The sequence below is a fragment of the Rhodococcus sp. NPDC058639 genome, from assembly GCF_042717545.1.
In the GTDB taxonomy this organism is placed as follows: domain Bacteria; phylum Actinomycetota; class Actinomycetes; order Mycobacteriales; family Mycobacteriaceae; genus Rhodococcus.
This window is the reverse complement of record NZ_JBHXRF010000007.1, coordinates 1-55559: the sequence shown is the minus strand read 5'-3', so window position 1 is coordinate 55559 and position 55559 is coordinate 1. Positions and strand designations below refer to the sequence as shown.

60 protein-coding genes, 3 tRNA genes, 1 other RNA gene and 1 pseudogene (1 of these 65 running past the window's edge) are annotated in these 55559 nt (G+C 67.4%); 38 read left to right on the top strand and 27 right to left on the bottom strand.

All coding sequences use genetic code 11. The annotated features are described in order from the left end of the window. Positions 1-247, bottom strand: partial view of an alpha/beta hydrolase gene (locus ACFWU2_RS14995; RefSeq protein ID WP_378608035.1) — the beginning only. 1286 nt of this gene lie to the left of the window's left edge; the window shows 247 of its 1533 coding nt (coding positions 1-247); it begins with the start codon at positions 245-247; the stop codon falls past the left edge of the window. Between the two features lie 168 nt (positions 248-415). Here ACFWU2_RS14995 and panB point away from each other — a divergent pair, with 168 nt between their 5' ends. From panB to pip, 3 genes are all read left to right on the top strand, one after another. Beyond that, positions 416-1264 carry a 3-methyl-2-oxobutanoate hydroxymethyltransferase gene (gene panB, locus ACFWU2_RS14990; RefSeq protein WP_378607481.1) on the top strand — a complete coding sequence of 283 codons (849 nt, stop codon included), beginning with the start codon at positions 416-418 and terminating at the stop codon, positions 1262-1264. 175 nt (positions 1265-1439) lie between these two features. Beyond that, entirely contained in the window at positions 1440-1883 is a 444-nt protein-coding gene (locus ACFWU2_RS14985; protein WP_378607479.1) for a hypothetical protein, read from the top strand. Next, positions 1883-2845 (top strand): prolyl aminopeptidase, encoded by a 963-nt coding sequence (gene pip, locus ACFWU2_RS14980; RefSeq protein ID WP_378607477.1) that lies wholly within the window; start codon positions 1883-1885, stop codon positions 2843-2845. Before ACFWU2_RS14985 ends, pip begins: the two co-directional genes overlap by 1 nt. Before the next feature lie 12 nt (positions 2846-2857). Here the strand turns inward: pip and ACFWU2_RS14975 are convergent, their stop codons facing one another. The 4 genes from ACFWU2_RS14975 to rnpB form a co-directional block, all read right to left on the bottom strand. Beyond that, on the bottom strand, positions 2858-3415 hold the full coding sequence (locus tag ACFWU2_RS14975) for a CHAP domain-containing protein (protein ID WP_378608033.1): 558 nt from the start codon (positions 3413-3415) through the stop codon (positions 2858-2860). Between the two features lie 34 nt (positions 3416-3449). Continuing rightward, positions 3450-4859 carry an RNB domain-containing ribonuclease gene (locus ACFWU2_RS14970; RefSeq protein ID WP_378607476.1) on the bottom strand — a complete coding sequence of 470 codons (1410 nt, stop codon included), beginning with the start codon at positions 4857-4859 and terminating at the stop codon, positions 3450-3452. Between the two features lie 25 nt (positions 4860-4884). After that, a complete protein-coding gene (locus ACFWU2_RS14965) occupies positions 4885-5064 on the bottom strand; it encodes a hypothetical protein (RefSeq protein WP_378607473.1) in 180 nt (59 codons plus the stop codon). Between the two features lie 301 nt (positions 5065-5365). Further along, an RNA gene (rnpB, locus tag ACFWU2_RS14960) (RNase P RNA component class A) lies at positions 5366-5777 on the bottom strand. 120 nt (positions 5778-5897) lie between these two features. Here rnpB and ACFWU2_RS14955 point away from each other — a divergent pair. Then, positions 5898-6416, top strand: coding sequence for a DUF1697 domain-containing protein (locus tag ACFWU2_RS14955; RefSeq protein WP_378607470.1), 519 nt, complete (start codon positions 5898-5900; stop codon positions 6414-6416). Between the two features lie 103 nt (positions 6417-6519). After that, positions 6520-7785: an alpha/beta fold hydrolase gene (locus ACFWU2_RS14950; RefSeq protein WP_378607467.1), complete on the top strand. Its 1266-nt coding sequence runs from the start codon at positions 6520-6522 to the stop codon at positions 7783-7785. A 143-nt stretch (positions 7786-7928) separates the two neighbouring features. On the opposite strand, the gene ACFWU2_RS14945 is transcribed toward ACFWU2_RS14950, so the two are convergent. The 3 genes from ACFWU2_RS14945 to ACFWU2_RS14935 all read right to left on the bottom strand — a co-directional run bounded on the left by ACFWU2_RS14945 (position 7929) and on the right by ACFWU2_RS14935 (position 11011). After that, entirely contained in the window at positions 7929-9104 is a 1176-nt protein-coding gene (locus tag ACFWU2_RS14945) for a bifunctional RNase H/acid phosphatase (protein WP_378607464.1), read from the bottom strand. Continuing rightward, a complete protein-coding gene (locus tag ACFWU2_RS14940; RefSeq protein WP_378607461.1) occupies positions 9053-9790 on the bottom strand; it encodes a zinc ribbon domain-containing protein in 738 nt (245 codons plus the stop codon). The genes ACFWU2_RS14945 and ACFWU2_RS14940 overlap by 52 nt, the downstream gene beginning before the upstream one ends. A gap of 75 nt (positions 9791-9865) precedes the next feature. Beyond that, on the bottom strand, positions 9866-11011 hold the full coding sequence (locus ACFWU2_RS14935) for a Nif3-like dinuclear metal center hexameric protein (RefSeq protein ID WP_378607458.1): 1146 nt from the start codon (positions 11009-11011) through the stop codon (positions 9866-9868). 76 nt (positions 11012-11087) lie between these two features. Here ACFWU2_RS14935 and ACFWU2_RS14930 point away from each other — a divergent pair, with 76 nt between their 5' ends. The 11 genes from ACFWU2_RS14930 to ACFWU2_RS14880 all read left to right on the top strand — a co-directional run bounded on the left by ACFWU2_RS14930 (position 11088) and on the right by ACFWU2_RS14880 (position 20201). After that, the gene (locus tag ACFWU2_RS14930; protein ID WP_378607455.1) at positions 11088-11777 is read left to right on the top strand and encodes an HAD-IA family hydrolase; all 690 of its coding nucleotides are present in this window, start codon (positions 11088-11090) and stop codon (positions 11775-11777) included. Beyond that, entirely contained in the window at positions 11767-12237 is a 471-nt protein-coding gene (locus tag ACFWU2_RS14925; protein ID WP_378607452.1) for a low molecular weight protein-tyrosine-phosphatase, read from the top strand. Before ACFWU2_RS14930 ends, ACFWU2_RS14925 begins: the two co-directional genes overlap by 11 nt. Before the next feature lie 28 nt (positions 12238-12265). Then, positions 12266-13216, top strand: a complete 951-nt coding sequence (locus ACFWU2_RS14920) for an SURF1 family protein (protein ID WP_378607449.1) — start codon at positions 12266-12268, stop codon at positions 13214-13216. Between the two features lie 64 nt (positions 13217-13280). Then, complete coding sequence (locus ACFWU2_RS14915) at positions 13281-13637, top strand: DUF5655 domain-containing protein (RefSeq protein WP_378607446.1); 357 nt, start codon at positions 13281-13283, stop codon at positions 13635-13637. A gap of 162 nt (positions 13638-13799) precedes the next feature. Beyond that, positions 13800-15443, top strand: coding sequence for an ABC transporter substrate-binding protein (locus tag ACFWU2_RS14910; RefSeq protein WP_378607443.1), 1644 nt, complete (start codon positions 13800-13802; stop codon positions 15441-15443). A gap of 3 nt (positions 15444-15446) precedes the next feature. Next, positions 15447-16442, top strand: coding sequence for an ABC transporter permease (locus tag ACFWU2_RS14905; RefSeq protein WP_378607440.1), 996 nt, complete (start codon positions 15447-15449; stop codon positions 16440-16442). Next, positions 16439-18130: a dipeptide/oligopeptide/nickel ABC transporter permease/ATP-binding protein gene (locus ACFWU2_RS14900; protein ID WP_378607437.1), complete on the top strand. Its 1692-nt coding sequence runs from the start codon at positions 16439-16441 to the stop codon at positions 18128-18130. The genes ACFWU2_RS14905 and ACFWU2_RS14900 overlap by 4 nt, the downstream gene beginning before the upstream one ends. Further along, complete coding sequence (locus ACFWU2_RS14895; protein WP_378607434.1) at positions 18127-18888, top strand: ABC transporter ATP-binding protein; 762 nt, start codon at positions 18127-18129, stop codon at positions 18886-18888. The genes ACFWU2_RS14900 and ACFWU2_RS14895 overlap by 4 nt, the downstream gene beginning before the upstream one ends. Positions 18889-18927: 39 nt before the next feature. Further along, positions 18928-19434 (top strand): hypothetical protein, encoded by a 507-nt coding sequence (locus ACFWU2_RS14890; RefSeq protein WP_378607431.1) that lies wholly within the window; start codon positions 18928-18930, stop codon positions 19432-19434. Positions 19435-19522: 88 nt separating this feature from the next. Beyond that, positions 19523-19948 carry a hypothetical protein gene (locus ACFWU2_RS14885; RefSeq protein ID WP_378607428.1) on the top strand — a complete coding sequence of 142 codons (426 nt, stop codon included), beginning with the start codon at positions 19523-19525 and terminating at the stop codon, positions 19946-19948. A 40-nt stretch (positions 19949-19988) separates the two neighbouring features. Further along, on the top strand, positions 19989-20201 hold the full coding sequence (locus ACFWU2_RS14880; protein ID WP_378607425.1) for a DUF4287 domain-containing protein: 213 nt from the start codon (positions 19989-19991) through the stop codon (positions 20199-20201). 18 nt (positions 20202-20219) lie between these two features. Here the strand turns inward: ACFWU2_RS14880 and ACFWU2_RS14875 are convergent, their stop codons facing one another. The 3 genes from ACFWU2_RS14875 to ACFWU2_RS14865 form a co-directional block, all read right to left on the bottom strand. Next, a complete protein-coding gene (locus tag ACFWU2_RS14875) occupies positions 20220-20894 on the bottom strand; it encodes a hypothetical protein (RefSeq protein WP_378607423.1) in 675 nt (224 codons plus the stop codon). Then, the gene (locus ACFWU2_RS14870; RefSeq protein ID WP_378607420.1) at positions 20891-21526 is read right to left on the bottom strand and encodes a hypothetical protein; all 636 of its coding nucleotides are present in this window, start codon (positions 21524-21526) and stop codon (positions 20891-20893) included. The genes ACFWU2_RS14875 and ACFWU2_RS14870 overlap by 4 nt, the downstream gene beginning before the upstream one ends. A 132-nt stretch (positions 21527-21658) precedes the next feature. Next, positions 21659-21814 (bottom strand): hypothetical protein, encoded by a 156-nt coding sequence (locus ACFWU2_RS14865; RefSeq protein ID WP_378607417.1) that lies wholly within the window; start codon positions 21812-21814, stop codon positions 21659-21661. Positions 21815-21860: 46 nt separating this feature from the next. Between ACFWU2_RS14865 and ACFWU2_RS14860 the strand changes: the two are divergent. Continuing rightward, positions 21861-22462: pseudogene (locus ACFWU2_RS14860) on the top strand (peptidase dimerization domain-containing protein); the annotation flags it as partial. Between the two features lie 8 nt (positions 22463-22470). On the opposite strand, the gene ACFWU2_RS14855 reads toward ACFWU2_RS14860, so the two are convergent. The 4 genes from ACFWU2_RS14855 to ACFWU2_RS14840 all read right to left on the bottom strand — a co-directional run bounded on the left by ACFWU2_RS14855 (position 22471) and on the right by ACFWU2_RS14840 (position 23888). Then, positions 22471-22680: a hypothetical protein gene (locus tag ACFWU2_RS14855; protein ID WP_378607414.1), complete on the bottom strand. Its 210-nt coding sequence runs from the start codon at positions 22678-22680 to the stop codon at positions 22471-22473. A gap of 177 nt (positions 22681-22857) precedes the next feature. Continuing rightward, positions 22858-22932 (bottom strand) — tRNA-Val (locus tag ACFWU2_RS14850). Positions 22933-22965: 33 nt separating this feature from the next. Beyond that, entirely contained in the window at positions 22966-23430 is a 465-nt protein-coding gene (locus ACFWU2_RS14845) for a peroxiredoxin (protein ID WP_378607411.1), read from the bottom strand. A gap of 35 nt (positions 23431-23465) precedes the next feature. Beyond that, positions 23466-23888 (bottom strand): DUF3052 domain-containing protein, encoded by a 423-nt coding sequence (locus ACFWU2_RS14840; protein ID WP_378607408.1) that lies wholly within the window; start codon positions 23886-23888, stop codon positions 23466-23468. 371 nt (positions 23889-24259) lie between these two features. Here ACFWU2_RS14840 and aceE point away from each other — a divergent pair, with 371 nt between their 5' ends. The 6 genes from aceE to ACFWU2_RS14810 all read left to right on the top strand — a co-directional run bounded on the left by aceE (position 24260) and on the right by ACFWU2_RS14810 (position 32697). Then, the gene (aceE, locus tag ACFWU2_RS14835; RefSeq protein ID WP_378607405.1) at positions 24260-27109 is read left to right on the top strand and encodes a pyruvate dehydrogenase (acetyl-transferring), homodimeric type; all 2850 of its coding nucleotides are present in this window, start codon (positions 24260-24262) and stop codon (positions 27107-27109) included. A gap of 62 nt (positions 27110-27171) precedes the next feature. Next, on the top strand, positions 27172-28485 hold the full coding sequence (locus ACFWU2_RS14830; protein ID WP_378607402.1) for a PucR family transcriptional regulator: 1314 nt from the start codon (positions 27172-27174) through the stop codon (positions 28483-28485). A 128-nt stretch (positions 28486-28613) separates the two neighbouring features. Next, positions 28614-29531, top strand: coding sequence for an ACP S-malonyltransferase (locus tag ACFWU2_RS14825; protein ID WP_378608031.1), 918 nt, complete (start codon positions 28614-28616; stop codon positions 29529-29531). Positions 29532-29647: 116 nt separating this feature from the next. After that, entirely contained in the window at positions 29648-29923 is a 276-nt protein-coding gene (gene acpM / locus ACFWU2_RS14820) for a meromycolate extension acyl carrier protein AcpM (protein WP_378607399.1), read from the top strand. Positions 29924-29931: 8 nt separating this feature from the next. Beyond that, positions 29932-31173, top strand: coding sequence for a KasA/KasB family beta-ketoacyl-ACP synthase (locus ACFWU2_RS14815; RefSeq protein WP_378607396.1), 1242 nt, complete (start codon positions 29932-29934; stop codon positions 31171-31173). A gap of 90 nt (positions 31174-31263) precedes the next feature. Then, entirely contained in the window at positions 31264-32697 is a 1434-nt protein-coding gene (locus tag ACFWU2_RS14810) for an acyl-CoA carboxylase subunit beta (RefSeq protein WP_378607393.1), read from the top strand. Positions 32698-32819: 122 nt separating this feature from the next. On the opposite strand, the gene ACFWU2_RS14805 is transcribed toward ACFWU2_RS14810, so the two are convergent. The 3 genes from ACFWU2_RS14805 to ACFWU2_RS14795 form a co-directional block, all read right to left on the bottom strand. Next, positions 32820-33326, bottom strand: coding sequence for a DUF3145 domain-containing protein (locus ACFWU2_RS14805; protein WP_378607390.1), 507 nt, complete (start codon positions 33324-33326; stop codon positions 32820-32822). Positions 33327-33445: 119 nt separating this feature from the next. Further along, the gene (locus ACFWU2_RS14800; RefSeq protein ID WP_378607387.1) at positions 33446-34258 is read right to left on the bottom strand and encodes a serine hydrolase domain-containing protein; all 813 of its coding nucleotides are present in this window, start codon (positions 34256-34258) and stop codon (positions 33446-33448) included. 34 nt (positions 34259-34292) lie between these two features. Then, positions 34293-35420, bottom strand: coding sequence for an NDMA-dependent alcohol dehydrogenase (locus tag ACFWU2_RS14795; protein WP_378607384.1), 1128 nt, complete (start codon positions 35418-35420; stop codon positions 34293-34295). Between the two features lie 227 nt (positions 35421-35647). Here ACFWU2_RS14795 and ACFWU2_RS14790 point away from each other — a divergent pair, with 227 nt between their 5' ends. Continuing rightward, positions 35648-36067 (top strand): Zn-ribbon domain-containing OB-fold protein, encoded by a 420-nt coding sequence (locus tag ACFWU2_RS14790; RefSeq protein WP_378607381.1) that lies wholly within the window; start codon positions 35648-35650, stop codon positions 36065-36067. Positions 36068-36101: 34 nt separating this feature from the next. After that, a complete protein-coding gene (locus ACFWU2_RS14785) occupies positions 36102-37250 on the top strand; it encodes a thiolase family protein (protein WP_378607378.1) in 1149 nt (382 codons plus the stop codon). Positions 37251-37356: 106 nt separating this feature from the next. Here the strand turns inward: ACFWU2_RS14785 and ACFWU2_RS14780 are convergent, their stop codons facing one another. Beyond that, positions 37357-37566 (bottom strand): hypothetical protein, encoded by a 210-nt coding sequence (locus ACFWU2_RS14780; protein WP_378607375.1) that lies wholly within the window; start codon positions 37564-37566, stop codon positions 37357-37359. A gap of 130 nt (positions 37567-37696) precedes the next feature. Here ACFWU2_RS14780 and ACFWU2_RS14775 point away from each other — a divergent pair, with 130 nt between their 5' ends. Next, a complete protein-coding gene (locus tag ACFWU2_RS14775; protein WP_378607372.1) occupies positions 37697-38572 on the top strand; it encodes an SGNH/GDSL hydrolase family protein in 876 nt (291 codons plus the stop codon). A gap of 26 nt (positions 38573-38598) precedes the next feature. Here the strand turns inward: ACFWU2_RS14775 and ACFWU2_RS14770 are convergent, their stop codons facing one another. Then, a complete protein-coding gene (locus tag ACFWU2_RS14770; protein ID WP_378607369.1) occupies positions 38599-39207 on the bottom strand; it encodes a TetR/AcrR family transcriptional regulator in 609 nt (202 codons plus the stop codon). A 100-nt stretch (positions 39208-39307) separates the two neighbouring features. Further along, on the bottom strand, positions 39308-40081 hold the full coding sequence (locus ACFWU2_RS14765; RefSeq protein ID WP_378607366.1) for an SDR family oxidoreductase: 774 nt from the start codon (positions 40079-40081) through the stop codon (positions 39308-39310). A gap of 148 nt (positions 40082-40229) precedes the next feature. On the opposite strand from ACFWU2_RS14765, the gene ACFWU2_RS14760 reads away from it, so the two are divergent. The 6 genes from ACFWU2_RS14760 (at position 40230) to ACFWU2_RS14735 (ending at position 45370) form a co-directional block, all read left to right on the top strand. Continuing rightward, a complete protein-coding gene (locus tag ACFWU2_RS14760; protein ID WP_378607363.1) occupies positions 40230-41033 on the top strand; it encodes an ABC transporter ATP-binding protein in 804 nt (267 codons plus the stop codon). Next, on the top strand, positions 41030-41749 hold the full coding sequence (locus ACFWU2_RS14755; protein ID WP_378607360.1) for an ABC transporter ATP-binding protein: 720 nt from the start codon (positions 41030-41032) through the stop codon (positions 41747-41749). The genes ACFWU2_RS14760 and ACFWU2_RS14755 overlap by 4 nt, the downstream gene beginning before the upstream one ends. Before the next feature lie 10 nt (positions 41750-41759). Further along, a complete protein-coding gene (locus ACFWU2_RS14750) occupies positions 41760-42638 on the top strand; it encodes a branched-chain amino acid ABC transporter permease (protein WP_169620264.1) in 879 nt (292 codons plus the stop codon). 2 nt (positions 42639-42640) lie between these two features. Continuing rightward, positions 42641-43744 (top strand): branched-chain amino acid ABC transporter permease, encoded by a 1104-nt coding sequence (locus tag ACFWU2_RS14745; protein ID WP_378607357.1) that lies wholly within the window; start codon positions 42641-42643, stop codon positions 43742-43744. Then, the gene (locus ACFWU2_RS14740) at positions 43741-45003 is read left to right on the top strand and encodes an ABC transporter substrate-binding protein (RefSeq protein WP_378607354.1); all 1263 of its coding nucleotides are present in this window, start codon (positions 43741-43743) and stop codon (positions 45001-45003) included. Before ACFWU2_RS14745 ends, ACFWU2_RS14740 begins: the two co-directional genes overlap by 4 nt. Positions 45004-45190: 187 nt before the next feature. Then, the gene (locus ACFWU2_RS14735; RefSeq protein WP_378607351.1) at positions 45191-45370 is read left to right on the top strand and encodes a hypothetical protein; all 180 of its coding nucleotides are present in this window, start codon (positions 45191-45193) and stop codon (positions 45368-45370) included. A 41-nt stretch (positions 45371-45411) separates the two neighbouring features. Here the strand turns inward: ACFWU2_RS14735 and ACFWU2_RS14730 are convergent, their stop codons facing one another. Continuing rightward, complete coding sequence (locus ACFWU2_RS14730; protein WP_378608029.1) at positions 45412-46374, bottom strand: helix-turn-helix transcriptional regulator; 963 nt, start codon at positions 46372-46374, stop codon at positions 45412-45414. A gap of 62 nt (positions 46375-46436) precedes the next feature. Here ACFWU2_RS14730 and ACFWU2_RS14725 point away from each other — a divergent pair, with 62 nt between their 5' ends. The 4 genes from ACFWU2_RS14725 to ACFWU2_RS14710 all read left to right on the top strand — a co-directional run bounded on the left by ACFWU2_RS14725 (position 46437) and on the right by ACFWU2_RS14710 (position 48634). Continuing rightward, on the top strand, positions 46437-47009 hold the full coding sequence (locus ACFWU2_RS14725; protein WP_378607348.1) for a DinB family protein: 573 nt from the start codon (positions 46437-46439) through the stop codon (positions 47007-47009). Position 47010: 1 nt separating this feature from the next. Beyond that, positions 47011-47448 (top strand): VOC family protein, encoded by a 438-nt coding sequence (locus ACFWU2_RS14720; protein WP_378607345.1) that lies wholly within the window; start codon positions 47011-47013, stop codon positions 47446-47448. A gap of 131 nt (positions 47449-47579) precedes the next feature. Further along, on the top strand, positions 47580-48140 hold the full coding sequence (locus tag ACFWU2_RS14715) for a GNAT family N-acetyltransferase (RefSeq protein WP_378607342.1): 561 nt from the start codon (positions 47580-47582) through the stop codon (positions 48138-48140). Between the two features lie 77 nt (positions 48141-48217). Further along, positions 48218-48634 (top strand): VOC family protein, encoded by a 417-nt coding sequence (locus tag ACFWU2_RS14710; RefSeq protein WP_378607339.1) that lies wholly within the window; start codon positions 48218-48220, stop codon positions 48632-48634. Between the two features lie 2 nt (positions 48635-48636). On the opposite strand, the gene ACFWU2_RS14705 is transcribed toward ACFWU2_RS14710, so the two are convergent. Together ACFWU2_RS14705 and ACFWU2_RS14700 are read right to left on the bottom strand one after the other, a co-directional pair. Next, a tRNA-Ile gene (locus ACFWU2_RS14705) sits at positions 48637-48710 on the bottom strand. A gap of 186 nt (positions 48711-48896) precedes the next feature. Next, positions 48897-48969, bottom strand: a tRNA-Asn gene (locus ACFWU2_RS14700). 150 nt (positions 48970-49119) lie between these two features. On the opposite strand from ACFWU2_RS14700, the gene ACFWU2_RS14695 reads away from it, so the two are divergent. Continuing rightward, positions 49120-49365 carry a hypothetical protein gene (locus ACFWU2_RS14695; protein ID WP_206036732.1) on the top strand — a complete coding sequence of 82 codons (246 nt, stop codon included), beginning with the start codon at positions 49120-49122 and terminating at the stop codon, positions 49363-49365. A gap of 4 nt (positions 49366-49369) precedes the next feature. Here the strand turns inward: ACFWU2_RS14695 and dnaG are convergent, their stop codons facing one another. From dnaG to ACFWU2_RS14680, 3 genes are all read right to left on the bottom strand, one after another. Further along, positions 49370-51283 carry a DNA primase gene (dnaG, locus tag ACFWU2_RS14690; RefSeq protein WP_378607336.1) on the bottom strand — a complete coding sequence of 638 codons (1914 nt, stop codon included), beginning with the start codon at positions 51281-51283 and terminating at the stop codon, positions 49370-49372. A 60-nt stretch (positions 51284-51343) separates the two neighbouring features. Further along, on the bottom strand, positions 51344-52615 hold the full coding sequence (locus tag ACFWU2_RS14685) for a deoxyguanosinetriphosphate triphosphohydrolase (protein ID WP_378607333.1): 1272 nt from the start codon (positions 52613-52615) through the stop codon (positions 51344-51346). Positions 52616-52719: 104 nt separating this feature from the next. Further along, positions 52720-53412 (bottom strand): YdcF family protein, encoded by a 693-nt coding sequence (locus tag ACFWU2_RS14680; RefSeq protein WP_378607330.1) that lies wholly within the window; start codon positions 53410-53412, stop codon positions 52720-52722. Between the two features lie 87 nt (positions 53413-53499). Between ACFWU2_RS14680 and ACFWU2_RS14675 the strand changes: the two genes are divergently transcribed. Next, positions 53500-55500 carry a TPM domain-containing protein gene (locus ACFWU2_RS14675; protein WP_378607327.1) on the top strand — a complete coding sequence of 667 codons (2001 nt, stop codon included), beginning with the start codon at positions 53500-53502 and terminating at the stop codon, positions 55498-55500. The last annotated feature ends 59 nt before the right edge of the window (positions 55501-55559 follow it).

Here is a 55559-nt window from a genome sequence, read left to right as displayed (position 1 = left end):
CCTCGGGCTCGTCGTAATCGAGTGGCACCGTGATCCGGGTGCATTCCACACCGTTCAGGGCAAGGTAGCGACCGTCGGTTCCGTATCCCGCACACGACTCCCACCGCACAGCCTGGCGGTAGAACGTCTCCAGCTCTCCCGGCACCGCGACATCCGACGGCGGCTGCGTGCTGTTCCCCGGTGCCGAGCAGCCCAGGACGGCGAGACCTGCGACAACGGCAAGCGAAACGAGGCGGAGAACGTGCATACGCGGGGAAATCGACACCCGTCGATCGTCCCATGCACCGACAGAGCCCCGACGCTGTGACCAATCGCACCGCCACGTGGTATTCGTGCAGCGGTCGGCGGTGGCAGACTGAGACGGTCATCACCCAACCCGGGGACCCCTAGGGCCTCGAGGCAGAAAGGGACAGCGATGTCCGACAACATGACGTCCGTGTACGGCGGCGCTGCTCCCGCCGATACCCCCAAGCGCAAGACCCGAGTCCACCACCTGCAGGCGATGAAGGCCGAAGCCCGCCGCTGGGCAGAACTCACCGCCTACGACTACTCCTCGGCCCGAATCTTCGAAGAAGCCGGGATCCCGGTCCTCCTCGTCGGTGACTCCGCAGCGAACGTCGTCTACGGCTACGACACCACCGTTCCGGTCACCGTCGACGAACTGCTCCCGCTGGTCCGTGGCGTCGTGCGGGGCGCGCCGCACGCTCTCGTCATCGCGGACCTGCCGTTCGGTAGCTACGAAGCGTCTCCCGAACAGGCCCTCGCGACGTCCATCCGGTTCATGAAGGAAGGCGGCGCCCACGCCGTCAAGCTCGAAGGCGGCGAACGGGTCGCCCCGCAGATCGCGGCGATCACCGCGGCCGGCATCCCCGTGCAGGCGCACATCGGTTTCACCCCGCAGTCGGTCAATACGCTCGGTGGGTTCCGCGTCCAGGGCCGCGGTGACGGTGCCGAGCAACTCGTCGCCGACGCGATGGCGGTTCAGGAAGCCGGCGCATTCTCCGTCGTGATGGAGATGGTGCCTGCCGAACTGGCCGCTCAGGTCACAGGCAAGCTCACCATCCCGACCGTCGGCATCGGCGCGGGAAGCGAATGCGACGCTCAGGTTCTCGTGTGGCAGGACATGGCGGGCTACACCAGCGGCAAGACCGCGAAGTTCGTCAAGAAGTTCGGTGCTGTCGGCGACGAACTGCGTCGCGCCGCGTCCCAGTACGCGCACGAGGTGGCCGAAGGTACCTTCCCCGGTCCCGAGCATTCGTTCTGAGCAGACGCCTTCAACACAACGAGAAGCCCTTCCTGCGGTGTATGCCGCGGAAGGGCTTCTCGTTGTGACGTTCGTCCCCCGGTCCCGGCGGGGCGGCCTCACCGCCCCCTCAGGATTCGGTGGCACACTCGACGGCGACCGCGACCCGACCCCCGACAGACGAAGGTGTGTATCCATGAACCGATTCCGACAGGTGCCGGCTGCGGCCGCCGTCGCAGCCGCCATGATCGGCGTTCTCGGGGCGTGCGCTCCGGCGCCCGAGTCCGGGCAAACCGGTTCCAGCACAGAACTGTCGTCGTCCGCCGAGGCGACCTCCTCGGCGACGCGGTCTCCACAGTCCGGTGACGCCGGCGTCACCGATGCTCAGGCGGAAGACCTGTGCACCCGGCTGGAGGCGCAACTGTCGCCGTGGCGCACGTACACGCCGTCGGTCGGCCGCGGTGGGCTCAACATCCTCATCGGCGAATGGGCCGGGGCCAACGGCGTCGACCTCCTCGCACTCGCCGGTGATCGGGCCCGGATCGACACGATCACGTCCGAGCAGTGCCCCGAGGTGCGGCAGGAAGCGGTCACCGCACTCGAAATCCCCGATCTCGCATCCGGTCTCGTCGGTTTCTGATGAACGAGCGCCGCGAGCTGTACCCGCCGCTGGAACCGTACGAGCAGGGCATGCTCGACGTCGGTGACGGTCAGCAACTGTACTGGGAGGTCAGTGGCAACCCCGCGGGCAAGCCGGCGGTGTTCCTGCACGGTGGGCCCGGCGGCGGCGTGTCGCCGATGCAGCGCCGGTTCTTCGACCCCGATGCCTACCGCATCGTGTTGTTCGATCAGCGCGGTTGCGGCCGATCGCTCCCGCACGTCGCAGACGGGGCAGACCTGTCGGTCAACACGACCGATCATCTGGTCGCCGATATCGAACGATTGCGCACCCACCTGGGCGTGGAGCGGTGGCTCGTATTCGGCGGCTCGTGGGGATCGACCCTCGCGCTCACCTACAGCCAGCGACACCCCGACCGCGTCACCGAACTGGTGTTGCGCGGAATCTTCCTGCTGCGGCGCAGCGAGATCGACTGGTACTACAACGGCGGTGCGGGACAGGTGTTCCCCGACCTGTGGGAGGGATTCACCGCGCCGCTCGCCGCGGCGGAACCCGGGGAGCATCCCGTCGACACCTATCACCGTCTGCTGCACTCCCCCGACCCGGACGTGGCGTTGGACGCTGCGATCGCATGGTCGACGTGGGAAGGCGCCACGAGCACCCTGCTACCCCATCCCGACCGCGTCGCGGAAACCTCCGAACCCCGGTTCGCCCTCGCGTTCGCGCGGATCGAGAACCACTACTTCTACCATCGGGGATTCCTCGAGGACGGTCAGATCCTGCGCGACGCGCATCTGCTGCACGGCATTCCCGGCGTGATCGTGCAGGGCCGGTACGACGTGGTGTGTCCGGCGCGCAGCGCATGGGATCTGCATCGGGCCTGGCCGCAGTCCGATCTGCGCATCGTCGATGATGCCGGTCACGCGGCAACCGAACCCGGTATCACCCATGAACTCCTGGAGGCCACAGACCGGTTCCGGTAGTCCGCCGTCGGCTCAGGCGGGTAACCTCCCGAAGCCGACCACGGCGTCGTCGTCCTCCCAGTCGAGGGTGTGGACGCGAATCTTGCCGAACTCGTTGCCGCCCACGGTGGTTGCGGTGCTGCCCTCCACCGCGATCACGATGTTGGTGTGTTCGCGCTGCCCGAAACCGAGCGAGCTGTGGTACAGCACCACGTCGCCGACGGCGGGGCGGTAGCCCGATCCGGACGGTTCGAAGCGGCCGGTCTCCTCGTAGTACTCCCCGAGCGTGTACACCCCCGGGATACGCCAGTGACCGGAATGCGGATTTGCCAGGGGCACACCGACTTCCCGCATGATCCAGCTGACGAAGTCCGCACACCACGGCTCCCGGACGCCCTCGGAGTAGAACGTCCCGGGCCGTTGCGCGGCGTGCTGATCCTCGAGCAGTTCGACGATCTGCACCTGCGTCGGCGACAACGCCGACGTGTCCACGTCCGGGAACGATGCACTGTCCCAGGGGAACAACCGGTTGGGCGCACTCCACCACACGGTCGCGGCAACAAGAGCCACGGCGACCACCACGACCGCCATGATCGTCGCGAGCGGTCGGCGCCCGACGGTCCGATCAGGGTTCACAGGCGAACTGCACTCTCCGGGACGTCGGGTCGGCGAGCACCAGGCGGACCGTGACGCGCTGCCCCTCCGCGGGTGTCCCGGTGCACGCCGCGATCACCGTCTCGGACGGGATGAAGATCTCGGCGTCGCGTCGCTCGGTCGCGTCTTTCAGGACCGTGGCCTCGAAGGTCTCCCCCACCCGCGACGACAACACGACCGCCTCGGCAAGGTCGATGCACGCGCGCCCGACCTTGCCGGCGAGCGAATCGGACGACGACATGATCTTCGGCAGCAGACCCAGGGTGTCCCGCACGTCGCCGGGCGCCTCGGTGCCCGAGGACACCGCGAGGCACACCTCGGTGGCGTAGCGGTCCGACAGCCGGCGCAGCGGCGCCGTGACGTGCGCGTAGGCCGCGCCGATCGCGCCGTGCACTTTCAGTTCCGGCAGTTCTCCGTCGAATGCGACATAGGACGCGCCGCGCAGCAGCGTCGGCGCCTCGCTCATGAGAACGAGCGTGGTGGGCAGATTCGCGTCGAGACCGGCGAGGAAGGCGCCCACCGACATGTCGCCGGGCCACTCGACGCCCAGCGAACAGGCGGTTCGGCGGAGCGAGGCGACAGAGTCGGAATCGGCGGGCGGCAACGTGCGCAGCAGCCCGGTCTTCGCGTCGATCATGATGCGTGCCGCGCACATTCCGGTCAGCAACGACACGTGCGAATTCCAGTCGTCGGCCTCGGTGCGCGGTTCGATCTCGAGTCGCCAGCCGTCACCGTCGCCGACCACGTCCTGTTCGGGGAGTCTCAGTTCGATCGCACCCCGTGCCCGCGCCGCGACTTCGCGCAACCGCCCGAACTCGGGTAGCGCCGCGATCGACGGATGGAGGGTGCCGGCATCGGCGTCCCGCTGCACACCGGCATAGTCGAGTCGCGCCACCGAACGGACGCGTGCGCGCGACACGGAGACCGCGACCGGTTCTGCGTACTCGTCCATCTCGATGCGCCACAGCACGGCCGGTCGCACCGCGCCCGGGAGCAGACTGGCCGCGTTCTCCGACAACACCCGCGGGTGCAGCGGCACCGACCCGTCGGGAAGGTAGAAGGTCTGCGCGCGGCGGTGCGTCTCGCGATCCAGCGCACCGCCGGGCTCGACGACCGCGTACACGTCGGCGATCGCATAGTGCAGCACGAATCCGGCATCGGTGCGCTCGAGGTGGAGCGCCTGGTCGAGGTCCATCGAACCGGGTGGATCGACCGTCACCAGAGGCAGATCTGTGCGATCCTCGCGCACCGAAGCGAATCTGTCGGTCGCCGTCCGGGCCTCTGCGAGCGCCTCTTCGGGAAATTCGTCGACGAGCCCGAACTCGGTGCGGACACCGGCAAAATCGATCTCCGGTGCGACGACGATGGGTGTGGTCACCAAAGCAGCGGGGCTCCTCGTCGCGCGATCACTTGTTCCACTCGTCGTCCGCGTCGTCGGCTGCCTTGTTGCGGGCGGCAGCGATGTCGAGGGCCCGCACGGCGGTCTCCCGATCGGGGTACGGACCCATGCGGTTGAGGGCGCTGGGATCTTTGCCCTGGGTCACCTTGCCGGTCTTCACGTCGAAATACCAACCGTCGTCACTCATGGCCCCAGTGTGCCCGAACAGCGACGCGATACCCGGTATATCGGGGGCGGTTTCGGCGAAACGCGACGATCGGCTCGGCTGGTAGCGTCGGCGCGGCCACAAGATCGTCACCGACCGAAGGAGATCACACGTGTCGTACATCCTTTTCGATGCACTGCTGCCCTATGTAGGCCCCGAGTCCGCCTCGTACTGGGCCCACTTGCTGGTCGTCGGACCGCTCTGACCGAATCTCGGGGGGCGGCGATGTCGTCGCCCGACCGAGGCAGGCACGCGCGTCGGCGGGTGGGACAGGAATGCAGGGCGGACGAGTCGGCCTGTAAGCCGGATCCTGTCCCCCGCCGAAGCGGGGTGGCGACCATCCATCTGGGCACACCGTTGCCGGGTACCTCGAGCGGTTCACCCGCAGGCTCGGGCGAGCAGCCCTCGAGCACCTGCGCAGACGCACCGCGAAGCGATGCGACCTTCAACCTTGCTCCGGGCGGGGTTTACCTAGCCACCCCGGTCACCCGGGGTGCTGGTGCGCTCTTACCGCACCGTTTCACCCTTACCTGCCCGCGAGGGGCAGGCGGTCTGTTTTCTGTGGCACTGTCCCGCGAGTCACCTCGGGTTGCCGTTAACAACCGCCCTGCTCTGTGGAGTCCGGACTTTCCTCGACGCAGGGCCTGACACCGTCCGGTGCCGGTTCCCTGTTCCGCGGTCGCCCGGCCAACTCGTCCGCCCGGACAGCGTAGCGCCCCCGCAAGGGTGCGACGCACGGACCCCGTGCCGTCTGCCACCGTGCGACCACTGCATATCGGACTCCCGACCGCCGCGGGAGAACTACCGTGAGCCGCATGACTCGGTACGTGGCTTTCCTGCGCGGGATCAACGTCGGCGGTATCCGGATCAAGATGGCCGATCTGGCGGAGTTGTTCTCCTCGGCCGGACATCGCGACGTCCGCACCGTGCTCGCGTCGGGCAACGTGCTGTTCGACTCCGACGACGATGCCTCGTCGCTGAAACCCGCCCTCGAAAGCGCGCTGACCGATCGCTTCGGGTACGACGCCTACACCTTCGTCGTCGAGCAGTCCCGGGTGGCGGACATCGTGGCGGCCTACCCCTTCGGAGACCGCGAGGATCGGCATTCCTATGTGGTGTTCGTGTCCGACCCGGATGTTCTCGACGCCCTGGCCGCAGATGCGGACCGTCTCGACAGCGACATCGAGTGCGTCGCACCGGGAGCGGGTGTCCTGTACTGGCAGGTCGCGAAGGGGCACACGCTCGACAGCGCGGTCGGGAAGAAGTCGGGGTCCGGCCGGCACAAGGCGGTCACCACTTCTCGCAATCTGAAAACACTCCGCAAGTTGCTGTGACTTGTCACCACAAGTAAGCAATACCTCCGAGGACCTCGTAAGTGCAGTTACCCTCCCCGAGGGCCGCAGTCGCGGCACGTGAAATCCGACTCGAAGGACATACATGCGGATTGCCGCACGACTGCTTGCCGCAGCCGCTCTCGCAGGACTCTCCCTCACTGCGACGACCACCGCAGCAGCCCAGCCTGCGGTGCCCGACCCCGCCGCACAGGCCGACGATTTCTACGCCACTCCCGACCTGAGTTCCGGTTCGCCGGGAGACGTACTGCGCACCGCCCCGTCGGTCGCCGCGATCATCCCCGGTACTCCCGCCGTGCTCGACGCCTCGGTCACCCGCGTGATGTATCGCAGCACCAGCGCCACCGACAAGCCTGTCGCCGTCGTCGGCACCGTGATGGTCCCGGCACTGCCGTGGACCGGCGACGGCCCCCGGCCCACCGTCGTGGTCGGGCCGGGCACACAGGGCATGGGCGATCAGTGCGCCCCGTCGAAGCTCATGACCTTCGGCCAGGAGTACGAGCACCTCCAGATCGGGCCGCTCCTCGCGCGCGGCTACGCGGTCGCGGTCACCGACTACGAAGGGCTCGGCACCGCCGGAGTCCACCCCTATCTCAACCGTGCCTCCCAGGGGCACGCGATGCTCGATCTCGCCCGCGCCACCCGGTCGCTGGGAACTCTCGGTGTGGATCAGAACGGCCCGATCGCCTTCTGGGGCTATTCGCAGGGCGGTATGGCTGCGGCCTCCGCGGCCGAACTCGCCTCGAGCTACGCCCCGGAACTGCCGGTCGCCGGTGCTGTGGCGGGATCACCGCCCGCGTCGCTGAGGGATCTGGCGGTCGCCGGTGACGGTTCGTTCCTGTCGGGTGGCATCGGCTGGGTCGTCAACGGGTTCATCGCCGCGTATCCGCAACACGCCGATGAGATGCTGAGCGCGTTCAATCCGGCCGGCCTCGACATTCTCGACCGCGCCGAAAATGCGTGCGTGTTCGACGCACCGCTGCTCGACCCGTTCTCTTCGACCACCCGGTACACCGTCGACGGCCGGCCGATCGTCGAGCACCTGTCGGAAGAACCGTGGGCCTCGCTCGTCGCCGAACAGGAACTCGGCAACCGGACCCCGTCCGCTCCGGTGTTCGTGGCGCAGGCCACCGGGGACGACTTCGTTCTCGTGGGGGGCGTCGACACGATGGTCGGCAAATGGTGTGCGGGCGGCGCGAATGTCACCTATCAGCGATACGACGTTCCCCCGGCTTTCACCAAGACAGGGTTCGGGCACGTCGTAGGGCTTTTCCCCGCTCTCGTGGAGGGAATGGACTGGCTGGACCAGCGATTCGCAGGCGTCCCCGCGACAACGACCTGCGGCGTGTAAGAAAGTTCGAAAAAAGCTCGGGCGGTCGGTAACACCTCACCGATCGCAGCGATACATGATGTGAGTGGCCACGCAGGCACCCCCCGACATGCCTGCGCGGCCACTCTTTTCATCGCTGCTCCCGTGAACCGGGACGTCGCGTGTTACAGATGCGAAGTGTCGTTGACCAGACGCACCGAAGACCCGCCGTCCGGATAGAACTCCGCGGTGCTGAACGAAGCCAGGTCCAGGTGCAGCCGATACAGCAGGGACGGACCCGAATCCAGCGCGAGCCGTAGGAAGGTCTTGATCGGAGTGACGTGTGAGACGACCAGCACGGTCGCTCCGCCGTATTCGGACACCAGATCGTCTCGCACGGCGACGATCCGCTTGTGGACCTCGTCGAAACTCTCCCCGCCGGGCGGACGCACCGAGGTGTCGCCGAGCCACGCGCGATGGATCTCCGGATCGCGCTGGGCGGCCTCACCGAACGTGAGGCCCTCCCACTCCCCGAAGTCCGTCTCGATCAGGCCGTTGTGCACCGTCACGGGCAGATCCAGGGCGTCCGCGGCCACGGTGGCGGTTTCGCGGGCGCGGCCGAGCGGCGACGACACCACGGCGGCGACACCTCCTCGCGCCGCGATCCGGCGGGCGGCGGCGACGGCCTGTTCACGACCGAGTTCGGTGAGCGGCGGGTTGCCCCGCCCCGAGTAACGGCGTTCCACCGACAGCGGCGTCTGACCGTGCCGCAACAACAGGAGCCGTGTCGGCGAACCGGTCGCGCCCGTCCAGCCCGGCGCCGTGGGTGCCGGAGTCGCCGCGGCCGGCGAAGGCGACGAGGACGGCTCTGCGGGGGCGGGTGTCTCCTCGCCGGAGACGAGCGCCTCGGCAGCGGCGTCCATGGCCACGTTCGCGAGACGGTCGGCGTACGCGTTCTCGGCGCGCGGAATCCACGTGTAGTCGACGCGGCGGAACTTCGCCGCCGTCTCCCGCGCGGCCGCGGCGAGCGGAATCATGTCGGGATGCTTGATCTTCCAGCGGCCCGACATCTGCTCCACGACGAGCTTGGAATCCATGCGGACGTCCACCTCGTCGGCGCCGAGTTCCGCGGCGGCGGTCAGCCCCGCGAGCAGTCCCCGGTATTCGGCGACGTTGTTGGTGGCCCGCCCGATGCTCGCGTGCCGCTCGGCGAGGACGGTCCGATGGTCGGCGTCGAACACCACGGCACCGTAGCCCGCCGGTCCCGGGTTTCCTCTCGAGCCGCCGTCCGCTTCGACGACGACCCGGGTCACAGTCCGGATTCCTTGGTGCGCACCAAGATCGAGTTGCACTCCGGGCATCGCACGAGCGAATCGGCGGGTGCGGCCGCGATCCGGGCGATCTCGCCTCGGTCGAGCTCGAGGCGGCAGGCACCGCAGCGGCGTCCCTGCAGCAGGGCGGCGCCGATGCCGGTCTGTTCGCGCTGCTTCTCGTACAACGCCACCAGGTCCTCGGGCAGCGCAGCGATCAGGGCCGCGCGGTCGCTGCGGCACCGCTGCTCGGCGACGTCGAGGTCGGCGAGGGCTTCGTCACGAGCGCGGGTCGCGTCGGCGAGCTGGTCGTCGATCTGCGAGACCTGCGCCCCGGCGTGATCGTGGTCGCCCTTCGACGCCTCGCGACGTTCCATCACCTCGAGGAGGTCGTCCTCGAGTGCGCCCTGGCGGCGTTCGAGACTTCCGAGTTCGTGCTGCAGTTCCGTGAGCTGCTTCGAGCCGACCGACCCGCTCTCGAGCATCGTCCGATCGCGCTGGGCACGCATGCGCACCGCTTCGATCTCCCCTTCGAGCTTGCGGATGTCGCGATCGAGATCGTCGAGGATGATCTCGACGGCCACGGCCGCGTCCTTACGCGCGTTGCGGTCGGACTGGAGCCGGTCCACCGTCTGCTGTTCCGGCAGGGTGCGACGGCGGTGCGCAAGGCGATTCAGCTCCGCGTCCACGGCGGCGAGAGACAGAAGCTTGGACTGCACTGCGGATTCGACGTTCACTCGGGTGGTTCCTGCTTTCGGTGGGGCCTCGATGGGCGGGGATGACGGACAGCCCCGGAGACGGGTCGTAGCTGATTACGGTACCGCGCGTGCTGCGGCGGTCGTCCACGGATCGGTTCGCAACCGGCTCACCCGCGCCTGCCAGCCGTCCCGGCCGGCGAATGCCGCGTCGAGAACGTCACGTGCCTGGGCGCACCAGGGATACTCGCTCGCCCAGTGTGCGACATCGACAAGTGCGGGACCACCCGCGCGCAGGTGCTCGTCGGCGGGGTGGTGCCGGAGGTCCGCTGTCACGTAGGCATCCACGCCGAGCGCCGCGACCGCGCCGAGGAACGAATCACCCGATCCGCCGCACACCGCGACGGTCCGGATCGCCCGATCGGGGTCGCCCGCGGCGCGCACTCCCCACACGGTGGCGGGCAGGGCCGCGGCCACCGACTCGGTGAACTCTGCCAGCGTCACCGTCTCGGCAAGCTCCCCGACCCGCCCCAGTCCGCGAGCACTCGGGAGTTCGGCGAGTTCGAGCACGTCGAACGCCGGTTCCTCGTAGGGATGCGCGGCGCGCAGGGCGGCGAGCACCCGGGAGCGGGAACCCCGAGGCGCGATCACCTCGATACGGGCTTCCTCGACGTGCTCGAGTTCCCCGAGGACGCCGAGGGCGGGGTCGGCTGCGCCGACGGGACGGAACTGGCCGGTGCCCGAGGTGGTCCAGCAGCACTCCGTGTAGTTGCCGAGTGCTCCGGCACCGGCATCGAACAACGCCTGCCGGACGGTATCGGCGGCGCCGGACGGCACCATCACCACCCATTTGTCGGTGGCCGGTTCGGGCTTCGCCTCGAGCGGCCGCAGTCCGGTCAGCCCGAGTGTCTCGGCCAGGGCGTCGGACACCCCGGGATTCGCACGATCGGCATTGGTGTGCGCGGTGAACAACGCGCAGCCCCCGCGGATGAGCCGGTGGATCAACGCGCCTTTCGGGGTGTGCGCGCCGACCGTGTCCACGCCGCGTAGCAGCAGTGGGTGGTGGACGAACAGCAACTGCGCACCCCACTCGAGTGCCTCGTCGACGACCTCGGCCGTCGCGTCGACTGCGAGGAGCACCTTGCGGACGGGGTCGGCGGGGTCGCCTGCCACCAGTCCGACGGAGTCCCACCCTTCGGCCAGCGACGGTGGATACGCGGTATCGAGTACGTCGATCACCTCACGCAGCGACGGCGCAGTCACGTGTCCTCCTGGGTTGTCTCGGCTGTCCCGACGACCCTACGCGGCGCGGTGTGCCCGAACCGAGGACAATGGATACGTGACCCTTCTCGTCGAACCACAGCCACTGCTCCTGCCCGCCCCGGTTGTCCTCTTCGACCTCGACGGAACACTCACAGACTCCGCGACCGGCGTGATCAACGGATTTCGCCACGCGGCCGACACCGTCGAATTCGCCCTCCCCACGGGCAACCTCCACCGGTTGCTGGGTCCGCCCATGCGCGACAGCCTGCTCGCACTCGGGCTCGACGAGGACCGGATTGCCGCAGGGATCGCGGCATACCGGGAGTACTACTCGGCGACCGGCTGGGCCGAGAACGCGGTGTTCGACGGTATCGAACCCCTGCTCGACGCCGTGCGCGCCGCAGGTAGCCGGCTTGCGGTCGCGACATCGAAGTCGGAGTCCTTCGCCGAACGCATCCTCGATCACTTCGGGCTCACTCCGTACTTCGAGTTCATCGGCGGGGCGAGCGACGACGGAACGCGGCGCGCGAAGTCCGATGTCGTCGCGCACAGCCTCGAAGCCCTCGGTATCCGGCCGGTGGAAGCAGGGACCACGGGCGTGGTGATGGTCGGTGATCGTGAGCACGACATCCACGGCGCGGGACGCTGGGGCATACCGACGGTCTTCGTCGAATGGGGTTACGGCGACGCCACCGAGGCACAGGCCGCCGCCCGCATCGCGACCAGTGTCGACGAACTGCGCGAGGTGCTCACGGGTGGCCGCTGACGACGTGCTCCACGTGACGTTCGTGTGCACCGGCAACATCTGCCGGTCTCCGATGGCCGAGAAGATCTTCGCCGAGCACGTGCGCCGCGAAGGACTCGGCGATCGGGTGCGGGTGAGCAGCGCCGGCACCCACGGCTGGCACGTCGGCTCCGAGGCCGACCCGCGGACGAACGCGGTGCTCCAGCGACACGGGTATCCGACCGGACATGTCGCGGCGGAACTCGGACCGTCGCATCTTTCGGCAGACCTGGTGGTGTCGATGACCACTCATCACGATCGGGCGGTGGCACACCTGGGTGTCCCGGCGGAGCGGCGCGTCCTGCTGCGATCGCTGGACCCGGACGCCGACGGCGATTCGGTGCCCGATCCGTACTACGGCGGACTCCCCGAGTTCGAGCAGGTCCGCGACCAGATCGAGGGTGCGATTCCGGCGCTGCTCGACTGGGTGCGGCAGCAGTGAGACCTACCTCACCGTCTACCGTGGACACGTGCGCCGATTGACGTTTCTCCTCCGTCCCAGCTGGCTGGTCCTGGCCGTGGTGGTCGGCGGCTTCGCCTACGCGTGCTTCACCGTCCTCGCCCCGTGGCAGCTGGGCAAGAACACGAGCACCGAGGAACGTAACGATCGTCTCGCCGCGTCCATGTCCGAGGATCCGGTGCCGGTCGGCGACCTTCTCGCCGGCCCCGGTCCGACGGTGGACGACGAGTGGCGACGGGTCGTGGCTCAGGGTTCGTATCTTCCCGACTCCGACGTGCTCGTGCGGCTGCGCAACATCGACGGCCGTCCCGCCTACGAAGTCCTCACTCCGTTCGAGTTCGACGACGGGCGGATGATCCTCGTCAACCGTGGTTTCGTCCGCCCGGTGCAGGGCACCGCGGTGCCCGACGTCCCGCCCGCACCGGCCGGAGAGGTCTCCCTCGACGCTCGGATCCGGATGTCGGAGGGCACCGTGGACGGCAAGGACCCGTTCACCGACGCGGGATATCAGCAGGTCTACTTCATCGACGCCCCGCAGGTCGCGCAGGTCACCGGGCTTCCACTCGAGGACGTGTACCTCCAGCTCGACGACGGTCAGCCCGGCGGACTCGGCACCATTCCCTTGCCGCAGCTCGACGCCGGCCCCTACCTCTCCTACGGTCTCCAGTGGCTCGCGTTCGGCATCATGGCGCCGCTCGGTCTCGGCTACTTCGTGTGGGCCGAGCTCCGCGAACGCCGGAAGGCGAAGGCGGCGAAGATCGCCGGGCCGGCTGCCGACGCCTCGGACACCGTGAAGTCGGACAGCCGGAGTTCGGATATCCGTACGTCGGAAAACACTGGGCTCGCCGACGATGCTGCCGACACCGTGCCCGCCGGCACCGCACCGGCCGACGCGCCGGCTCCTGCGACGCCGCGGTCTCGTGAGGACAAGCTCGCCGACCGTTACGGACGGTCCCGGTGACGGACTGGTCCGACCGCACGTCTGCCGACCGCACGTCTGCCGACCGACCTTCCGAGGAGCCCTGATGTACGCCACGGTCGACGACTACCTGGCGGACAAGGACCCGGCCGCAGTCGAGGCGTTCCTGAGGTTCCGCACCATGGTTCTCGCCCTCGGTGACGACATCGAGGAACGCGTCCACGCGTCGGAGATCTCGTGGTCCCGCGGCCGCACATTCGCTGCCGCATTCGTGTACGCCTCGAAGCTCGAAGTCGCCCTCGATCTGCCGCGGCGGGTCCACCACGCGGCTCTCCGTGAGGCGTTCCCGACCGGCCCGATCACCACCCATCGTCTGAGTCTCACGACGGCCGCCGGGTTCGACGACCATCTGGCCGCACTCCTGCGCGAGGCCTACGACACGGCCGCGACACCCCGCCCCTAGCCGCACCGTCCGATCTCCGGAGACAACACAACCGCCCCCTCACACGAGGGGGCGGTTGCCTTTTATGCCCGGATCTAGATTAAGGTAGCCTTACCGCACTAAGGATTGCCTTACCTCGGGTCGTGCGGCCGTGTACTTCCCTTCAGCAGAATGTGAACTCAGTTGACGCGCACACTCCGGCGTTCTCACGCCCTGCCCCTCGTTCTCGCGCCGGCACTTCTCGTTGCAGCATGCGGCGGGTCGGGCGACACGACGGACTCGGCTTCCGGACCCTCGACCGCCCGGTCGCTGACCATCGCCGCATCCAAGGACTCCGGGCCCCTCAACATCTTCGCGGGCCAGACGGACCAGATGACCGAGCTGATCTACGACAAGCTCCTGTCGCCGTCCCCGTACGTGTCCGACCCGCAGCCGTGGCTGGCCACCGACGTCCGCCAGGTCAGCGCGACCACCTGGGAGGTCGACCTCCGCGACGACGTCACCTGGCACGACGGTGAGGCCTTCACGGCGGACGACGTCGTCTTCAGCTTCCACTACATGCACGCCGCCCCCACCGGTCGCTACACCCACCACGTCAACGACACGCCGTCCATCTCCACGGTCGACGCCGTGGACGAGAACTCGGTCCGCTTCGTGTGCGACTACTCGTGCCCCGAACTGGGCCCCGTCACACTCGCGGACCTGCCGATCATCCCCGAGCACGTGTGGTCGAAGGTCGACCCCGCCGAGGCCAAGGCGGTCACCGACCTCCCGATCGGCACCGGCCCGTTCGTGCTCGTCGACTACAGCCCCACCAGCGGGTACCGCTTCGAGGCGAACGCGGACTACTTCGCAGGCACCCCGACCGTCGACGAACTCGTCATGCCGGTCATCGAAGACATCGCCGCCGCATTCACCGCGCTCAGCTCCGGCCAGATCGACGCCGCCGACCGTGCGCTCACACCCGAACTCGTCGACCGGTTCACCGCGTCGAACGACATCGGCGTCATCACCGTCGCGCCGCTGAGCTACCCGGAACTCAAATTGAACTTCACCCGGGAACCGTTCGCGCAGGCCGACTTCCGCGCGGCACTGAACCTCGCGGTCGATCGCGACCAGTTGCTCGACGTCGTCGGCCTCGGTCAGGGCCGTCCCGGCACACAGGGCTACGTCCATCCGGACGCGCCGTTCGCCGACCCCGACGCGTCGACCCCTTACGACACCGAGCAAGCCACGGCACTGCTCGACCGGCTCGGCTGGACCGACCGTGACGGCGACGGCACCCGGGAGAACCCCGCCGGCGAACCGGCGACCTTCACCATGGCCGTCAACGGTGGCAACGCACCGCAGGTCCGCGCCGCCGAACTGCTCGTAGAGGACTTCGCCGAGATCGGCATCGCCGCCGCGGTGACTCCGCTCGACTCCGGGTCGTTCTCCGACGCGTCGTCCAAGAAGACCTACGACATGATGGTCACCACGAACAGCCCACACGCAGTGGCCGATTCGACGCAGTTCATCATGTCGCACCGCTCCGGCAACCTGTGGAAGCACCCGGACATCGCCTACCCGGAGTTCGACGCCCTGTACGACGCGTGGAAGGCCACCGAGACCAACGACGCGCGCATCGCCGCCATGCAGGACATGCAGAAGCTGTTCAACCGCCAGCCGACCGCCATCGCCCTGTACTACCCGGACGAGTACTGGGCTTTCCGCGCCGACACGTTCGGTGGATGGATCGAAACCCCGGGTTACGGCATCGTCCACAAGTGGTCGTTCCTGCCGGCGGACGTCGTCGAGGCAGCCAACGCACAAGCGCCGCAGGACTGACCCATGACCGTCGTGCGTCGAGCAGGGCAATACGCGCTCGTGTTGTGGGCGGCGGTGACGCTGAACTTCGCGTTGCCCTACTTGGCGCCCGGCGATCCCGTCGAATACCTCTACGGAGGCGACCAGCAGGCCCTCGATCCGAAATACATCGCGCAGATGCGCGCCGAGTACGGACTCGACCGGCCGATCCTCGAGCAATACCTCTCGTTCTGGTCCGGTCTGCTGCACGGAGATCTCGGAATCTCCGTGCAGCACAACCGGCCCGTGGTCGACGTTCTGTGGGACAAGCTGCCCTGGACGATCGCGCTGGTGGGTATCGGCACCCTCTTGGCGTTCCTCATCGGCACCCTGCTCGGAGCCTGGGCGGCCTGGCGCCGCGGCACCGGTAAGGAAACCGGCACCGTCGTCGGCATTCTCGTTCTCGATTCGATGCCCGGTTTCTTCATCGGAATGATCCTCATCGCGGTGTTCTCCGTGACCCTCGGCTGGTTCCCGTCCTACGGGGCAGCGGCCATCACCTCCACCGGCGGGGAATGGTTGCTCGAAGTCGCCTCACGCATGGCGCTTCCCGTCGCCACGCTCACGATCGCCGGTATCGGCGGGTTCTTCCTCATGACCCGGGCGTCGATGGTCGGGGTGCTCGACGAACCGTTCGTGCGCCTCGCCCGCGCGAAAGGGGCGAGCGAATTCCGCGTCGCCGTCGGACACGCCCTGCGCAACGCACTGCTGCCCGTCTACACCACCCTCACGCTCACCGTGGGAGTCCTGCTGTCCGGTGCGGTCGTCGTCGAATCCGTCTTCGCCTATCCCGGTCTCGGCAAACTCACCTTCGACGCGGTCACCGCACGGGACTATCCCCTGCTCCAGGGCGCATTCCTGCTCGCCACGGTCGGCATCGTCGCCGCGAACGTCGTCGCCGACCTGACGTATCCCCTGCTCGATCCCCGGGTCCGTCGCGACCGGACCTCCGCCACGATTCACGAAGAGGTGACCGTGTGAGCATCATCGGCACGAAGACACGGTCGCAGCGACTCGCAACGGCCGGGGCGGTAATCCTCGGAATCCTGCTGCTGTGCGCGCTGGCCGCGCCGTGGCTCTCCCCCTTCGACCCGGCTGAGCGCGCGACACGGCCGTTCGCGTCGCCGTCCTCGCAGCACTGGCTCGGCGCCGACGACGTCGGGCACGACCTGCTGTCGATGCTGCTTCACGGCGCTCGTGTCTCCCTGTTCGTCGGTGTCGTCGCCGCGACCGTCGCCACCGCGATCGGCACGATCGTCGGTGTCGTCGCCGGCTATGCGCGCGGCGCCCTCGACACCGTCCTCATGCGCGCCGTCGACGTCGTGCTGTCCCTCCCGGTGTTGCCGCTGACGATTGTGATCGGTGTGTTCGCCGGTCCGGGCCTTCGCACCCAGATCATGGTCATCTCCGCTGTCCTCTGGGCCGGCATGGCCCGTGAACTGCGCGCACAGGTACTCACCCTGCGCGAGCGCGATCACATCCAGGCCGAGCGAGCGATGGGTGCAAGCGCGGGTTATGTGCTCCGCCGCCACATCGCACCCGGGATACTCCCCCTCGTCGTTCCGCAATTCGTCCTCGCCGTCAAGACCGCGATCCTGCTCGAGGCCTCGCTGTCGTTCCTCGGGCTCGGCGACATCTCGGCGGCCAGCTGGGGAGCCATGCTGTCGATGGCCCACTCCCGCAACGCATTCCTCACCGATGCGTGGCTGTGGTGGGTCCTTCCCCCCGGCATCGCGATCGCGGTCACGGTGCTCGGGTTCGCACTGCTCGGCAACGCCATCGAAGAGCGGACACGACCGATCCTTCTACCGCGCAAAGCCTCTCGCCGGTCGCGTCTCCGTGCGGCTGCCCCCGAGACCGTCACCGACGACGTGCAACGCCCCCTGGTCGTCGACAACCTCACCGTCCGCTACGGCGCGGCCGGACGCGGTGCCACCGGCGTGTCGTTCTCGATCGCACCCGGCGAGCTGCTCGGTCTGGTCGGCGAATCCGGCAGCGGAAAGTCGACCGTCGCCGCTGCCGCAGTGGGCTTGCTGCCGCCCGCGGCACGCATCGTGTCCGGACGTGTGCTCGTGTCCGGACGGGACGTCGCGGCCATGACGCCCGCGGAATTGCGCTCCATGCGTGGCAACCGCATCGCTCTCGTTCCGCAGGAGGCTCTCAGCGCGCTGAACCCGGTGATGACAATCGGTTCTCAACTGGACGAGGCCGTCAGGGCACACCGTTCCTGCAGTCGCGCCGACGCGCGGGCACGCTCGCTCGACCTGCTGGCCCAGGTGGGTCTCGGTGCCGATCGGGCCGACGCCTACCCGCATCAACTGTCCGGGGGCATGCGCCAGCGTGTCGTCATCGCGATGGCATTGGCGAACGATCCGGACGTTCTGATCGCCGACGAGCCCACCAGCGGCCTCGACGTGCTCCGCGAAGCGGAAGTGCTCGCACTGCTCGACGACCTGCGGACCCGGCACTCGCTGGCGCTGCTGGTCGTCACCCACAACCTTCCGGTCATCGAGCGGATCGCCGACCGTATCGCGGTGATGAGGGACGGGGAACTGGTGGAGATCGGCCCGGTCGCGCAGATCACCGGAGCACCCGAGCATCCCTACACCCGGCACCTCGTCGAGTCCGCTCCCCGGCTCCGCCCCGCGCTGCTCGAGGCCGCACGGTGAGCCCGCTGCTCGATATCCGGTCGCTGTCCGTGGCGTTCGACGGTGTGCCCGCCGTGTCGGACGTGTCCCTGCGGGTCACGGCGGGTGAATCCGTCGCCCTGGTGGGCGGTTCCGGTGCCGGAAAGTCCACGGTGGCGCGGGCGGTGGCCGGGCTGGTCACCCCGACAGCGGGCAGCATCGTATTCGACGGTATCGACGTGACGACTGCTCGCGGACGGCAACGACGCCAGGTGCGCCGCGACATGCACATGGTCTTCCAGGACCCGTACGCGTCGCTGCCACCCGGATTGCGGGTCAGGGACATCGTCGCCGAACCCCTGGTGATCCACGGACTCGGTGACCGTACCGAGCGGCGGGATGCGGCAGTCGCCGCTCTCGACGCCGTGCACCTGACTCCGACGACTCGTTATCTGGACCGTTTTCCTCACGAACTGTCCGGCGGCCAGCGCCAGCGCGTGGCATTCGCGCGGGCACTGGTGACGCGCCCGCGCCTCCTGCTCGCCGACGAACCGACCAGCGGCCTCGACGCGTCGCTGCGCATCGGGATCGTGGACCTGATGGCCGAACTCGCCGCCGACACCGGTCTCGCCGTCGTTCACATCACGCACGATCTCGCGCTCGCCGAACGTAGCTGCGAGAACATCGTCGTCATGCAGGGCGGCCGTGTCGTCGAAACCGGCCGCGCGAGCGAGGTTCTCGCCCGTCCCCGACACGCCTACACCGCGGCACTCGTCGCCGCGGCGTCCGGCGCCCGCTGACCGAACATCGAAAACAGTGTCAACACAGGAGGATCGATCATGTCTGCAGTGCTCGAGGTCGTCGACAGCGGAACCGTCATCGGTTTCGGTGTCGACGACATCATGAAATACCACGGCCCGGGTTTTCCCGGTGGCGTCGCGCACGCCGTCAAGGTACTCGAGCGTGCCCTGCCGGTTCTGAGCCCTGATGCACCGGCCGAGCGCCGCGAGATCTCGGCCGTCACCGCACACCGCGGTCCCGGGGTGCGCGACACGTTCGAGATCGTCACCCGTGGCGTCACCGAGGGCCGCTTCACCGTGGACCCGGCACTCGAACGCCCCGAGCGCGGAGAGACTCTCGAGCGGTACGTATTCGAACTCACCTACCGGGGAAAGACCGTCAGGCTCGAGATCCGCGAAGGGTTCGTCACCGACGAGTTCATCGCCCTCGGCCGCAAGGCCGACCGCACCGAGGCCGAGGACGAACGGCTGACGGTGCTCAAGCAGGAGATGGCAGACCGACTGCTCTCCGCGCCGGCGGACGAGGTCTACGACATCGTCGGGTAACCACACATCTAACCAAGCATGACGTGGCCCGCCATCCTTCGTCGGTGGCGGGCACGCTCATGTAGCGGGCGACCCGTACGGTGCACCCATGTCCCGTTTCTCACGCACGGCGCCGGTCCTGATCGCGGTGGCCGTGGCCTCGGCGCTGTCCTGGTTCGCGTGGCTCGGCTGGGAGACGGGCTACCGCGAACTGCCCGACGGCAGCGTGGAGGGGCCGTATTCGACCGTGCAGGTGATCGCATGCGCGGTGACGGTCGCGGCCGTCGTCGTCGCGGGATGCCTGGCTCTTCGTGGCTCGCGCGGCGGTGCTGCCGCGGTGATCGTCACCGCGACGGGCGCCTTCGCGGTGATGTGGGCGCTCGACGCGTCGTCCGACGACGCGAGCGGACTATGGGTCGTAGGCCTGGTGCTGCTGGTGCTCGGAACGACCGCGGGTTTGTCCGTGGTCGCGTTCCTCACTCTGCTGGTCCGGAGACGCCTGCTCCGCAACCGGTCCCGCACCGCAGGTGAGTGAACACCCCGCGGGGGTCCGACCGGACTGCTAGCTTTCGGACATGGGTGAGAAAGTGCAGGGTCCGGAGTCGTACTTTCCGTCGATCGAGAAGAAGTACGGCCGGCCGATCGCGGAGTGGAAAGAACTCATCCGCGCGTCGGATCTGAGCAAACATACCGAGTTGGTGAATTGGCTGAAGGCCGAACACGGTCTCGGTCACGGCCACGCCAATGCTCTTGTGGCGCATACCCGGAAAGAGGACGCCGCGAGCTGAACTCGCCGGTGACAGCGCTCAGGTGTTGTCGACCCAGCGCAGCAACGCGTACAGGAAGCGGGTCGCGCCCGGCATGAAATTGCTGCCGTGGTGGTACATCGGGTCCAGCGTGGTCGCGATGATCCGGCCGGGAGTGGTGACGGTGTCCTCGTACAGCATCATGCCCGCGTCACGCGGAACACCTTCGGAGTCAGGCTCTTCCGACACCAGCAGGGGGACCACGCCGGCGTCGGTGTTGTAGATGCCGTGGTGATGCCAGATGACGGCTTTGGTCGTGAGGTACTGCCAGGACTCGTGGTCGTGACTGCGGGTCCGGATCATCGGATCCTCTTTGGTCAGCCACCACCAGAAGTTCGTGGGTCGCGGTTCCCACGTCACACCGGGAAGCCACGTGTGGGCGCCGCTTTCACCGAGCGCGACCACGGTGCCGCCACGTTCGGCCACGGAATAGAACTGTGCCGCCTTCTTGGCGACCAGGTCCGGGTGCAGCCGGTCGCCCACGACGACGGTGTCGTAGCAGTCCAGATCGCCGGGCAGCAGTTCGGGAAGGTAGAGGAAGTCCGGCTGGTGGGCGAGCACTGCGGGATCCTTCATCGTCTGGAGGTGAAAGTACGTGCCCCCGTGGACGATGGCGAGCCTGCGGACGCGCTTGGGTGCGCGGTCGGTACGAGTGAAGGGTTCGACGATCGTCATCGCTGCACCAGCCAATCTACGAGCTGGACGGCCAGCCGTGAGGAACTGTTCGGGTCGTTCTTCCAGCCGAGGAGGTCGTTGCCGCCGTGGGCGAGAACCTGACCCTCCCCGAGTGGGTAGACGTAGTCGAACGGAAGCGCGTGTCGCCCGATGCGCGTCGTGACGAGGGCGTCGTCCGGGATCTTGTCGATATATCCACGGCCGTAGAATCCGGTCACACCCTTGCGGGTGCTCAGATCGACGGGTTCGACGCCGGCCCACACGGGATGCGGCTCGCCGAGTGTGATCGCCAGATCCTTCGGCCCGGTGTAGGCGAGCTTGCGCCATACCCCAAGTCCCGGAAGGAAATCCGTGAGCGCGTGGCCCATCACCGCGATGCGGCCGCCGGAGGTGACGAAGTCGGTGAGCAGACCCTTGTTGCGCGCGAGGAAGATCTGGTCGACGCCTCCACCGAGGATCAGTCCGGGCACCGCGGACAGGTCGATCTCGGGTAGGCGATAGATATCCACACGGGCCATGCGCGGATCGTCGCTGGGGCCCTCGGTGCCCATGGTGACGTGCAGGACGGGCGCGGTGACGGGAGCGTGCCCATCGGGAGGCAACGTGGCGGGTGAGCAATCGGCTTCTGGCACAGGACTCTTCCGGGTCGGAGAGCACACGGGGGCGCTCGGCGAGAGGTCGTTAGTAAGGCAAGCCTACATTAACCAATCGCTCCGGACTTCGTGCGGGTCATCCCATCGTCGCCGTCCCCCTGCCGACACCGTTCAGCGCCCGCCCAGCGGGCGGTACACCGGCTGCCACATCGCGTCCTGCACAGCCTGTACCAGGTTGTCGTGCTCGATCGTGGCCACCCCGTCCTGCGCGGCTTGCCCCGCGACGGCCACCGCGACCGTCGCCGACGACGCGCGGAGGTTCTCCACCGGTGGCAGGAGGGATGCCCCCGGCGGCGGCGGACCGACCTGACTCGCGCAGGCGATGGTCGACGACGGCCTGTTCGACCGGTTCCCGAAACCGGACGTCGTGCTCGGCCGGCACGTGTCGCCGCTACCGGCCGGCAAGATTGCGGGCCATCCGGGCCCGTCGTACGCCGGATCCGATTCTCTGCGTGTGCGACTGGTCGGCAGGGGCTCACGGTTCGATGCCCGAGTCATCGATCGACCCGATCGTGATGGCCGCCTCGACGGTGCTGCGCCTCCACACCATCATCTCGCGGGAGATACCGAGTACGGCGACGGCAGTGCTCACCGTCGGATCGATCCATTCCGGCGACGCGGCGAACGTGATCCCCGGTGAGGCGGAGGATCCAGTTGAACATCCGCAGCTACAGCGAGACGGTGCGTCGCCGCATCCTCGACAGTGTCGAGCGGATCGTGCGCGGCGAGGCCGCGACCGCGGGCGCTCCGGACGAGCCGACCATCACCGAGATCGAACGTTTCCCCGTCGTCACCAACGACAAGGCTGCGCTCGCGAAAACACTCGACACCTTCGCGGGATGGTTGGGAAAGGACAAGATTCTCGGTCCCGGAGCGGGCGCCGGAAGCGAAGACGTCGGAATCCTCGCGACGAGTGTAAGCCTCTAGTGCTTGAAGTGCTCGGTCGCGCGGGCGAGCAGGTGCTGCACTTCGCGGCGGTCAGCGGTCGCGAGCCGGGCGATGAGCTTCTCGGCGGCCTTGCCTGCGACCGTCGTGACGGTCCTGCCCTGCCACGAAATCATTACCTTGCGGTCCTTGGTGATGACGTGGCCGAAGACGTCTTCGGCGAAGCGATTGCGGGCGTCCTCGGGCATGAGCGGAGGCTATCTCGAGGTGACGGCGCGCAGGGCGCGCCGTCATCGGATGACTTGGTGACGTCGCCGCACCTATCCACGTCTCCATTTCGTGAAAGCACTGAAGGCCCGAGCCGGGCGAGCATGCTCGAACGGAGCAAGCAAAGGTCGGCAACAGGCCGTTCACCGCCTATTACATGGTGGGCGCGGAGGGTTTCGAACCCCCGACCGCTGGTGTGTAAAACCAGAGCTCTACCACTGAGCTACACGCCCGCATCGTCGGCGGCCGAAGCCGCCGACGTCGCATCAGGACTCTAGCGCGGCCAGCGCTCTCACCCAAGCTCCCTGGTCACGGGGCTCTCCGGGCTGGTTCTCTTCCGCGAATTGCACGATGCCGTCTTTGTCGATGACGAACGTGCCACGATTCGCGAAACCGAACTTTTCGTTGAACACCCCGTACGCCTGGGCGACTTCACCGTGCGGCCAGAAGTCGGACAGCAACGGGAAGAGGTACCCCTGCTCGGCCGCCCAGATCTTGTGCGTGGGCGACGGCCCGACCGACACCGCGAGGATCGCGGTGTCGTCGTTCTCGAAGGTCGGCAGGTCGTCGCGCACGGCGCACAACTCGCCCTGGCACACCCCGGTGAACGCGAGGGGGTAGAAGATCAGCAGGACGTTCTTCTTGCCCCGGTAATCCGCCAGGGAGACTTCCTGGTTGTTCTGATCCTTGAGGGTGAAGTCGGGCGCCTCGGTGCCCACTGCGATCGCCATGCGGTGCTGGTCCTTCGTTCGGTGGAAAGGCCGGTTCAGCGACGCGGACGGCCGGTCTTCGGCTGCACGAGACGGCTGCCGATCCAGTCCCCGAGGTTGGCCGCCGAGGTCTGGGTCAACCCGGCGGTGGTGGCGGATTCGGCGATCTCACTGGGCTCCACGTGGTCGATGCGACCGTTCTTCGGGGTGAGAACCCAGACGACACCGTCGTCGGCGAGCGGGCTGACGGCATCCATCAGGGTGTCCACCAGGTCGCCGTCGCTCTCGCGCCACCACAGCAGCACGACATCGACGACTTCGTCGGACTCTTCGTCGAGGAGCTCGGTTCCGGTGACCTCTTCGATCGCCGACCTCAGCTCGTCGTCGGTGTCCTCGTCCCACCCGAGTTCCTGCACCACATGGTCGTGAGTGATACCGAGCTTGGAAACGTAGTTCTTGGCATCCGCCGCGGCGACCACGGTGGCCCCTCCTAAAAGTAGTGGTGCGCGAATCACTTCGGCGTACCGGTGTGTGGCGATCAATGGTCAAAGCGAACATGGTCGGGAGGCTCAACGCAACTCGAATCGCTGGGAAAGACCAAGAATCTTTCCCCGGACGCTACGCCGAATCTTTCCCCGGACGCTACGCCGTCACCGTCGAACGCCTCGGCTGCGGGACCACCCCGAGCATTCTCTCGTCCCGATCAGAGGGCATCTCGCCTCTTCCGCCGCGGGATGGGGGAGAATGAGATGAGCATCATGTTCAGATGTCGATTGGGTCGGCCCCCACAAGAGCCGGCCTTCTGAATGGGCGCCCCACCTGCGCGTCCTACCACGATGAGGAGCAGACGTTGACAGACCTGATCCACGGACCCGACCCGCAGAAGGACGCCGCACCAGGCTCCGCGGGAACGGGCCCCTCGAACGAGACGGCTTCGACCAAGGACAACCGTGTCCGGGTCATCCGCGAGGGCGTGGCTTCCTACCTGCCCGACATCGACCCGGCAGAAACCGACGAATGGCTCGAATCGTTCGACGGCATGCTCGAGGCTGCGGGTCCGACCCGCGCCCGTTACCTGCTGCTCCGCATGCTCGAGCGCGCGAACGAGCGCAAGGTGTCGCTGCCGGCGTTGACCTCCACCGACTACGTCAACACCATTCCCACGGAAAACGAGCCGTGGTTCCCCGGTGACGAAGAGGTCGAGCGTCGCTTCCGCGCTTACATCCGCTGGAACGCGGCGATCATGGTCACGCGCGCGCAGCGACCCGGCGTCGGCGTCGGCGGGCACATCTCGACGTATGCGTCCTCCGCAGCCCTCTACGAGGTGGGTTTCAACCACTTCTTCCGCGGCAAGGATCACCCCGGCGGCGGCGACCAGGTCTTCATCCAGGGTCACGCGTCCCCCGGCATCTACGCCCGCGCGTATCTCGAAGGCCGGATTCCCGCGGAACAACTCGACGGGTTCCGCCAGGAACACAGCCACGCCGCGCAGGGCGGCGGCCTGCCGTCGTACCCGCATCCGCGTCTGCTCCCGAACTTCTGGGAATTCCCGACGGTATCGATGGGTCTCGGACCCATGAACGCCATCTACCAGGCCCGGTTCAACCACTACCTGGACGACCGCGGAATCAAGGACACCTCCGACCAGCACGTGTGGGCCTTCCTCGGTGACGGCGAGATGGACGAACCGGAGTCGCGGGGTCTCGCACACGTGGCGGCCACCGAAGGCCTCGACAACCTGACGTTCGTCATCAACTGCAACCTGCAGCGTCTCGACGGACCTGTCCGCGGCAACGGCAAGATCATCCAGGAACTCGAATCGTTCTTCCGCGGAGCCGGCTGGAACGTCATCAAGGTCGTGTGGGGCCGCGAGTGGGATGCCCTGCTGCACGCCGACAAGGACGGCGCCCTCGTCAACCTCATGAATGTCACGCCGGACGGTGACTACCAGACATACAAGGCGAACGACGGCGCGTTCGTCCGCGAGCATTTCTTCGGCCGTGACCCCCGCACCAAGGAACTGGTCAAGAACCTCACCGACCAGGAGATCTGGAACCTCAAGCGTGGCGGCCACGACTACCGCAAGATCCACGCCGCCTACCGCGCCGCGTTGGACCACAAGGGCCAGCCCACCGTGATCCTCGCCCACACCATCAAGGGCTACACCCTGGGTAAGCACTTCGAGGGCCGCAACGCGACCCACCAGATGAAGAAGCTCACGCTCGAGGACCTCAAGTACTTCCGCGACATCCAGCGCATCCCGATCTCGGACGCCGAGCTCGAGAAGAACCCGAAGATGCCGCCGTACTACCACCCCGGCTTCGACGCCCCCGAAATCGAGTACATGCTCGAGCGCCGGCGCGCTCTGGGCGGTTTCCTTCCGGAACGCCGCGCCACCGCCAAGCCTCTCGCGCTGCCCCCGGAGAAGACGTACGACGTCGTGCGTAAGGGCTCGGGCAAGCAGGAAGTCGCGACCACCATGGCCACGGTCCGCGTCCTCAAGGAACTGTTGCGCGACAAGGAGATCGGCAAGCGCATCGTGCCGATCATCCCGGACGAGGCCCGTACGTTCGGCATGGACTCGTGGTTCCCGTCGCTGAAGATCTACAACCGCAACGGCCAGCTCTACACCTCCGTCGACGCGGAACTGATGCTCGCCTACAAGGAGAGCGCCGCCGGCCAGATCCTGCACGAGGGCATCAACGAGGCCGGGTCGGTCGCGTCGTTCACGGCTGTCGGCACGTCCTATGCCACGCAGGGCGAGCCGATGATCCCCGTCTACATCTTCTATTCGATGTTCGGGTTCCAGCGCACCGGCGACGGCCTGTGGGCCGCGGCCGACCAGATGGCACGCGGATTCCTGCTCGGCGCGACCGCCGGCCGCACCACCCTCACCGGTGAGGGCCTGCAGCACGCCGACGGGCACTCGCTGTTGCTCGCCTCGAGCAACCCGGCCGCGGTGACGTACGACCCGGCGTTCTCGTACGAGATCGCGCACATCTTCCGCGACGGTCTGCGCCGGATGTACGGCGGGACCGACGGTGTCGACGGGTTCGGCGGTGAGAACATCTTCTACTACATCACCGTGTACAACGAGCCGTACGCACAGCCTGCCGAACCCGAAAACCTCGATGTCGAGGGCGTTCTCAAGGGTGTGTATCTGTACAAGCGGGGCGCCGAGTCGGGCCCGAAGGCGCAGATTCTCGTCTCCGGCGTGATCATGCCCGAGGCGTTGCGCGCTCAGCAGATGCTCGAAGAGGAGTGGGGTGTGTCCGCCGACGTCTGGTCGGTGACCTCGTGGGGCGAGCTTCGCCGCGACGGTGTCGAGTGCGACCGGCAGGCCCTGCTCGATCCGGGCCGGGAACCGAAGGTTCCGTACGTGGCGTCCGTGCTCAACGACGCCGCCGGACCGTTCGTCGCCGTGTCCGACTGGATGCGTGCGGTGCCCGATCAGATCCGCAAGTGGGTTCCGGGTGACTACACGGTGCTCGGTGCCGACGGGTTCGGTTTCTCCGACACCCGCCCGGCCGCACGCCGCGTGTTCAACATCGACGCCGAATCCACGGTGGTCGCGGTGCTCGAGGCGCTCGGGCGTGAGGGCACGATCGATCGTGCGCGGGCCGTCGAGGCGGCGAAGAAGTACCGGATCGACGACGTGACGGCAGCCCCCGAGCAGACCTCGGACCCGGGCGTCGCCTGAATCACGCCGTCACGTGCGGGTTCGGCCACGGTGACCGGGTGACAGCCGGGTAGGTTCGTTGCATGGTCGACGAGCCCGCATCAGGTCGCAGAGCGCGGGTACCGGGCGTCCCATCCGGGCGTCCGGTACCGCCTGCGCGACCCGACCGCGCTCCCCTGCCCGACGCGCTCCTGCGTCGGGTCAAGCAGTTCTCGGGGCGCATGTCCACCGAGGCCGTGCACGTCCTGCAGGAGCAACTGCCGTTCTTCTCCGATCTGGATGCCTCGCAGCGCGCAACGGTGCAGTTGGTGATCCAGACGTCGGTGGTGGACTTCCTGGAATGGGTGCGCAACCCGGAGAACGATCTACGGTTCAGCCTCGACGCGTTCCAGATGATCCCTCAGGATCTGGCGAACCGCCTGACGCTTCTGCAGACGGTGGACATGGTGCGGGCCGCCATGGAGTTCTTCGAGCAATGGCTGCCGGCGCTCGCCCGCAACGAGGAGCAGCTCGTCGCGTTGACCGAAGCGATCCTGCGGTACGGCCGCGAACTGGGCTTCGCGGCCGCGGCGGTGTACGCGACCGCCGCCGAGTCGCGCGGCGCGTGGGACACCCGGCTCGAGGCCCTGGTGGTCGATGCCGTGGTCCGCGGTGACACCGGTGCCGACATGCAGTCGCGTGCGGCCACCCTCAACTGGGACGCGACGGCGCCCGCGACGGTCGTGGTCGGCACACCTCCGCCCGAAGAGGGCGTGTCGGTGGTGACGACGGTGCACGCGATCGCCCAGCGGCACGGACGCGCTGCTCTCGCAGTGGTCCAGGGTGAGCGACTGGTGATGGTCGTCAGCGGCGATCTGCACGGAACGACCGAGGCAGCGGGCTTCCTCGGCGAACTGATGCAGGCATTCTCCGACGATCCGGTGGTGATCGGGCCGACGACCGCCACCCTGGGCGCAGCGCACGTCTCCGCTCTCGAGGCGCTCGCGGGGATGGAGGCGGTCGGGGGCTGGCCCGGTGCGCCCCGACCGGTCCACGCGACCGAACTCCTGCCCGAGCGGGCGCTGCTGGGCGATCCGGCGGCGATCGTCGCGCTGGACGACCACATCGTGGCCCCCCTGGCCGCCGCGGGGTCGTCGCTCTCCGACACGCTCGACGCCTACCTCGACAGCGGCGGCGCTGTCGAGTCGTGCGCCAGAAAGCTGTTTGTTCATCCAAATACCGTCCGGTATCGACTCAAGCGGATCACAGAAGTCACTGGGCGGGATCCCACAAATCCACGCGATGCGTACGTGTTGCGGATCGCGGCAACGGTGGGTCGTCTGGCTCGAAGTCATAACGAACTGAAATCTCCAGCACCACCAGTCACGCGGTTCACAATCCGTGAATCGGACATGTAACACGGCGGGAGGGTCGTCCGATAACCGATGCCGACGTGGGAATTTGTAAGATTCCTACAAATCCAGGCACAAGCTTTCATTCCCACCGACATCTCGCAACAGTGTGTTGAGGGTGTTCGCTGGTGCTCGTGATTGCGCTGCTTGCCCCCGGCCAGGGGTCCCAAACACCCGGCATGCTTGCTCCATGGCTGGAGCAGGCCGGTGCCCGTGACCGCATTGCGCTGTGGTCGAAGGCATCCGGTCTCGACCTCGAGCGTCTCGGCACCGTTGCGACAGCAGACGAGATCACCGACACTTCCGTGACTCAGCCACTCGTCGTGGCGACCGCCCTGCTCGCCTTCGAGGAACTCGAACGCCTGGGTCTCGTACCCGGTGACGTGATCGTTGCCGGCCACTCCGTGGGCGAGTTGGCCGCTGCGGCGATGGCCGGTGTCATCAGCACCGACGAGGCCGTCGGACTCGCCGCGATTCGCGGACGCGAGATGGCGAAGGCGTGCGCGCTCGAGCCCACCGGTATGTCCGCCGTACTCGGCGGCGCAGAGGACGAGGTGCTCGCGCGCCTGGAAGAACTCGACCTCACGCCCGCCAACATGAACGCCGCCGGTCAGATCGTCGCGGCCGGACGCCTCGAGGCACTTGCGGCACTCGCCGCGGATGCGCCCGCAAAAGCACGCGTTCGTGCCCTGCCGGTCGCGGGCGCCTTCCACACCCGTTTCATGGCACCCGCGCAGGATGCGGTTGCCGCAGCCGCGGGGAAGATCGCCCCGAGCGATCCGACCCGCACCCTGTTGTCCAACTTCGACGGTGCACCGGTCACCTCCGGCGCTGAAGCGCTCGAACGGCTCGCGGCGCAGGTCACCCGCCCCGTGCGCTGGGACCTGTGCACAGCACACCTGCGTTCCGCCCAGGTTTCCACGGTGGTGGAGCTTCCCCCCGCCGGCACGCTCGTGGGTATCGCCAAGCGCGAAATGCGCGGCACCCCCACTGCTGCCCTCAAAACACCCGCGGACATCTCCGCTCTGGCCGAAACATTCGAACTCGGTTAGGTTGCTGCGCGAACCGTCGCGCAGCACGGGCACATCCCGGAAATTTCCGGGTCCGGCCGGAAACATCCGGCCGGTTTCACACGACATAGTCGGTACATCACGAAGGGAGCCACGACGTGGCCACTCAGGAAGAAATCATCGCCGGCCTCGCGGAGATCATCGAAGAAGTTACCGGCATCGAGCCCTCCGAGGTGAGCGTCGACAAGTCCTTCGTCGACGACCTCGACATCGACTCGCTGTCCATGGTCGAGATCGCCGTGCAGACCGAAGACAAGTACGGCGTCAAGATCCCCGACGAGGACCTCGCCAGCCTCCGCACCGTCGGTGACGCCGTGAACTACATCCAGAAGCTCGAGGCCGAGGGCGTTCAGGCCACGAACGACAACGAGTGAGCCCAACCGTGACTTCCCCTTCTCCTCGGACATTGCGCAACGTCGTCGTCACGAGCCTCGCGGCTTCGACGTCGATCGCCGGCGATGTGGATGCCAGCTGGAAGGCACTCCTGGCCGGTGAGAGCGGGATCGGTGTACTCGACGGGTTCGTCGACGAGTACAGCCTCCCGGTCCGCATCGGCGGCCGGCTGAAGGTGAGCCCCGACGAGTCGCTGAGCCGGGTCGAGGTCCGGCGGATGAGTTTCGTCGAGCGGCTGGCCCTCACTCTCGGCCGGACGGTCTGGGAGAACGCCGGGAGCCCGGAGGTCGACAAGGACCGGCTCGCCGTCGTCATCGGGACCGGTCTCGGTGGCGGCGAGTCGCTGATCGACGCTGTCGACAAGCTGCGGGCGGGCGGCTACCGCAAGGTGTCGCCGTTCGCGGTGCAGATGATCATGCCCAACGGACCGGCCGCCACGGTCGGTCTCGAACTCGGTGCCCGCGCCGGTGTCATCACACCGGTCTCGGCGTGCTCCTCGGGTTCCGAAGCGATCGCGAACGCGTTCCGCATGATCTCCAACGGTGATGCCGACATCGCCGTCGCCGGTGGTGTCGAAAGTCAGCTCGACGCGGTGGGTCTCGCCAGTTTCGCCATGATGCGGGCGTTGAGCACTCGCAACGACAACCCGCAGGGCGCCTCGCGGCCCTTCGACAAGGACCGGGACGGCTTCGTCTTCGGTGAGGCGGGCGCCTTGATGGTCCTCGAATCCGAAGAACACGCGAAAGCGCGTGGGGCGACGATCCATGCCCGCATCCTCGGTGCGGGTATCACCTCGGACGGGTACCACATCGTGGCCCCGCATCCCGAGGGCACCGGAGCGGCCCGTGCGATGACACGGGCGATCGAAAGCGCCGGCCTCACCAAGGCCGACATCGGGCACGTCAACGCACACGCGACGGCCACTCCGATCGGCGACATCGCCGAGGCGAAGGCCATCAACGCCGCAGTGGGCAATCATGCAGCGATCTACGCCCCGAAGTCCGCGCTCGGACATTCGATCGGCGCGGTCGGCGCGCTCGAAGCAGTACTTACGGTCCTGAGTCTGCGTGACGGAGTCATTCCGCCCACGCTGAATCTCGAAAACCAGGATCCAGAAATCGACCTGGACGTGGTCAAGGGTGAAGCCCGCTACGGACAGATCGACTTCGCGCTGAACAACTCGTTCGGTTTCGGTGGGCACAACGTGGCACTCGCGTTCGGTCGGGCCTGACCCGACACGCTCGCCCCCACCGGTGCGGTGGAGGCTCCCCGGAGCCTCCACCGCGGCCCACCACCACCGCGCTCGACCGAGGAGCACTCGATGACCATCCTGGATCCGGCTAAACAACGCGCCCATTCGACGGATCCACGCGATCCTCTGCGCCGGCTCGAGGCACTCTTCGACTCGGGCAGCACGGAATTGCTCCACGCTCGGGACAAGTCCGGCGTCCTCGCCGCGATCGGATGCATCGACGGCGTCCGGACAGTGGCGTACTGCTCCGACGCGACCGTCATGGGCGGAGCGATGGGCGTCGAGGGGTGTAAGCACATCGTCGCGGCGATCGATATCGCCCTCGAACTCGAAGCGCCTGTCATCGGGCTCTTCCACTCCGGCGGGGCGCGCCTCGCGGAGGGCGTCGAAGCGCTGCACGCCGTCGGCCTCGTCTTCGAAGCGATGGTGCGCGCATCCGGTTCCATCCCCCAGATTTCCGTCGTCCTCGGGTTCGCCGCAGGTGGCGCGGCATACGGCCCGGCGCTCACCGACATCGTGATCATGGCGCCCGAAGGACGTGTGTTCGTCACCGGACCCGACGTCGTGCGCAGTGTCACCGGCGAGCAGGTGGACATGGAGTCCCTCGGCGGACCCGACACCCACACCAAGAAGTCGGGTGTCGCCCATATCGCGGCCCACGACGAGTCCGACGCACTGCACCGGGCACGGCGTCTCGTGTCGATGCTCGCCGAACAGGGTGAATTCGACCTCGCTGCCGCAGCCCTGGGCGACACCGATCTGCGCGCGCTCATGCCCGAGTCGCCGCGCCGCGCCTACGACGTGCGCCCGATCGTCCACGAACTCCTCGACAACGTCGAAGGCGAGTCGAGTTTCGAAGAACTGCAGGGTGGGTGGGCCCGCAGTATCGTCACCGGCTTCGGTCGGCTCGGTGGCCGGACCGTGGGCGTCATCGCCAACAATCCGCTCCGCCTCGGTGGGTGCCTGAACTCCGAGAGCGCCGAGAAATCGGCGCGTTTCGTACGCATGTGCAACGCCTTCGGTGTCCCCCTGGTGGTGCTGGTCGACGTGCCGGGCTACCTTCCCGGCGTCAGCCAGGAATGGGAGGGCGTCGTGCGCCGTGGAGCGAAGTTGCTGCACGCGTTCGCCGAAGCCCGTGTGCCCCGCGTGACCCTCGTGACCCGCAAGATCTACGGCGGCGCATACATCGCGATGAACTCGCGCGCCCTCGGTGCGACAGCAGTGTTCGCGTGGCCGGAGTCCGAGGTCGCCGTGATGGGCGCGAAGGCCGCGGTGGGGATCCTGCACAAGCGGGCCCTCGCTGCCGCTCCCGAAGAGGAACGGGAGGCCCTGCACGACCGTCTCGCATCCGAGCACGAAGCCATCGCGGGAGGCGTCGGTCGCGCCATCTCGATCGGCGTGGTCGACGAGATGATCGACCCGGCAAAGACGCGGAGCACCCTGGCTGCGGCGCTGGCGGCAGCCCCCGCAACCCGTGGGCGCCACAAGAACATTCCGCTGTAAGCACCGAACCGACTGTAAGCACCGAACGCCGACGCCGGCGCTGCCACCTTCGAACCGAGGTGGCGGCGCCGGCGTCGTAGCGGAGGTGTGCAGGCGGTGTCAGGTCGTCGGCACGGGACGGCTCAGCCGACGTCGCGCCGGAGCCACGTCACCTCGGCGCCCTCGGCGCCGCTGCGATACGGCTCGAGTTCTTCGTCCCATGCCGTCCCCAGTGCCCGGTGGATCTCGGCGGTGGCGTCGGAAGAGGCCAGAATGGTGCGCAGTCGCATCTCGCCGACGACGACGTCGCCGTTCGCGCTGGCGCACCCCCGCCACAGTCCCAGCCGGGGAACGTAGCTGTAGCGCTCCCCGTCGACACCCTCGCTGGGGTTCTCGGTGATCTCGAAGCGCAGCATCGGCCACACACTCAGAGCCTCCGCGAGGCGGCCGGCGGTCCCGACCGGTCCGGCCCAGTCGATGGAGGTCCGCAGTACGCCCACGTCGGCGGGCTGACCGATCCAGGTCAGTTCCGGGCGACTGTTCAGTGTGGCAGCCAACGCCCATTCGATATGTGGACAGACCGCGGCGGGCGAAGAGTGGATATAGATCACCCCGGTCGTCACATCCGCGAACTGATTGGATACGCGCATACATACACCTCCGGTTCGACGAGGACGTCTTCCCCAACGACCTCTGCCCGAAGGTTCTCCATGCGACTGGGAACAAGTGTGCTCCTGTTGCCAGTGTTTCGCCAGAAAACGAAAGAGGTTTATGTGAGTTCGGTGATTACCGAGTCACTCAGCGCAGGCCAGAGCGGTTTTGCCCAGTCTCCGAAGTCCCTGTCGGTCAGTACCACAGATGCCGCACCGAATTCGGGATCTACCCAGAGAAATGTCCCCGATTGGCCGAAATGCCCGAATGTCCGGGGAGAATTCTTTGTTCCGGTCCAGTGCGGATTCTTCTCACCCCGGATTTCGAAACCCAATCCCCAATCGTTGGGCTTGAACATTCCGTAACCCGGCACCAATCCGTTCAATCCCGGAAACTGCACCTCCGTCGCCTCACCGAACAGAGCGTCGGAGACGAGGGTCGGGGCCAGCAACTCCCCCGCGAACACGGTAAGGTCAGCCGCCGACGAACGGCCACCGTGGCCCGCCGGCCCGGGCAGGCTCGAGTCGCTCATCCCGAGAGGCTCGAAGACGGCCTGGGTCACGTAGTCCGGGAACGCGATATCGCTCTCGGTAGCGATCAACTCGCCGAGAACCTCGAAGCCCGCGCTCGAATAGATGCGCTTGCGCCCGGGTTCGGCTGCAACGGTGCGCTCCCCGAATGCCAGCCCCGACGCATGGGCGAGCAGGTGCCGCACCGTCGATCCGGGCGGGCCCGCTGGCTGGTCGAGTTCGATGGCCCCTTCCTCGATCGCCACGAGCGCCGCGTATGCGACGAGGGGCTTGGTCACCGAGGCCAGCGAATACACCGCCCGCTGATCTCCGGTGGACGCAACCACGCCGCCGTCGCGAGTGACGACAGCGGCGGCGGCGTGGTCGACGGGCCATTCGGATATCACTTCGAGACTGCGCACCGACCCAGGGTACGAGATGGTGGGCGCAGCAAGGTCACCAGTCGGCTTCTGTGTAGCGGATCACGCCGCGGATGTTTTTGCCGTCGAGCATGTCCCGGTATCCGTCGTTGATCTGTTCGAGCGTGTACGTGCGGGTCACCATGTCCGCGAGGTTGAGCTGACCGGACTTGTAGAGGTCGAGCAACTGGGGGATGTCGACCCGGGCGTTGCAGCCACCGAAGATGTTGCCCTTGAGGTCCTTCTGCAGCATGGAGAACAGGAACGAGTTCAGCTTGACGTCCATGTCCGACATGAAGCCCATGGCCGTGATGACACACTTGCCGCCCTTCGCGGTGAGCGTCAGCGCCGGGTCGACCAGGTCACCCGTCATCTCGCCGACGGTGATGATCGTTTCCTGGCACATACGCCCCCAGGTGACCTCCATGATCGGCACGATCGCTTCCTCGATCGACGCGTAGGTATGCGTGGCACCGAACTTCATGGCCTGCTCGCGCTTCCACGGCACCGGATCGATCGCGAAGACGTAGCGGGCACCGGACGCCACCGCGCCCTGCAGCGCGCTCATACCTACGCCGCCGACACCGATGATCGCGACCGAATCGCCCGGCTTGACGTCGGCGATGTGCGTGGCCGAACCCCAGCCGGTCGGGACGCCGCAACCCACGAGAGCGGCGAGCTCGAACGGCACGTCCTTGTCGATCTTGACGATCTGGCTCTGATTCACGGTCATGTACGGGGAGAACGTCCCGAGCAGGCACATCGGAATGACGTTCTGGCCGCGCGCCTGGATCCGGTAGCTCCCGTCGGAGATCGCCTGACCGCTCAGGAGTCCGGCGCCCAGATCGCACAGGTTCGAATGTCCGCTCGCACACGACGGGCACCGTCCACACGCCGGAATGAAGGACAGCACGACGTGGTCGCCGACCTCGAAACCGACGACTCCGTCGCCGACCTTCGTGATGACGCCGGATCCCTCGTGCCCGCCCATGACCGGGAAGGACGGCATGGGCGTTGCGCCGGTGACGATGTGGTGGTCGGAGTGGCACATGCCGGCGGCTTCCATGCGGATCTGGACTTCACCCGCCACGGGATCGCCGAGCTCGATTTCCTCGACCGACCACGCTTCGTCGAGCCCCCACAGCACTGCACCCTTGGTCTTCATCTGACGCCTCCATCACATTGCAAGTTGTGCACGTGACGATAACCACATTCCACCGTAATTGGAACAGGTTCTATAAAGCTTTCCGCGCGCGTGGCGCGCTCCCACCCGGACCGCGGCATCGGATATGGTGCTCTCATTGTGGAGAATTCAATTTCCGTCTAGCGTAATTGCCATGGCTGCGGTCCTCGGGACACGGGGCGGCGGCACCGAACAACGGAGGATGACCTATGACGACGAAGGCGCTCGCGCCCGACGTTTCGACCTGGCCGGCGGAGAACCCCCAACTCGTCGGCAGCCACTGCGCCGACTGCGCCGCCACCACCTGGCCGCAGCAACCGCGGTGCCCGCGGTGCAGCGGAGCGAACGTGTCGGAACTGCTGCTCCCCCGGCGCGGAACCCTGGTCGCATGGACGACACAGGGATTCGTCCCGAAGCAGCCGTACGCCGGCAACGAAACCGCCGCGACCTTCACTCCGTTCACGTTCGGCCTCGTCCAGCTCGGTGATGTCGTGCGGGTCGAGGCACGGCTGACCGAGTCGGATCCCGCCCAGCTGCGGCCCGGTATGGAGCTCGAACTCACCTTCGTGCCGTTCTACGTCGACGAGGACGGGACCGAAATCGTCACGTGGGCGTTCGAGCCGATCTGACCAGCACACACCCGATCGAGGAGTCCTTGAAACTATGAACGACGTTGCCATCATCGGTGTGGGCCTTCACCCGTTCGGCAGATTCGGCACCAAGTCGGCCATCGAGATGGCGGCCGACGCAATCCAGCTCGCACTCGAAGATTCGGGTGTGGCGTGGCGAGACATCCAGTTCGGTATCGGCGGCAGCTACGAGGTGGACAACACCGACGCCGTAACCCGGCTGGTGGGCCTGACCGGCATCCCCTTCACCAACGTGTTCAACGCGTGCGCCACCTCCGCCAGTGCGATCGAACAGACCGCGGACGGCATCCGCTCCGGGAAGTACGACATCGGCATCGCCGTCGGCACCGACAAGCACCCGCGCGGTGCATTCACCGCCGACCCCGCCATGCTCGGCCTGCCGGCGTGGTACGCCGAGAACGGTCAGTTCGTTACCACCAAGTTCTTCGGCATGAAGGCCAACCGGTACACCCTCGAGCACAACATCTCCCATGAGACGCTCGCCCGGGTCGCCGCCAAGAACTACCGTAACGGCGGCCTGAACCCGAAGGCGTTCCGGCGCACCGAATTCAGCATCGAGGAGATCCTCGAGTCGCCCATGCTGAACTACCCGCTCACCGCCAAGATGTTCTGCGCTCCCGACGAAGGCGCTGCGGCCGTCATCATGTGCCGCGGCGATCTGGCATCGAAGTACACGGCGAACAAGCCGGTGTACCTGCGTTCCACCGCGATTCGTACCCGCACGTACGGTGCCTACGAGGTGCACGCGACGTGGGCAGCGGTCGACGAGGACGTCTCTCCGACCGTGTACGCCGCGAAGGCAGCCTACGAGGCGGCCGGCATCGGACCCGAGGACGTCGACGTCGCACAGTTGCAGGACACCGACGCCGGTGCGGAGGTCATCCACATGGCCGAAACCGGCCTGTGCGCCGACGGTGACCAGGAAAAGCTGATCGCAGAGGGCGCCACCGAAATCGGCGGCTCGCTGCCCGTGAACACCGACGGTGGTCTCATCGCGAACGGCGAGCCGATCGGTGCGTCCGGGATTCGCCAGGTGCACGAGCTCGTTTTGCAGCTCCGCGGCCAGGCGGGCGATCGCCAGGTGCCCGGAGAGCCGAAGGTCGGACTGGCCCAGGTCTACGGAGCACCCGGAACGGCCGCCGCGTCGATCCTGTCCCTCTGATCGATCGCGCTACGTAACCGCCCGCTGTTCGCAGCCGGAAGGGGAAGGGAGGCGGCGCCGCCACCGCGGCGCCGCCTCCTTTTTCGTTGCTCGGAGCCCGTGCGGCTTATTCGGGTAGGCGGTCGAGGCGCAGTTGCGCGACCACCGCACGATGGTCGGATCCCGGCACACTCACCGTCTCCACCTCGGTCGCCGATCCACCTGCGACGAGAATGTGGTCGATACCGACCACTGGCGGGATCCGTTTGCCCGTGGGGTAGGTGCGCAGGTGCCCGGCACCCACCTGCTCGGCGGCATCATCGAATGCGACAGACAAACACGGCCATGTTCGTGCCGTGATGCCGGGCCGGCACACGGGAATCCCTTGACAGCGGCGCGACCCCGCCGGATCATCATCGAGACACGTCGCCGATACCAGCGGCCGCCGACAACACCGGAGTCGTCCCGTGCGCACAGGCATCGCTCTCGCTGGAATTCTCGGATCCATCGCCACCACAGCGGTTTTGGTCACGTGGATTCCCGCATCCCAACCCGCGTCGGCCACTCCGCTCTACGATTCGTATGTTGCGCTCGGGGATTCGTTCACCTCCGGTCCCGGTATTCCGCCCACGGTGTCGGAGGAATGCGGACGCTCGGGCAGCAACTATCCGACCCTGGTCGCAGAGGTACTGAATGTCTCTCGTTTCGTCGACGTCTCGTGCGGGGGTGCGGTCAGCGGCGATCTGACGGAATCCCAGGCGACGTTCCGCGGCGTGGGCGTCCCGCCCCAGTACGAGGCTCTGACGCCGGACACCGACCTGGTGACCGTGGGCATCGGTGGCAACGACATCGGACTCGTCCAACTCGCCGCGGGCTGCATCAACCTGCTACCACCCCCCAACGGGCAGTCCTGTGCGGTGACGAACACCGCCGGCGGCGCCGACCGCGTCGACGCTGCGATCGACGCCTTCGTCCCCCGCTACGAAACGATCACCGCGGAGATCCGGCAACGCTCCCCGGACGCGAAGATCGTCTTCGTCGGCTATCCCACGGCTGTCCGGGACGGCGGGTGCTTCCCGGAGCAGCGGTTGTGGCCCGAGGACGCGACCTATCTCCAGAACAAGCTGGACCGGTTGAACGGTGCCATGCGTCAGCAGGTGCAGGAATCGGGCGCCGAGTTCGTCGATCTGACCGGATCGACGGTCGGGCACGATGTGTGCGCCGATCCCGACGAGCGGTGGATGGAAGGCTTGTCGCCCGTCGCCGAAGCGATCCCGCTGCATCCCAACGCCGCCGGGCATCGCAACGCGGCGGATCAGGTTGTCGCGTCGCTGCTCGAGTGACACCGACGCGCCGTCCGCGTTCCTCGCTATCCGAGAGACGCGTGCACGGCGGCGGCCAGGAGCGCGGCGACCGTCTGGCGCATCACGGCCGTGGCGTCGGGAACAGCAAGGTCGTATTCGTCTCGCAGTACCGACCACGATGCCCATGTACTGGCGATTCCGAGCGCCTGGACCGCCTGCGTACGGCGCGCCGGCAGAAGGGGCGACAGTTCTCGGGCGAACAGCACCTCGATTTCGTCCGTGACGCGTCCGATGTGCCGCAGGCGATTGGTCCGGAGTTCCCGCGAGAACGGCTCCCGCAACCCCGCCGCGCGCGCGTACGGAGCAATGAACTCGAGCAGTCTCGCGCGCTGCGCGCAGAACTTGTCCACCCGTTGGGGAACGTCGAGGTCGGGCGGCACCGGTACGAACAGCGCGTCCTGGCGACTGAGGAGTTCGGCACCGGTGGTTCCGAACAGCGTTTCCAGATCGCTGAAGTTGGCCCACAGCGAGCGCAGGGAAATACCCGCGTGCTCGGCGATCTGCGCGCCGGTGGGCTTGAGTTCTCCCGCCTCGATCAGAGCGATATGCGCGTCGATCACGGCGCGCCGGGTGCGCTCCCCGCGTGCGGTCCGCCCGTCCGAGGTGCTGGTCACCACCGATTCCTCACTTGCGTCGTTCGTGTACTGCTGTGCTGCATTCTGCCAGTGCCTACGAGGGTGCTTCCCGTCCGCACGGAGCGTTGCGCACCGACTCTCATGCGGACGGGACCGTGAGCCCGCCACCGTCGACCGACAACACCTGGCCGGTGACCCAGGATGCGTCGTCCGACACGAGGTACGCGACCGCCGACGCCACATCCGACGGCACGCCGAGCCGTTGCATCGGATACCGCGCCGCGACCTGCTCTTCCCGTCCCTCGTAGAGCGCGGCCGCGAACCGCGTCTTCACGACCGCGGGTGCGACGGCGTTGACGCGGATGGCCGGTCCGAGTTCGGCCGCGAGAGACCGGGTGAGCTGGTTGAGCGCCGCCTTGCTGACGCCGTAGAACGCGATCCCCGGCGCATGGGAAAACGCGGACACCGACGAGATGTTCACGACCGCACCACCTTCGGTGGCCTCCCCGGCGAAGCGCTGCGTCCACGACAGGGCACCGAGCACGTTCACCTCGAGGATCTTGCGGGCGGCGTCGAGGTCGAGATCGGACAAGGGCCCGTAGACGGGGTTGGTACCGGCGTTATTGACGAGGATGTCGACTCTGCCGAAGCGGTCGACAGCCGCGGCGATCGTTTCGTCCCGATGCGCGGGATCGTGCACCTTGCCGGCCACGCCGCACGCGACATCGGTTCCGAGTGCCGCAACCGCCTCTGCGAGCGGCTCCTGCGAGCGCGCCGTGAGCACCACCCGTGCGCCCTCCGCCACGAGACGTTCGGCAATTCCGAATCCGATTCCCCGACTGCTTCCGGTCACTACCGCGACCCGGCCCTCGAGCCGGCCCGGGGTCCCGGCGATGGGTACGACCACCGTCACGACTCCTCTTTCGAAAACGATCCATCAGGACAGTAGGAACATACACTCGCAGTGTTGTAACCTGTCGCTGAAAAGTGACGTCGATCTCATCGAGACCCGGCAGAACGCCCGAAAGCCCGGAGAAGGCCCGAGAGAAAGTGCACCCGCTGTGCAATCAATCGTTACCCCGAGTGAACCTCCGGACCGGCTCCGCCTCGACGGCATCGAGGTCCGTTTCGGTGGCCTCGTCGCACTCGAGAACGTGTCGCTCCAGGTCCCGGCCGGCTCGGTCGTCGGCGTCATGGGACCGAACGGCGCAGGCAAGACGACGTTGTTCAACGTCGTCTGCGGGTTCCTGCGCCCACGCGCCGGGACCTTGACCCTCGACGGCCGGCCGGTACGCCCCGCCCCACATCGCCTCGTCCGGCACGGGGTGGCGCGCACCCTGCAGGGACTCGGGCTCTTCGGCGGGCTCACCGTTCTCGAAAACGTCGCCGCAGGAGCGTCGGTGTCACACCGCGCACCGTTCGTCACGAGCCTGCTGGGGTTGCCGTACGGCGCCCGCACCCAGCGCACCGCCCGGAGTTCCGCCGCGACACTCCTCGACGAGTTCGGGATCGGAGAGTACGCACAGGCACTCCCACCGGCGCTCCCGTACGCGGTCGCCAAGAAGGTCGCGCTCGCTCGCGCTCTGATCTCGGATCCGACATTGCTTCTTCTCGACGAACCGGCAGGCGGTCTCGACAGCAGTGACATCGAGGAGTTGGGGGCCCTGATCCGCCGACTGCCTTCGCGCGGCGACGGATCGCGTTCGGTGATGCTCGTCGAACACAACGTCGACCTGATCATGTCGGTGTGCGACCACATCGTGGTGCTCGACTTCGGCAAGGTGATCGCCGCGGGAACCCCCGACGAGATCCGTGCCGATCCACTGGTCGCGGCGGCCTACCTCGGCGGAAAAGAGGCAGCGTGACCGCTCCTTTGCTCCGGATCGAAAACCTCACGGGCGGATACGGTCCCGTACCGGTTCTGCACGAGGTGAGCTTCGACGTCCCGTCCGGCACCATCGCCGCTGTCGTCGGCGCCAACGGCGCCGGGAAAACCACCTTGCTGCGGGCACTGTCGGGAATGCTGCCGGCGGTTCAGGGTTCGATCAGCGTGTCGGGGACGCCCGTGCTCGGTGTCCCGACGGAGAAACTCGTGCACCACGGGGTGGCCCACGTGCCCGAGGGGCGCGGCGTGATCGGTGAACTGACCGTCGAGGAGAACCTTCGTCTCGGCGGGCTGTGGCGCAAGGATCGCGCCGACACCAAACGCGCCATTGCCGAGATGTACGAGATGTTCGAGCCCCTCGCCCGGCGGCGGACCAGCAGCGGCCATCAACTCTCCGGCGGCGAACGGCAGATGCTCGCGATCGGCCGGGCCCTGGTCGCGCGGCCCTCGCTGCTTCTGCTCGACGAACCCTCACTCGGTCTCGCACCGCGCATCGTCGACCTGATCATGTCGGTCCTGCGCGACCTGCGGGACCGCACCGGCCTGACGGTGGTCCTCGTCGAGCAGAACGTTCACAGTGCACTTCCGATCGCCGATCAGGCGATCGTGCTGGCACTGGGCCGCGTCGTCGTCGCCACCTCGGCTGCGGAACTCGTCATGGACAGCGACTTCCGCACCGCGTACCTGGGCTTCTGAGGAGCAACCGATGGACAGATTCCTGTTTCTCACCGTGGACGGTCTCGCGCGCGGTGCCGTCTTCGCAGCGTTCGCACTCGCGCTCGTGCTGATCTGGCGCGGTACCCGCGTGATCAACTTCGCGCAGGGCGCGATGGCTGCGGCCACCACCTACATCGCCTATTCGGTGACGTCGGCGACCGGTTCGTACTGGTACGGACTGCTCGCCGCGGTCGTGAGCGGCTTCCTCTTGGGTGCCCTCGTCGAGCGAGTGCTGATCCGCCGTCTCGATCACAGCCGCCCACTGGCCGCGGTGATCGTCGCGCTGGGCCTCGTGATGGTGATCCACGCCGTGCTCGGCATGATCTACGGCAACGACTTCCGTCCCATGCAGTTGCCGTTCAGCCGCGACCCCCTGCGGGTCGGGACGGTTCCGCTGCTGTCTCCGTACGACGTGTTCGTCTTCGCTGCGGTGGGGGTGGTGGTCATCGGCCTCGCCCTGCTGTTCACCCGTACCGATCTCGGACTGAAGATGCGGGCGTCGGCGTTCGCTCCGGACGTGTCGCGACTGCTGGGGGTGAAGGTCTCGGCGATGCTCACCCTCGGGTGGGCTCTGGCCGGCGCTGTCGGCGGGCTCGCGGCTCTGCTCGTCGTACCTACCGAACTCGGGCTCAACCCGCACGCAGTCGATCTCGTATTCATCTTCGCCTTCACCGCAGCGGTGATCGGCGGATTGGACAGCCCGGTGGGCGCGGTGCTCGGCGGGCTCGCGACAGGGTTGCTGCTGAGCTTCGTCAGCGGCTACCTCAGTGGAAGCATCGCGCCGATCGCGGTACTTCTGATGCTGCTGGCGGTGCTTCTGCTGCGGCCCCAAGGCATTTTCTCCGGCGTCGCCGCCAGGCAGGTCTGACCATGCACACTTCCCGCTTCGATTCGTTCGCCGTGCGCGCCGCGGTGGTGGCCGGTATCACCGCCGCCGTCATCGTGATCATCTTCGTACTACCCCCCTTCCGGAACTACCAGTTGGCCACCATCGCGGCATATCTGTGCGCGACAGCCGGACTGACAGTGCTCATCGGTCGCAACGGTCAGCTCTCGCTGGGGCACGGAGCGCTGATGGCCTGCGGGGCATACTCGTTCGCGCTGACCTCCAACGCAATGGGCGACGCCGGGGTCACCGGGATTTCGGTGCTGCTCGTGCCGCTCGTCGCTGCCGTGCTCGTAACCTCCGTGGTCGGGGTCGTCGTCGGGGCGGCCGCCGCACGGCTTCACGGCCCCTACCTGGCCGGCTTGACGCTCGCGCTGGTTGTCGTGATCCCGTCGATCACCACCACCTTCTCCAGTGTGCTCGGCGGCGACCAAGGCCTGTGGGCGTATGTGGAGGGACCGCCGAGCAGCATCGCAGCGGCGTTCACCGTCGAACAGTGGCAGGCCACGATCGCCGTGGTCGCCGCGGCCCTCACCGTGCTCGCCCTGTCGAATCTCATTGCCGGAGACTTCGGCCGCCGCATGCAGGCCGTGCGCGACGACGAGATCGCCGCGCGCCTCGCGGGTATCGACGTCGCCCGCACCAAGATCACCACATTCGTGGTCAGTGCCGGTGCCGCCGGCCTCGGCGGCGGTGTGCTCGCCATGGTCTCCCAGAGCGCGTCCCCGGGCGCATTCGGTGTCACCTTCTCATTGTTCCTGCTGATGGGCGTGGTGATCGGCGGGCTCGGCTCTCTTCTCGGGGCTGTGTGGGGTGCGGTGCTCCTGGTCGTACTCCCCGCGCTCGTCGCCGCACTCACCGACACGCTCGAACTGTCCCCGTCCCTCGCCGAACGTCTGGACGGCAACCTCGCGATCGCGGTATTCGGCGTCGCCGTCATCCTCATCGTGATGCTCGCCCCCGCAGGTCTCCAAGGCCTGTTCGGTACAGCGATTCGTCGTCTCCGGCCCGGTACCCGCGGGCCACGACACGGCCGTCCCGATTCCACTTCCGTCTCCACCCCACCGAAAGCAGAGGCCAACATATGAAAACAGGTCGGCGACAACAACTTTCCCTCGTCGCTCTCGTTGCGACGACGGCCGTGACGCTTGCCGCGTGCGGCAGCGGCACCACCGCGTCGACAGGGGCCTCCGGTGAAGGAGACACCACCGGTGTCACCGACACCTCGGTGCTGGTCGGCACCCACATGCCACTGACCGGACCGGCCGCCGCCGGTTACTCGAAGATCCCTCCCGCCACCCAGGCGTACTTCGACTACATCAACGAACAAGGCGGCGTCAACGGTCGCACCATCGAGTACAAGGCACTCGACGACGGCTACAACCCGTCCAACACCCAGCAGGTCGTGCGCGAGCTGGTGCTGCAGGACCGGGTGTTCGCGATACTCGGTGGTCTGGGGACGCCCACCCATTCCGGCGTGCTCGACTTCCTGGACACCAACAATGTTCCGGACTTGTTCGTCGCGTCCGGTTCCCGAATCTGGAATCAGCCCGACAAGTATCCCAACACCTTCGGGTTCAATGCTGACTACACCGTCGAAGCCAAGATCATGGCGCAGTACGTGAAGGACAACCTCCCCGGCAAGAAGGTGTGCACCCTCGGGCAGGACGACGATCTCGGTGGCGATTACCTTGCGGGAGTCGAGCAGATCGTCGGTGCCGACGCGGTGGTCGAGAAACAGTTCTACGCCACCAGCAACACCAACGTCGCTCCGCAGATCGGCGCCCTCCAGGCCGCGGGCTGCGAGGTCGTCATGCTCGCAACGATTCCCGGCTTCACCGCCCTCGCGATCGGAACCGCGGGCCGACTCGGATTCCGGCCGCAGTGGACCACCGCCTCGGTGGGCGGCGACTACCTGACCCTGTCCAAGACCCTCGGTGACGCAGCCCCGCTCGCGGAGGGACTGCTCAGCACCAACTACCTGCCGTCGCACTTCAGCGAAGACGACGAGTGGACCACCAAGTTCCGGGAGATCAACACCAAGTACAACAACGGGGCCGAATTCGACGGCAACGTCGTCTACGGGATGTCCATGGCGCACACGTTCGTTCAGGCGCTCGAAGCGGCGGGTGAGAATCCCACTCGCGAATCGATCGTCGAGGCCATCCGGTCGAGCGACTTCACGGGCCCGAACCTCGTGCCGTTCCGGTTCGCCGAGGACGACCACTCCGGTGCCGGTGGCGCACGGGTCAACCAGGTCACCAACGGTGTTCAGGAGTACTTCGGCCCCGCGTACACCACCACCGACGCTCTCGGCGATCCCGTCGTGGAGTACCGAGCGGAATAGCGAACAACGGCAGCCGGAAGAGTCACGGCTGCCGGCACATCCACAGACAGCGTCTGCCGGGCATCGTACGGGGATGCCCGGCAGACGCCTGTCGTGTCGGTGGCACCGCGTACTGTCACGTCCATGCACAACGCGCAGCACCAAGGCTAGCCCCGGCCCGGGGCCGCCCCGAGTCAGGAGAAGCCTGATGCGCGCTGCACTCTGCAACACCCTGTTCGCCGTGTTCGGTCATCGGATTTGCTGTGGCCGGATCCCCGAGTGGACCGCCTATGTGGGCCAGGCGTGGGACACCTACGACATCGCCCCGTGGAATCTGTACAACGTGATCTGGCGGATCCAGAACTGGATCCGCGGTGGTGTCGACTGAGGGGCGAACCACACCGAGCCCACCGACTCTGCCGGTCGGGTTCACTCCGGAGCAGTCGCCATCGCCGAGAGTCGCTGCGCGAGAATCCGCGCCGCCTCCCGTAATTCGGGAGGCTCCAGGACCACTGCCTCGAAACCCAATCGCGCGACGTGCATGGCAAGCCAATCCAGGTCCTGCCCGCCGACGACGAGCACACACCAACCGTCGTGCTCGTCGTCGACGCGGCCGACCTGGGGCGGCACCAGTTCCCGGACCCGGTGGGCGGAGGCATGCACCCGCACCCTCGCGAGGTATCGGTAGGGCGCCTCCGTGACGGCGCGTTGCACATATGAAATCGGATCCGGGTAGTCCCTCGGGCGGAACCGCCAGGTCGTCGCCGTCACGTCGCCCATCCGGTCGAGCCGGAAGGTACGCCAGTCGTCGCGGTCGACGTCCCAGGCCATCAGATACCAGCGGTGCCCCGCCACGACCAAGCGCACCGGTTCGGTCGTGCGTTCCCGGTCGTCGCCGTCACGGCCCGGGTAGCGGAAGCGGACCCGCACCGCGTCGCGGCAGGCCCGGGCGAGCACCATCAGGGTGTCGGCGTCGATCTCGATGTCGGGCCCCACCAGGGTCTCCATCGCCCCGTACACCGCCCGCACCTCCGCCCGCAGTCGCGGCGGCATGACCTGGTCCAGTTTCGCAAGCGCCCGCAGCGATGCCTCGGCCGATCCGGTGATCGTGCTTCCCGACGCCAGCCGCAACGAGACCGCTGTCGCGATCGCCTCTTCGTCGTGAAAGAGCAACGGAGGCAAACGGGTTCCGGCGCCGAGTTGATAACCGCCGCCGACGCCCGCGGTCGCACGCACGGGATATCCCAGTGTCCGTAATCGCTCCACGTCGCGGCGCACCGAACGATCGGTCACCCTCAGTTCCACCGCGAGGTCCGCGGCAGTCCAGGACGGCCGGCTCTGCAGCAGTGCCAGCAACCGCAACACCCGTTCGGTCGTCGCCTCGACGGTCACGACTTCCATCGTCGCACGATCACGGAACGATCCTGTCCGGAATGTGGGGGACGCTTGTACCCATGACGGACCGACACTGGAATTCGCTCTTACGAGACCAGTTCGCCACCCCGGCACGCACTCGCCTCGACGGACTCACCGACGCTGAGTACTTCTGGGAACCCACTCCCGACTGCTGGAACGTGCGCCCGCGAGGCACCGGTACCGCACCCGTGCAGGCCGGCAGCGGTGCCATGACGATCGATTTCGCATTCCCGGAACCGGACCCGCCACCGTTCACGACGATTGCGTGGCGCCTCGGCCACGTCGTTGTGGGAGTACTCGCGATGCGCAACGCGTCGCATTTCGGACGGGCACCCACCGACTACGCCTCGTTCGAGTACGCCGCGACCGCAGACGAAGCGCTCGCCCAACTCGACGCGGAATACGCGACCTGGGTCGCCGGTGTCGAATCGCTCGGTGAAGAGGGATTGTTCCGCCCCTGCGGGGAGGCGGAGGGTCCGTACGCCGACTACCCGATGGCGACCCTGGTTCTGCACATCAACCGCGAGCTGATCCATCACCTCTCGGAAATGTGCCTGCTCCGCGACCTCTATCTGCACACCCGCCGTTCGACTCGACAGGAGGTGGGCTGACATGGCCCGCGACATCCAGATCACGTTCGACTGCGGTGATCCCGCAAAGCTCGCCCAGTTCTGGGCCGACGTCCTCAGCTACGAGGTGCAGGCCCCGCCCCCGGGTTTCACGTCCTGGGAGGAAGCACTCGAGGCAATGGGAGTGCCACCGGAACACCGCAACGACGCGTCCGCTGTCGTCGATCCCGAGGTGGCCGGACCACGACTGTTCTTCCAACGAGTTCCGGAAGGAAAACAGGCCAAGAACCGCGTGCATCTCGACGTTCGAGCCGCGCCCGACACGGACGGCGACGCCCGAATGGCGCTCTTGGAGAAAGAAGCCGAGCGTCTCGTGGCCCGCGGAGCCGAGCGGGTTCGACGCCACGAGCCCGCTCCCCCGCTCGACGCCGGGCACATCGTGATGACCGATCCCGAAGGTAACGAGTTCTGCCTCGATTGACGGTCGCGCACGAGTCACGAACCCACGGACTGTTGATCCGCGGAACGTGCTGCGGAGAACAAGCTCCTGCAATCCGGGGCAGGTCCGCGTAACCGGTAACAGGCACAGCCGTCCGTGTGAGGATCGCGGACATGGATGTCTTCCTGGAAACCGGACGGCTCGTGCTGCGCCCCTTCGCCGGCACCGATGTCGAAGACCTCGTGGCACTCGATAACGACCCCGACGTCATGCGCTTCATCAACGGGGGCCGCGCCGTGAGCCTCGAAGTTGTCCGAACGCAGACACTGCCACGGCTCCTGCACGAATATCCGTGCTTCGGCACCCGCGGGTACTGGGCAGCTGAAGAGAAGGCCACCGGAATTTTCCTGGGCTGGTTCGAGTTCCGTCCCCTGGATGACCACCACCCAGCCGTAGTCGAACTCGGCTACCGACTGAACAAGGCCGCCTGGGGCAAGGGCCTTGCCACGGAGGTATCGCGGGCTCTGATCGGCAAGGGGTTCACCGACCTCGGAGTGGAGCGGGTCACCGCGAACACGATGGCGGTCAACACGCGCTCCCGGCGCGTGCTGGAAAAGGCAGGTCTGCTGTTCGTACGGAGCTTCACCGGGGACTGGGCGGAGTCGATCGAAGGATCCGAACACGGTGACGTCGAGTACGCCCTCACCCGAGCCCAGTGGGAACAGCGCCGGTAGTTGCTTCCGGTGCCCGGCTCGCCGGGCGATGAGTTCCACCGGGGCGACGAGTCGACCCACTCGACACCGTTTCCGAGATGAAGGACCTGATCATGGAAGAGACCGGGAGCGCATTCATCGACGTGATGACGATCGGAGTACCCGTCACCGACCAAGACCGCGCACTCGCGTTCTACGTCGACACACTCGGCTTCGAGACACGAATGGACGTACCGCTCGAACAACTCGGGGGTCGCTGGATCATCGTCGCGCCACCGGATGCCCGCACAACGATCGCGCTGGTCCCCGCCGGCGACGGTATTCCTGCGGGCATCGAAACCGGAATCAGGCTCACCACGTCCGATGCCGCGGCGCTGCACACGCAACTACAGGAGCGCGACGTCGTCGTCGGTGAACTGCTCCTCTGGGACGGCGTACCACCGATGTTCACGTTCCGCGATCAGGACGGGAACGGTTTCGAGGCCGTCGAGCAACCGGCCCTCGACGCGGTCTGATGTGGGGCGGGCGGGGCTCGAACCCGCGACCAATGGATTATGAGTCCACGGCTCTAACCGACTGAGCTACCGCCCCTCCGCGGCGACGGGTCGCCGCAGAACACTGCCCGCATCGGACAGCGCTCCGGAATGGTACCTGGGGTGGCGCCGTCGTATCGAGACGGGGTGACCCAGCCATGTCACGACCGTCACACCGACCAGGCCCCCCCAGGCCACAAACGAAAAATCCTCCCACCCGCGATGGGTGGGAGGATTTCAAGCGCTCCCCCGGCTGGACTCGAACCAGCAACCGTTCGATTAACAGTCGAATGCTCTGCCAATTGAGCTACAGGGGATTGTCCTGCGGTGCTCCGCGGTTTCCCCCGGTGCGTGGAAAACCATAGCGCTCAACCCGCCGCGGTGCCAAATCGCCTGCACAGTGCGCGTCCGGGCCAAGATCAGGCAGGATGGAACAGACGCGCAGCCACGGGTGGAAGGACAGCACATTGATGGGTTTGTTGGTCGGAGTCGCAGCGGGCTATGTGCTCGGCACCAAAGCGGGTCGCGCCCGGTACGAGCAGATCAGCAAGACCGCGAGGGCGGTGGCGGGGAGCCCGGTCACGAAGAAGGCGATCGAGGTGGGACGACAGAAGCTCGCCGACTCGCTGAGTCCACAACCGAAGCTCGAACCGATGAAGCCGATCGACGAGCACACGACGATCATGATCCCGCGGGATCAGCTCAAGAAGTAGCTGCTCAGCCGGCCAGGCCGTCGCCACTCGTATCGCCGATGGCCTGGTCGAGCAGGCTCCGCCGGTACTGCTCGAGCGCCATGAGGTCGCCGAGCAGCGCGTGGAACTCGTCCGATTCGGTGGCGGGCGAGATCCGCTGCAACTTCGACTTCAGTTCCGCGACCTGCTCCCCTACCCACACTTCTTGCAGGCGTGCCAGCACGCCGCCGATGTAGCGCGGGATGCGGTCTTCCTCGGCCGGTATCGGCTCGACTGCGAGTTCCATCACCAGCGAATGCGCGACGGGGTCCTTCGCTGCCCGGCCGACCGCGTCGACCCACTCGCCGCCACCCATGCCCGACCCGGTACCGCCGGCGGCAGCGACCGCCGTGCGTACCGCTGCGTACGCCGGATCGGTGAAGGTCTCCTTGGGCAGTGAGTCGAATACGGTTCCGGCGATACCCGGGTATTGGAGGGCGGCCTTGAGCGCGTCGCGTTGCGGCCACAGGGACGGGTCGTTCGGGCGGGGCCGACGCAACGCCGACGCGGGCGCCTGAGGTGCCACGGTGGCTCCGGCCCGGGGCTTCGTTTCCGGTGCGCGGGCACCACGCCGCGCTTCGTCTTGCACCCGGCGTCGCACCGCGGGAATGTCGTCCCAGCCCACCCAGTGCGCGAGTTGCACCGAGTAGTTGTCGCGCAGGGTGCGGTCCTTGATCTGCGCGACCACCGGAACACAGCGGCGCAGCGCCTCGACCCTTCCTTCCGCGTTGTCCAGATTGTGTTCGGAAAGAATAGATTTCACCACGAACTCGAACATCGGAGTCCTGCGGGCGACGAGATCGCGCACAGCGCCGTCACCGGACTCCTGCCGGAGTTCACAGGGATCCATCCCCTTGGGGGCGATCGCGACGTAGGTCTTCGCCGCCGTCTTCTGGTCGCCCTCGAATGCCTTCATCGCGGCGGCGCGCCCGGCGTCGTCACCGTCGAAGGTGTAGATCACCTCGCCGCGGAAATAGCTGTCGTCCATGAGCAGGCGGCGCAGCATGGCCAGGTGCTCGTCGCCGAACGCGGTTCCGCACGCGGCCACGGCGGTCTTCACGCCGGCCAGATGCATGGCCATGACGTCGGTGTAGCCCTCGACGATCACCGCCTGGTGTGATTTGGCGATCTCGCGCTTCGCGAGGTCCAACCCGAACAGCACCTGAGACTTCTTGTACAGCTGCGTCTCCGGCGTGTTCATGTACTTCGCGGTGATCTGGTCGTCGTCGTACAGCCGTCGCGCCCCGAACCCGATGACGTCACCGGAGAGATTGCGGATCGGCCACAACAGTCGCCGGTGGAACCGGTCGATGGGTCCGCGGCGCCCCTCCCGCGACAGTCCGGCCGCCTCGAGCTCGGCGAACTCGAACCCGCGACCGAGGAGATGCTTGGTGAGCAGGTCCCATCCGGCGGGCGCGAAGCCGCAGCCGAACGTCTCGGCGGCGGCACTGTCGAAGTTGCGTTCGGTGAGGTAGTCGCGCGCAGCCTGGGCACCCGGGGTGCGCAGTTGCTCGGCGTAGAACTCCTGGGCGGCGGCGTTCGCGGCGACGAGACGGGCGCGAGTGCCGCGGTCGCGCTGGACCGACGGTCCGCCCCCTTCGTAGTTGAGGGTGTAGCCCACGCGCTCGGCGAGTTGTTCGACGGCTTCGACGAAACTGACGTGTTCGATCTTCTGCAGGAACGAGTAGACGTCGCCGCCCTCGCCGCACCCGAAGCAGTGGAAGTGCCCGTGGTTGGGCCGCACGTGGAACGACGGCGACTTCTCGTCGTGGAACGGACACAGACCCTTCAGGGAGTCGGCGCCGCCTCGCTTGAGCGCGACGTATTCACCGACGATGTCTTCGATGCGGGCGCGGTCGCGAATGGCCGCGATGTCTCTGTCTGAAATTCGGCCGGCCACGACGTCGATTCTAAGCCGCTCCGCCGCCGCTGCCCGCAGCGGTGGTCACGCGTCGCGGCGCTACCCCCAACTGGCCTGCGCGGCGAGGCTGTCCCGGTCGATGCGCTCGAGCCGGGATTCGGTGCACGACGCAATCTGATCGACGACCACGCGCACCCGGGCCGCGTCGTCGGGTGCGTCTTTCCACGCCGCGGCGAAGAACGGATCGAGGCCCACCGGCGCGGTCCTCAGCAGCCATTCCGCAACGCGGTGGATTCGCTCGCGCTGCGCCTCCTGCCGGGTGCGGTGCACACGATCGGACATGACGAACTGCAGCGCCATCGTCTTGAGCAGGGCCACCTCGGCGGCGACCACGGGCGGAATCACCAGGTCGGCGTCGTATCTCGTGACGGGTTGGTCGCCGGTGACCTCCCGGGTTCCGAGGATCGCCGCGGTGGCGTACCGGCCGACGAGTTCGCTGGTGAGTCGTTTGAGGGCGACGGAACTGGCCAGAGTGCCGTCGAAGGTTCCGACGTCGATCACCACCGGCATCTCCGACAGTCGTTTCGCCGCTTCGGTGAGTTCGTCGGGGACGAGATCGGAGAATTCGCGCATGCCGAGTTCGATGAGGGCCGAAACCGCATCCGCGTCGCCGAGTACCCGCAGGTCGATCCGGCCGTCGATGACGCCGTCCTCGACGTCGTGCACCGAGTACGCAACGTCGTCGGACCAGTCCATGATCTGCGCCTCGAGGCATTTGCGGCGGTCCGGCGCGCCCTCCCGCACCCACGTCAGCACGTCGAGGTCATCGTCGTAGGCGCCGAACTTCGCGCCCGGCGACGGCCGCGTCCACGGGTATTTGAGCGTTGCGTCGAGGGCGGCGCGGGTGAGGTTCAGTCCGGCGCTCGTGCCGTCCGGATAGAGGACCTTGGGCTCCAGGCACGTCAGGATGCGCAGGTTCTGCGCGTTGCCTTCGAATCCTCCGCACGGCGCCGCCACCGCGTCCAGGGCGCGCTCTCCGTTGTGCCCGTACGGCGGGTGCCCGATGTCGTGGGCGAGACCCGCGAGGTCCACGACGTCGGCGTCGGCGCCGATTCCCTCCGCGATGCTGCGGCCGATCTGCGCGACTTCCATCGAGTGCGTGAGCCGGGTGCGCGGAGTGTCACCGTCGCGAGGGCCGACGACCTGGGTCTTGTCGGCCAGCCTGCGCAAGGCAGCGGAGTGCTGGACCCGCGCGCGGTCGCGCGCGAATGCGGTGCGGTCCGCGGCGGCACGTTCGGCGCCGATCAGCGCCGAGCGCTTCGGCGATTCGGCGACACGCCGCTCGAGATCGTGCTCGCTGTAGCCCTGCATGAGATCCTTCCTTCGTCGCACCGGCCGTACGTCCCCCGACCCCTACTCACATGTTCGCCTACCCATATCTTCGCCGTTGACCATCTCGGTCACCCACCCGCATGTCACTGCTCGGCTGTGTACGGGAAGTCTGCGGAGAAGTGGGTGATCTGGTACCAGATCAGCGCGCCGGTCTCCCGGGCGATCGCGTGGAATTGGGAGTTGCGGGTGAACACCGCCGGTCCCTGGCGGGTGGGCGCGGTCCATGCGTCGAGTCCCGAATCGCGAGCCATGGTGCGGGTGCGGAGCGAATGCCACGGGTCGCTCACCAGGACCGCTGAGGACAGCCCCAGCTCGTCCATGTCCCTGCTCACGGCTTCCACGCTGAGCAGGGTGTCGGATCCTTCTTCCACCGCGATGATCGACTCCGCGGGCACGCCCCTCGACACGAGATAGTTCTTGCCCGCGGCCGCTTCGGTGAACAGGTCGCCTTCCTGCTTACCCCCGACGGTGACGATCCTCGGCGACACTCCCGCCTCGTACAGCTTGAGTGCCTGCTCGAGCCGAGCCTCGAACACCGACGACGGTGTTCCCGAGTACTGGGCGGCGCCGAGCACGACGATCGCGTCGGCAGGCGTCCTGTCGTCGATACGGGCGACCTGCCACACCCGTATCGCGGTTCCACCGACGACGAGAATCGCGGCGAGCAGGACACCGACCACCAGTCGCCTCAGCCACCGTGCGACGCGGGCGCCCAGGCCGAGATCGTCCTCGGCACGGCGTGGCGCGGGGACCCGGGGGCGGGATGCGGTACTCACCCCCCAAGTCTGCCAGTGCAGCCGCGGAACACAGCACGATGACGCGCCGACCACGCTTTCTTCCCTCGAACGATTAGATTCGGAGGCATGCCCCACGCCTCGTCCCCACGCCGACATCCCGCAAAGATCGTGCCCGCACTGTTGCCCCTCCTGCTGGCGGCAGCGGCCTGGCTGTTGATGCCGGCAGCGGCGGCGGCAGAACCGCCCTCGCGCCTCCAGTCACCGATCAGCGACTCCGCGGGCGTCCTCGACGCCGAAGACGTCGCGCGTATCCAGCAGGCGGCGGACGCGTTGTACGACGAGCACCGCCTGCAACTCTGGGTCACGTATGTGTCGAGTTTCGACGGCCAGAACTACGACGCCTGGGCGCAGGCGACCGCGCGGGCCAGCAACTTCGGCCCGGACACGGCCCTGCTGGCGATCGCGACCGAAGACCGCGAGTTCGCGCTGTGGACCCCGTCGGGATCGGACATCAGCGCGTCGGAGCGCGACCGCATCAGCTCGAACGACGTCACCCCCGCGCTGCGCACCGGTGACTGGGCGGGCGCGGCCGTCGCCGCGGCAGACGGTCTCGACGCCGCGTTGACGCCCTCGAGCGCGCCCACCACGACACTGCTCGTCGGTGGCGGCGTGATAGCCGCGGGTGCCGGCGGCGTCTACGCATATTCGCGGCGGTCCAAGCGCAAGCGTGCCGAGACGGCCGCCGCGCGCGCAGCGGCGATCGACCCCGCCGATACCGGCGCACTGGCCGCGCTCCCGCTCGAGGGTCTCGAGCTGCATGCCCAGAAGGTACTGGTGGAGACGGACAACGCGGTGCGCTCGAGTTCGGAAGCACTCGAGCTCGCACGCGGTGAATTCGGTGACACGGCAGTACAGCCGTTCGACCGGGCGTACCGGCAGGCGCAGGCCGCCCTGGCGAGTGCGTTCGAGATCCGGCAGCGTCTCGACGACGACATCCCCGAGACCCCGCAGCAGCAGCGCGAAATGCTGGTGCAGCTCGTCTCGTCGTGCGGGCAGGCCGACCGCGAGCTCGACGCACAGGTGGAGGCGTTCGACCGCATGCGGGACCTGCTGCTCGACGCTCCCGACCGGCTCGATGCACTGACACAGCGCGCCATCGGCCTGCGGACGCGTATCCCGCAGGGCGAGGCCGCGCTCGCGCAGCTGACCGGGGAGTTCCCTTCTGAGGCGCTCGCGCCCGTCAAGGACAACGTGTCGCTCGCGCTCGAGGAGATCGAGTACGCCGAGAAGGCCATCGATCAGGGCCGCGTCGCGGTGTCGCGCCCGGCGGGCGAGCAAGGTGACGCGGTTCGTGCGATCCGGGATTCCGAACGCGCCCTCGGACACGCGGCAACGCTCCTCGACGGTGTCGAGCACGCCGCGGAGGACATCCGCCACGCCATCGCGACTCTTCCGGCTGCCATGGAAGATGCGGCACAGGGCATTGCCGACGCCGAACGGCTCGTGGCGGCGGGTGGCCCGGAACTGGCGGAAGCCCGTAGGGCCGCCCAGGAGGCACTCGAGCATGCACGGGCCGCGCAGCACACCGACCCGCTGGGAAGTTTCACGCGGGTCGTGGAAACCGACGCGCGGCTCGATGCGCTGCGGGCGCAGACCCGTGAGGCGCAAGAGGAGGAAGCGCGCGCCCGTCGGCGGCTCGAACAGGATCTGACCGCCGCCCAGGCGCAGGTCACCGCCGCATCCGATTTCATCGGCACGCGACGCGGCGTCGTCGGCGCGGAGGCACGCACGAGACTGTCGGAGGCGCAGCGCCATCTGGACGCGGCGCGGCACCTCGCGTCGACAGATGCAGCCCAGGCCCTGCAGCACGCCCAGACAGCCTCGGCCCTCGCGGCCCGCGCCCTGAGCGCTGCACGCCGGGACGTCGAGTCGTGGGAACGTCGCAACCCGCCGCGCGGTGGCGGTTCGTCGGGCGGCAACATCGCGGGTGCTGTGCTGGGTGGCATCCTCATCAACAGCGTTCTCGGCGGCGGCGGCCACGGCGGTGGCTTCGGAGGCGGCTTCGGGGGCGGCGGCTTCGGGGGCGGCGGAGGCGGCTTCGGCGGGTCGAGCGGCGGCAGGTTCTGACGCCGCACCGGTGAAAGCCGGGTTGGAAAATGCCCGCTCAGCGGGCAACAACTCACCCG

Excerpts from the sequence above, each read along its gene's own strand:
- panB (WP_378607481.1), top strand. The coding sequence starts at position 416 with ATGTCCGACAACATGACGTCCGTGTACGGCGGCGCTGCTCCCGCCGAT.
- ACFWU2_RS14985 (WP_378607479.1), top strand. The coding sequence starts at position 1,440 with ATGAACCGATTCCGACAGGTGCCGGCTGCGGCCGCCGTCGCAGCCGCC.
- pip (WP_378607477.1), top strand. The coding sequence starts at position 1,883 with ATGAACGAGCGCCGCGAGCTGTACCCGCCGCTGGAACCGTACGAGCAG.
- ACFWU2_RS14975 (WP_378608033.1), bottom strand. The coding sequence starts at position 3,415 with ATGGCGGTCGTGGTGGTCGCCGTGGCTCTTGTTGCCGCGACCGTGTGG.
- ACFWU2_RS14965 (WP_378607473.1), bottom strand. The coding sequence starts at position 5,064 with ATGAGTGACGACGGTTGGTATTTCGACGTGAAGACCGGCAAGGTGACC.
- ACFWU2_RS14955 (WP_378607470.1), top strand. The coding sequence starts at position 5,898 with ATGACTCGGTACGTGGCTTTCCTGCGCGGGATCAACGTCGGCGGTATC.
- ACFWU2_RS14950 (WP_378607467.1), top strand. The coding sequence starts at position 6,520 with ATGCGGATTGCCGCACGACTGCTTGCCGCAGCCGCTCTCGCAGGACTC.
- ACFWU2_RS14945 (WP_378607464.1), bottom strand. The coding sequence starts at position 9,104 with ATGCCCGGAGTGCAACTCGATCTTGGTGCGCACCAAGGAATCCGGACT.
- ACFWU2_RS14915 (WP_378607446.1), top strand. The coding sequence starts at position 13,281 with ATGTACGCCACGGTCGACGACTACCTGGCGGACAAGGACCCGGCCGCA.
- ACFWU2_RS14905 (WP_378607440.1), top strand. The coding sequence starts at position 15,447 with ATGACCGTCGTGCGTCGAGCAGGGCAATACGCGCTCGTGTTGTGGGCG.
- ACFWU2_RS14890 (WP_378607431.1), top strand. The coding sequence starts at position 18,928 with ATGTCTGCAGTGCTCGAGGTCGTCGACAGCGGAACCGTCATCGGTTTC.
- ACFWU2_RS14885 (WP_378607428.1), top strand. The coding sequence starts at position 19,523 with ATGTCCCGTTTCTCACGCACGGCGCCGGTCCTGATCGCGGTGGCCGTG.
- ACFWU2_RS14880 (WP_378607425.1), top strand. The coding sequence starts at position 19,989 with ATGGGTGAGAAAGTGCAGGGTCCGGAGTCGTACTTTCCGTCGATCGAG.
- ACFWU2_RS14875 (WP_378607423.1), bottom strand. The coding sequence starts at position 20,894 with ATGACGATCGTCGAACCCTTCACTCGTACCGACCGCGCACCCAAGCGC.
- ACFWU2_RS14855 (WP_378607414.1), bottom strand. The coding sequence starts at position 22,680 with ATGCCCGAGGACGCCCGCAATCGCTTCGCCGAAGACGTCTTCGGCCAC.
- ACFWU2_RS14845 (WP_378607411.1), bottom strand. The coding sequence starts at position 23,430 with ATGGCGATCGCAGTGGGCACCGAGGCGCCCGACTTCACCCTCAAGGAT.
- ACFWU2_RS14830 (WP_378607402.1), top strand. The coding sequence starts at position 27,172 with ATGGTCGACGAGCCCGCATCAGGTCGCAGAGCGCGGGTACCGGGCGTC.
- ACFWU2_RS14810 (WP_378607393.1), top strand. The coding sequence starts at position 31,264 with ATGACCATCCTGGATCCGGCTAAACAACGCGCCCATTCGACGGATCCA.
- ACFWU2_RS14805 (WP_378607390.1), bottom strand. The coding sequence starts at position 33,326 with ATGCGCGTATCCAATCAGTTCGCGGATGTGACGACCGGGGTGATCTAT.
- ACFWU2_RS14795 (WP_378607384.1), bottom strand. The coding sequence starts at position 35,420 with ATGAAGACCAAGGGTGCAGTGCTGTGGGGGCTCGACGAAGCGTGGTCG.
- ACFWU2_RS14790 (WP_378607381.1), top strand. The coding sequence starts at position 35,648 with ATGACGACGAAGGCGCTCGCGCCCGACGTTTCGACCTGGCCGGCGGAG.
- ACFWU2_RS14785 (WP_378607378.1), top strand. The coding sequence starts at position 36,102 with ATGAACGACGTTGCCATCATCGGTGTGGGCCTTCACCCGTTCGGCAGA.
- ACFWU2_RS14750 (WP_169620264.1), top strand. The coding sequence starts at position 41,760 with ATGGACAGATTCCTGTTTCTCACCGTGGACGGTCTCGCGCGCGGTGCC.
- ACFWU2_RS14745 (WP_378607357.1), top strand. The coding sequence starts at position 42,641 with ATGCACACTTCCCGCTTCGATTCGTTCGCCGTGCGCGCCGCGGTGGTG.
- ACFWU2_RS14740 (WP_378607354.1), top strand. The coding sequence starts at position 43,741 with ATGAAAACAGGTCGGCGACAACAACTTTCCCTCGTCGCTCTCGTTGCG.
- ACFWU2_RS14735 (WP_378607351.1), top strand. The coding sequence starts at position 45,191 with ATGCGCGCTGCACTCTGCAACACCCTGTTCGCCGTGTTCGGTCATCGG.
- ACFWU2_RS14725 (WP_378607348.1), top strand. The coding sequence starts at position 46,437 with ATGACGGACCGACACTGGAATTCGCTCTTACGAGACCAGTTCGCCACC.
- ACFWU2_RS14720 (WP_378607345.1), top strand. The coding sequence starts at position 47,011 with ATGGCCCGCGACATCCAGATCACGTTCGACTGCGGTGATCCCGCAAAG.
- ACFWU2_RS14715 (WP_378607342.1), top strand. The coding sequence starts at position 47,580 with ATGGATGTCTTCCTGGAAACCGGACGGCTCGTGCTGCGCCCCTTCGCC.
- ACFWU2_RS14710 (WP_378607339.1), top strand. The coding sequence starts at position 48,218 with ATGAAGGACCTGATCATGGAAGAGACCGGGAGCGCATTCATCGACGTG.
- ACFWU2_RS14685 (WP_378607333.1), bottom strand. The coding sequence starts at position 52,615 with ATGCAGGGCTACAGCGAGCACGATCTCGAGCGGCGTGTCGCCGAATCG.
- ACFWU2_RS14675 (WP_378607327.1), top strand. The coding sequence starts at position 53,500 with ATGCCCCACGCCTCGTCCCCACGCCGACATCCCGCAAAGATCGTGCCC.